Source organism: Escherichia sp. WS1152 (assembly GCF_046487665.1).
GTDB classification, from domain to species: Bacteria; Pseudomonadota; Gammaproteobacteria; order Enterobacterales; family Enterobacteriaceae; genus Escherichia; species Escherichia coli.
Window position 1 is genome coordinate 173,015 of sequence record NZ_JBJQJA010000008.1, and the last position, 57,671, is coordinate 230,685.

The 57,671-nt window shown below is 48.2% G+C and carries 47 protein-coding genes and 1 pseudogene (1 of these 48 cut by a window edge); 21 read left to right on the top strand and 27 right to left on the bottom strand.

Features of this window, described 5'->3' with window-relative positions; genetic code table 11:
• From yahL to ACJHW7_RS14965, 14 genes and pseudogenes are all read right to left on the bottom strand, one after another.
• A pseudogene (gene yahL, locus ACJHW7_RS14900) lies at positions 1-730 on the bottom strand (protein YahL) (it extends 86 nt beyond the left edge of the window).
• Between the two features lie 242 nt (positions 731-972).
• Positions 973-2,022 carry an NADPH-dependent aldehyde reductase YahK gene (gene yahK, locus ACJHW7_RS14905; protein ID WP_000692757.1) on the bottom strand — a complete coding sequence of 350 codons (1,050 nt, stop codon included), beginning with the start codon at positions 2,020-2,022 and terminating at the stop codon, positions 973-975.
• A gap of 86 nt (positions 2,023-2,108) precedes the next feature.
• On the bottom strand, positions 2,109-3,065 hold the full coding sequence (locus ACJHW7_RS14910) for an ABC transporter permease (protein ID WP_000750339.1): 957 nt from the start codon (positions 3,063-3,065) through the stop codon (positions 2,109-2,111).
• The gene (locus tag ACJHW7_RS14915) at positions 3,062-4,033 is read right to left on the bottom strand and encodes an ABC transporter permease (RefSeq protein ID WP_021556534.1); all 972 of its coding nucleotides are present in this window, start codon (positions 4,031-4,033) and stop codon (positions 3,062-3,064) included. The genes ACJHW7_RS14910 and ACJHW7_RS14915 overlap by 4 nt, the downstream gene beginning before the upstream one ends.
• Positions 4,026-5,510 (bottom strand): sugar ABC transporter ATP-binding protein, encoded by a 1,485-nt coding sequence (locus ACJHW7_RS14920; protein ID WP_021556533.1) that lies wholly within the window; start codon positions 5,508-5,510, stop codon positions 4,026-4,028. Before ACJHW7_RS14920 ends, ACJHW7_RS14915 begins: the two co-directional genes overlap by 8 nt.
• A 48-nt stretch (positions 5,511-5,558) precedes the next feature.
• On the bottom strand, positions 5,559-6,542 hold the full coding sequence (locus ACJHW7_RS14925) for an autoinducer 2 ABC transporter substrate-binding protein (protein ID WP_001042107.1): 984 nt from the start codon (positions 6,540-6,542) through the stop codon (positions 5,559-5,561).
• A 253-nt stretch (positions 6,543-6,795) separates the two neighbouring features.
• A complete protein-coding gene (locus tag ACJHW7_RS14930) occupies positions 6,796-7,206 on the bottom strand; it encodes an ASCH domain-containing protein (protein WP_021556532.1) in 411 nt (136 codons plus the stop codon).
• A gap of 298 nt (positions 7,207-7,504) precedes the next feature.
• A complete protein-coding gene (locus ACJHW7_RS14935) occupies positions 7,505-8,887 on the bottom strand; it encodes an amidohydrolase family protein (protein ID WP_021556531.1) in 1,383 nt (460 codons plus the stop codon).
• A gap of 9 nt (positions 8,888-8,896) precedes the next feature.
• Positions 8,897-9,847 (bottom strand): carbamate kinase family protein, encoded by a 951-nt coding sequence (locus ACJHW7_RS14940; protein ID WP_024227140.1) that lies wholly within the window; start codon positions 9,845-9,847, stop codon positions 8,897-8,899.
• A 167-nt stretch (positions 9,848-10,014) separates the two neighbouring features.
• The gene (locus tag ACJHW7_RS14945) at positions 10,015-10,242 is read right to left on the bottom strand and encodes a hypothetical protein (protein ID WP_077625471.1); all 228 of its coding nucleotides are present in this window, start codon (positions 10,240-10,242) and stop codon (positions 10,015-10,017) included.
• Between the two features lie 25 nt (positions 10,243-10,267).
• Positions 10,268-11,686, bottom strand: coding sequence for a DUF1116 domain-containing protein (locus ACJHW7_RS14950; protein WP_021556529.1), 1,419 nt, complete (start codon positions 11,684-11,686; stop codon positions 10,268-10,270).
• On the bottom strand, positions 11,686-13,233 hold the full coding sequence (gene fdrA / locus ACJHW7_RS14955; protein WP_021556528.1) for an acyl-CoA synthetase FdrA: 1,548 nt from the start codon (positions 13,231-13,233) through the stop codon (positions 11,686-11,688). The genes ACJHW7_RS14950 and fdrA overlap by 1 nt, the downstream gene beginning before the upstream one ends.
• Entirely contained in the window at positions 13,223-14,086 is an 864-nt protein-coding gene (locus ACJHW7_RS14960; RefSeq protein ID WP_021556527.1) for a DUF2877 domain-containing protein, read from the bottom strand. The genes fdrA and ACJHW7_RS14960 overlap by 11 nt, the downstream gene beginning before the upstream one ends.
• Positions 14,087-14,125: 39 nt before the next feature.
• Positions 14,126-14,731: an ankyrin repeat domain-containing protein gene (locus tag ACJHW7_RS14965; protein WP_000023635.1), complete on the bottom strand. Its 606-nt coding sequence runs from the start codon at positions 14,729-14,731 to the stop codon at positions 14,126-14,128.
• A gap of 257 nt (positions 14,732-14,988) precedes the next feature.
• Between ACJHW7_RS14965 and ACJHW7_RS14970 the strand changes: the two genes are divergently transcribed.
• Both ACJHW7_RS14970 and ACJHW7_RS14975 read left to right on the top strand, forming a co-directional pair.
• Positions 14,989-15,486, top strand: coding sequence for a DUF1097 domain-containing protein (locus ACJHW7_RS14970; protein WP_337450326.1), 498 nt, complete (start codon positions 14,989-14,991; stop codon positions 15,484-15,486).
• Positions 15,487-15,577: 91 nt separating this feature from the next.
• Complete coding sequence (locus tag ACJHW7_RS14975; protein ID WP_001084392.1) at positions 15,578-16,510, top strand: LysR substrate-binding domain-containing protein; 933 nt, start codon at positions 15,578-15,580, stop codon at positions 16,508-16,510.
• 41 nt (positions 16,511-16,551) lie between these two features.
• On the opposite strand, the gene ACJHW7_RS14980 is transcribed toward ACJHW7_RS14975, so the two are convergent.
• The 3 genes from ACJHW7_RS14980 to betT all read right to left on the bottom strand — a co-directional run bounded on the left by ACJHW7_RS14980 (position 16,552) and on the right by betT (position 24,371).
• The gene (locus ACJHW7_RS14980; protein ID WP_000146391.1) at positions 16,552-17,640 is read right to left on the bottom strand and encodes an EAL domain-containing protein; all 1,089 of its coding nucleotides are present in this window, start codon (positions 17,638-17,640) and stop codon (positions 16,552-16,554) included.
• A gap of 141 nt (positions 17,641-17,781) precedes the next feature.
• A complete protein-coding gene (ehaA, locus tag ACJHW7_RS14985; RefSeq protein ID WP_072769077.1) occupies positions 17,782-21,765 on the bottom strand; it encodes an autotransporter adhesin EhaA in 3,984 nt (1,327 codons plus the stop codon).
• A gap of 572 nt (positions 21,766-22,337) precedes the next feature.
• On the bottom strand, positions 22,338-24,371 hold the full coding sequence (betT, locus tag ACJHW7_RS14990) for a choline BCCT transporter BetT (protein ID WP_000131044.1): 2,034 nt from the start codon (positions 24,369-24,371) through the stop codon (positions 22,338-22,340).
• A 128-nt stretch (positions 24,372-24,499) separates the two neighbouring features.
• On the opposite strand from betT, the gene betI reads away from it, so the two are divergent.
• The 3 genes from betI to betA are packed head-to-tail and all read left to right on the top strand — an operon-like array spanning position 24,500 to position 28,275.
• Complete coding sequence (gene betI, locus ACJHW7_RS14995) at positions 24,500-25,087, top strand: transcriptional regulator BetI (RefSeq protein ID WP_001301903.1); 588 nt, start codon at positions 24,500-24,502, stop codon at positions 25,085-25,087.
• Positions 25,088-25,100: 13 nt separating this feature from the next.
• The gene (gene betB, locus ACJHW7_RS15000; RefSeq protein ID WP_021556526.1) at positions 25,101-26,573 is read left to right on the top strand and encodes a betaine-aldehyde dehydrogenase; all 1,473 of its coding nucleotides are present in this window, start codon (positions 25,101-25,103) and stop codon (positions 26,571-26,573) included.
• A 13-nt stretch (positions 26,574-26,586) separates the two neighbouring features.
• Positions 26,587-28,275 carry a choline dehydrogenase gene (betA, locus tag ACJHW7_RS15005; protein WP_021556525.1) on the top strand — a complete coding sequence of 563 codons (1,689 nt, stop codon included), beginning with the start codon at positions 26,587-26,589 and terminating at the stop codon, positions 28,273-28,275.
• A gap of 677 nt (positions 28,276-28,952) precedes the next feature.
• Here betA and ACJHW7_RS15010 read toward each other — a convergent pair.
• Positions 28,953-29,087: a hypothetical protein gene (locus ACJHW7_RS15010; protein ID WP_021556524.1), complete on the bottom strand. Its 135-nt coding sequence runs from the start codon at positions 29,085-29,087 to the stop codon at positions 28,953-28,955.
• Between the two features lie 243 nt (positions 29,088-29,330).
• Between ACJHW7_RS15010 and ipbA the strand changes: the two genes are divergently transcribed.
• The 5 genes from ipbA to ykgH all read left to right on the top strand — a co-directional run bounded on the left by ipbA (position 29,331) and on the right by ykgH (position 35,125).
• Positions 29,331-29,894 carry a tyrosine-type DNA invertase IpbA gene (gene ipbA, locus ACJHW7_RS15015; RefSeq protein WP_001362381.1) on the top strand — a complete coding sequence of 188 codons (564 nt, stop codon included), beginning with the start codon at positions 29,331-29,333 and terminating at the stop codon, positions 29,892-29,894.
• A 330-nt stretch (positions 29,895-30,224) separates the two neighbouring features.
• Positions 30,225-31,019 carry a LuxR family transcriptional regulator HyxR gene (gene hyxR / locus ACJHW7_RS15020; protein WP_001362383.1) on the top strand — a complete coding sequence of 265 codons (795 nt, stop codon included), beginning with the start codon at positions 30,225-30,227 and terminating at the stop codon, positions 31,017-31,019.
• A 153-nt stretch (positions 31,020-31,172) separates the two neighbouring features.
• Positions 31,173-31,934, top strand: a complete 762-nt coding sequence (gene hyxA, locus ACJHW7_RS15025; protein WP_001213049.1) for a protein HyxA — start codon at positions 31,173-31,175, stop codon at positions 31,932-31,934.
• A gap of 41 nt (positions 31,935-31,975) precedes the next feature.
• On the top strand, positions 31,976-34,273 hold the full coding sequence (hyxB, locus tag ACJHW7_RS15030) for an outer membrane autotransporter HyxB (protein ID WP_021556523.1): 2,298 nt from the start codon (positions 31,976-31,978) through the stop codon (positions 34,271-34,273).
• 183 nt (positions 34,274-34,456) lie between these two features.
• Positions 34,457-35,125, top strand: a complete 669-nt coding sequence (gene ykgH / locus ACJHW7_RS15035; protein ID WP_021556522.1) for a protein YkgH — start codon at positions 34,457-34,459, stop codon at positions 35,123-35,125.
• A 242-nt stretch (positions 35,126-35,367) separates the two neighbouring features.
• Here ykgH and ACJHW7_RS15040 read toward each other — a convergent pair whose 3' ends face one another.
• The 4 genes from ACJHW7_RS15040 to rclR form a co-directional block, all read right to left on the bottom strand.
• Positions 35,368-36,063, bottom strand: coding sequence for a lactate utilization protein C (locus tag ACJHW7_RS15040; protein WP_021556521.1), 696 nt, complete (start codon positions 36,061-36,063; stop codon positions 35,368-35,370).
• Complete coding sequence (locus ACJHW7_RS15045; RefSeq protein WP_000023918.1) at positions 36,056-37,483, bottom strand: LutB/LldF family L-lactate oxidation iron-sulfur protein; 1,428 nt, start codon at positions 37,481-37,483, stop codon at positions 36,056-36,058. The genes ACJHW7_RS15040 and ACJHW7_RS15045 overlap by 8 nt, the downstream gene beginning before the upstream one ends.
• 10 nt (positions 37,484-37,493) lie before the next feature.
• Positions 37,494-38,213: a (Fe-S)-binding protein gene (locus ACJHW7_RS15050; protein WP_001102115.1), complete on the bottom strand. Its 720-nt coding sequence runs from the start codon at positions 38,211-38,213 to the stop codon at positions 37,494-37,496.
• 528 nt (positions 38,214-38,741) lie between these two features.
• On the bottom strand, positions 38,742-39,596 hold the full coding sequence (rclR, locus tag ACJHW7_RS15055) for a reactive chlorine-specific transcriptional regulator RclR (RefSeq protein WP_021556520.1): 855 nt from the start codon (positions 39,594-39,596) through the stop codon (positions 38,742-38,744).
• A 225-nt stretch (positions 39,597-39,821) separates the two neighbouring features.
• Between rclR and rclA the strand changes: the two genes are divergently transcribed.
• The 3 genes from rclA to rclC all read left to right on the top strand — a co-directional run bounded on the left by rclA (position 39,822) and on the right by rclC (position 42,097).
• On the top strand, positions 39,822-41,147 hold the full coding sequence (gene rclA, locus ACJHW7_RS15060) for a reactive chlorine resistance oxidoreductase RclA (protein WP_021556519.1): 1,326 nt from the start codon (positions 39,822-39,824) through the stop codon (positions 41,145-41,147).
• Between the two features lie 108 nt (positions 41,148-41,255).
• Positions 41,256-41,492, top strand: a complete 237-nt coding sequence (gene rclB / locus ACJHW7_RS15065) for a reactive chlorine resistance periplasmic protein RclB (RefSeq protein WP_000474077.1) — start codon at positions 41,256-41,258, stop codon at positions 41,490-41,492.
• An 11-nt stretch (positions 41,493-41,503) separates the two neighbouring features.
• Positions 41,504-42,097, top strand: coding sequence for a reactive chlorine species resistance protein RclC (gene rclC, locus ACJHW7_RS15070; RefSeq protein WP_001306921.1), 594 nt, complete (start codon positions 41,504-41,506; stop codon positions 42,095-42,097).
• Positions 42,098-42,256: 159 nt separating this feature from the next.
• Here the strand turns inward: rclC and ACJHW7_RS15075 are convergent, their stop codons facing one another.
• Complete coding sequence (locus ACJHW7_RS15075; RefSeq protein ID WP_021556518.1) at positions 42,257-43,126, bottom strand: aldo/keto reductase; 870 nt, start codon at positions 43,124-43,126, stop codon at positions 42,257-42,259.
• A gap of 247 nt (positions 43,127-43,373) precedes the next feature.
• Between ACJHW7_RS15075 and ACJHW7_RS15080 the strand changes: the two genes are divergently transcribed.
• Entirely contained in the window at positions 43,374-44,225 is an 852-nt protein-coding gene (locus tag ACJHW7_RS15080; protein WP_000621020.1) for a helix-turn-helix domain-containing protein, read from the top strand.
• 120 nt (positions 44,226-44,345) lie between these two features.
• Here the strand turns inward: ACJHW7_RS15080 and fdeC are convergent, their stop codons facing one another.
• Positions 44,346-48,599 (bottom strand): inverse autotransporter adhesin FdeC, encoded by a 4,254-nt coding sequence (fdeC, locus tag ACJHW7_RS15085; RefSeq protein ID WP_021556517.1) that lies wholly within the window; start codon positions 48,597-48,599, stop codon positions 44,346-44,348.
• Positions 48,600-49,164: 565 nt separating this feature from the next.
• On the opposite strand from fdeC, the gene ACJHW7_RS15090 reads away from it, so the two are divergent.
• Both ACJHW7_RS15090 and ACJHW7_RS15095 read left to right on the top strand, forming a co-directional pair.
• Positions 49,165-50,016: an aldo/keto reductase gene (locus tag ACJHW7_RS15090; RefSeq protein ID WP_001174462.1), complete on the top strand. Its 852-nt coding sequence runs from the start codon at positions 49,165-49,167 to the stop codon at positions 50,014-50,016.
• Positions 50,017-50,042: 26 nt separating this feature from the next.
• Positions 50,043-51,032 carry an aldo/keto reductase gene (locus tag ACJHW7_RS15095; protein WP_001172290.1) on the top strand — a complete coding sequence of 330 codons (990 nt, stop codon included), beginning with the start codon at positions 50,043-50,045 and terminating at the stop codon, positions 51,030-51,032.
• Positions 51,033-51,063: 31 nt separating this feature from the next.
• Here ACJHW7_RS15095 and ACJHW7_RS15100 read toward each other — a convergent pair whose 3' ends face one another.
• Both ACJHW7_RS15100 and ACJHW7_RS15105 read right to left on the bottom strand, forming a co-directional pair.
• The gene (locus ACJHW7_RS15100; protein ID WP_000910719.1) at positions 51,064-51,957 is read right to left on the bottom strand and encodes a LysR family transcriptional regulator; all 894 of its coding nucleotides are present in this window, start codon (positions 51,955-51,957) and stop codon (positions 51,064-51,066) included.
• A gap of 200 nt (positions 51,958-52,157) precedes the next feature.
• Entirely contained in the window at positions 52,158-53,084 is a 927-nt protein-coding gene (locus ACJHW7_RS15105) for a LysR family transcriptional regulator (protein ID WP_021556516.1), read from the bottom strand.
• A gap of 156 nt (positions 53,085-53,240) precedes the next feature.
• On the opposite strand from ACJHW7_RS15105, the gene ACJHW7_RS15110 reads away from it, so the two are divergent.
• The 5 genes from ACJHW7_RS15110 to ykgO all read left to right on the top strand — a co-directional run bounded on the left by ACJHW7_RS15110 (position 53,241) and on the right by ykgO (position 56,880).
• On the top strand, positions 53,241-54,161 hold the full coding sequence (locus ACJHW7_RS15110) for an alpha/beta hydrolase (protein WP_000860023.1): 921 nt from the start codon (positions 53,241-53,243) through the stop codon (positions 54,159-54,161).
• A gap of 234 nt (positions 54,162-54,395) precedes the next feature.
• Positions 54,396-55,538, top strand: a complete 1,143-nt coding sequence (locus ACJHW7_RS15115) for an NADH-dependent flavin oxidoreductase (RefSeq protein WP_021556515.1) — start codon at positions 54,396-54,398, stop codon at positions 55,536-55,538.
• Positions 55,539-56,011: 473 nt separating this feature from the next.
• Positions 56,012-56,113, top strand: coding sequence for a small membrane protein YkgR (gene ykgR / locus ACJHW7_RS15120; protein ID WP_000662258.1), 102 nt, complete (start codon positions 56,012-56,014; stop codon positions 56,111-56,113).
• 363 nt (positions 56,114-56,476) lie between these two features.
• The gene (locus ACJHW7_RS15125) at positions 56,477-56,740 is read left to right on the top strand and encodes a type B 50S ribosomal protein L31 (protein WP_000803998.1); all 264 of its coding nucleotides are present in this window, start codon (positions 56,477-56,479) and stop codon (positions 56,738-56,740) included.
• Positions 56,740-56,880, top strand: coding sequence for a type B 50S ribosomal protein L36 (ykgO, locus tag ACJHW7_RS15130; protein WP_000866436.1), 141 nt, complete (start codon positions 56,740-56,742; stop codon positions 56,878-56,880). The genes ACJHW7_RS15125 and ykgO overlap by 1 nt, the downstream gene beginning before the upstream one ends.
• Before the next feature lie 69 nt (positions 56,881-56,949).
• On the opposite strand, the gene ACJHW7_RS15135 is transcribed toward ykgO, so the two are convergent.
• A complete protein-coding gene (locus ACJHW7_RS15135; RefSeq protein WP_001147284.1) occupies positions 56,950-57,141 on the bottom strand; it encodes a hypothetical protein in 192 nt (63 codons plus the stop codon).
• Positions 57,142-57,671: the final 530 nt, after the last annotated feature.

Sequence of the window (57,671 nt, forward strand, 5' to 3'; positions counted from 1 at the left end):
TTAATCGTGCATCATCTCTGTATGTTTTTACGTCCAGAACAGAGAGCAATAACATCACCAGTGATTCAGGAAAAACAGGGTAGATATTTTTTAAGTGTAATAATAATCCATGCGCAAGCGCCTGCTTAATGGGCGCGTCTGTCTCCGGAATAGACGACATTTCGCGAAGCCATTTTTCCACATGCATACACTCTTTCCCTTTAGGGAAAAGTCTCAGCAAAGGCATATGGTGTTCAAGAAGAATACATTTGCAATCTGTTCGCACTGAATTGATAAACTGCACTAATTTCTTAAGCCCGGTAAAGCGTCCAGCCTGCACATTTGCTTTAATATCAAGAAACGCATCATCCTAGTCATATACCCAAACTGTCCCTTTTTGATTTTCAAGTATGCGAAAAACAAACTTAACCGGGTGATCAGGGTAATCCATCCAGTCATAAAATCCAGGGAAATCATTAAACTGCACATTTATGGTGAGTGCGTTATCGTCTGACCACTCACAGTCTCGTACGGCAGCCATGAGATGAATGAGTTTGTCGTCATCGACTAAATCATCACGACAATCATAAGGATAATCATAATATTGTTTAATCAAAACCTTGAATATATCGACACAGGAAACCAGGGAGCTTTTGATATCCTCTGGTAACTGATTGTTTTTAACCGTATTAAGTATGCTTTGTTGCGTATATGGCATCAAATTATTGTGCGGAGCTTTTAATGATATCATCGCGATCTCTCTTAAATAAAAATAAACGTCGCAGATAATAAAGCTCTGATTAAACCAGGCACTATCAGAAATCGCTCATAACTAACGTGTGAAGTATTAGGTACTGGAGGGAGTTAATTTAACAATTTGAATTTACGTTATAGGTTTTACTGCTACTTTGATATTATTTCGCTCTCCTTAACTAAAAAGTTAAGTGGAGAGCGAAGTTAATATGTTAAACCACAGCGTATTTATTAATTTTTTCAGTCTGTTAGTGTGCGATTATCGATAACAAAACGATATTTCACATCACCACGCAGCATTCGCTCATAGGCTTCATTAATTTGATCGGCCCGAATCATCTCTATATCAGCCACGATGCCATGTTCGGCGCAAAAATCGAGCATCTCCTGAGTTTCTGGAATGCCGCCAATCATAGAACCGGCTATCGCACGGCGTTTCATGATCAGGTTGAAAACTTCCGGCGATTTATGCGGTGTCGCAGGCGCACCAACCAGCGTCATGGTGCCATCACGCTTCAGCAAGGTGGTAAAATCGTCGAGATTATGTGGCGCAGCTACTGTATTCAAAATGAAATCGAAACTCTTCAGATGAGCCGCCATCTCATCGGCATTGCGTGAGTTAACAACTTCATCGGCCCCCAGGGCTTTTGCCGCTTCGCGTTTTGCCTCAGAAGTGGTAAATGCCACCACATGTGCCCCCATCGCGTGGGCCAGCTTAATCCCCATATGTCCCAGACCGCCGATGCCGACCACGCCCACTTTTTTACCCGGTCCGGCCTGCCAGTGGCGCAACGGGGAGTAAGTAGTGATCCCCGCGCACAGTAATGGGGCTACCGCTGCCAGCTGCTCTTGCGGGTGACGAATACGCAGAACATATCGCTCATGAACGACGATCTGTTGTGAGTAGCCGCCCAGCGTATGGCCCGGTTCGTCCGGCGTCGGCGAGTTATAGGTGCCGGTCATGTGATCACAGTAGTTTTCCAGCCCGTCTTCACACTCTTCGCAATGTTTACAACTGTCGACAATGCAGCCGACACCGACCAGATCGCCCGGCGCATATTTTTTTACCTGATCACCAACGGCTACCACACGCCCCACAATTTCATGACCCGGCACGCAGGGATAAACCGTCCCCGCCCACTCGGAACGGACCTGGTGGAGATCGGAATGGCAGACGCCACAGTAAGCGATTTCGATTTTGACATCATTCGGTCCCGGTTCACGCCGTGTGATATCCATCGGTTCAAGTGGTTGTTTAGCGGAATATGCACCAACAGCTTTGATCTTCATTGTGTTTACTCCTGATTAGCTATGTGTATTTGGCGACGCCTGATATGTCATCGCGGCAAAACGCGTCCATTGAATATAGCCAATATTTAAACCACCCGATCCAGCCCCAACATGCCGCGAGCCTGAATGAAACAGAGCAGCAACGTTCCCCATAAGGCCATCGTCAGGTAGGGGCTTATACCGAGAATATTGAAGCCGCTTTCAATAATTTGCAGAAGAAACAGCGCCAGCACCATACCAATTATCCGCCCGCTGCCGCCGTCCGGATTAACCCCGCCGAGTACTGCCGCGAGGATTGACACCAGCAAGTACGATTCGCCATAAGAGGCCTTAGCCGAGTTGAGTTTCGACATCATCAAAAATGCCGCTACCGCACAAAGCAAGGCGGAAATGACATAAACCCAAATCAGCACCCGACGAGTGTTAATGCCGGAGTAAAGTGTTGCTCGTTCGTTAGACCCAATCAGGTAAATGGCTTTACCGAGCGGCGTTTTCTCCAGCAATATCCACAGCCCCAGTGCCACTGCGGCAAACAACCACATCGGTAGCGGAATACCGAACCATTGCGCATGATTCAACCACAGCACCCATGAGGGATAATTGGCAATGGCGCTACCACCTGTCACCAGAATATTTATCCCTTTGAGCAACGTCATCATCCCAAGCGTTGCAAGAATTGGCGACACTCGAATACCAGCAATCAATACGCCGTTACATAAACCGATTATCACCGCCGCGCCAGCGCCCGCCAGTAACGTAGCGACAACCGTAGCAATACCCGGTGGATACTGAGTCGCCACCCACGCCATCACCAGTGAACAGGCGTTAGCAGTGGCTATAATTGACAAGTTAATGCCACCGCAAAGCATGGTCACCGCCATAGCCAACGCCAGAATGCCCAGCACGGGCATTTGCGAAGCGACGGACTGGAAATTACTTATCGACCAGAAAATCTCCGGCATAGTAATGCTGAACGCGGCAACAGTTAGCACCAGCAGGCCGATCAAGTAAAACTCAACGTTATTACGCCACGATTTTTTCATAGCAGACTCCGGTTCTGATGCTGACTCCACGCCGTGGCACTAATGCTGGCAACGATGATGATGCCGGTGATCAATGTTTGCCAGTAAGACGAGACTCCCAATAAATTTAGCCCGTTTTGCATCACTGCCAACAACACCACGCCGAGCAAAGTACCGGTTAACGTGCCGCGCCCGCCGAGCAAACTAGTGCCGCCAAGCACCACCGCAGCCAGTACTGTCAGCTCATAACCCAGAAGAGAATCGGGGGCGACAGTCATCACCGTCCACGACTGCACTACACCCGCAGCGCCAGACATCAATCCCATATAGCCATAGACGAAAAGTTGCAGTTTCAGCACGCTAAAGCCGATGCGACTGGCTGATTCGCGGTTCCCGCCAAGGGCATAAATTTTGCGCCCTACACTGGTGAAATTCATGATAAACGCTGTTAGCAGCACCACCGTAATCATGGCGATCAGCGGCAGACCAAGGCCATAGTCATAGCCATCAGCATCGGTGTACTTGAACAACATAACCCCCTGCTCAAACCACGGCGGAAAGTCGTACAGCCACACACCTTTACTCAACCATAACAGCAGGCCATAGAAAATATTCAGCGTCGAGATAGTGATGATGATAGAAGGCACCCGTAGGCGATTAACCAGTAAGGCGTTAATTAAGCCAAGTAAAATGCCGATGCAGCCCGCCAGTGCAAACGCGACAGCGAAGTTGCCACCAATTTTTTGCAGCAACAGCACCATGCCGTATTGCGCCATGATGGTCATTGCTGGAAACGAAATATCAATTCCACCGGAAATCAACACCACAAACAAACCACAGGCGAGAATAGTCAACATGGCATAGTTATTGGCGAGATCGTACAAATTACCGAATGTCAGAAACTCGTCGCTGCGCCAGGCAAGGCCAACAAACAGCACCACAATCAGTAATGCCAGCCAGAATTCATGGCGTTTTTTCAGTTCAGCCATTTACCACCTCCGCAATCCTGGCCTGAGAACTGCTGTCAGGCAGGAAGCTATGGGTGATCTGTCCTTTTTGCATTACCAAAATCCGGTGGCTTTGATACCACGCTTCTTCAATTTCATCGCAGATCATCAATACCGCAATGCCATGAGCCGCCAGATCGCTGATAATGCCGTATATTCCTGCTTTGTTGGCGATATCAACACCGACTGTCGGGCTATCGAGAATCAACAGTCGTGGCCCAATCGCCAGCCATTTGGCGATCGATACTCGCTGCGCGTTACCACCAGAAAGCGTATTCACCGGGAGATGAGGATCAGAGACTTTGATGGTCAATGCCTTGATTAGCCTGTCCACCAGGTCACGCACTTTAGTTTCACTCAGAAAGCCGAAGCGATCTTTTACCTTGTGAAAAACAGTGCTAATGATGTTGTCTTCAATAGATTGCGCCATCACCAAACCGCGCGACATGCGATCTTCCGAAACATAACCAATACCGTGGCGGATGGCGTCCTGGTTACTATGCAGTGTAACCAGCTGGCCGTTGATGAGGATCTCGCCAGAATCCGGTCGGGTCATACCAAACAGACTCAGACATAATTCCGTGCGCCCCGCACCAAGCAGGCCAACAATCGATACCACTTCGCCCGCTTCCACCCGCAAGTTAATATTTAGATATTCCCCATGACGACTTAAATTACGCACCTCCAGCACCGGGGTGCTGGATTTTCCCTGCCACAACTCTCGCACCTGATATTCAAACTCCTGGCCGGTCATCAGGAAACCGAGTTGTTTTGTGGTCATCTCTGCAGCCGGAAAAGTCCCGACCAGCTCACCATCTTTCAGCACTGAAATACGGTCGGAAACTTCCATCACTTCTTCCAGACGATGACTGACGAAGACCACGCAGATCCCGCGTTCCCGCAATTGATGCACCACCTGTAATAACCCTTGCACTTCCTGATGGGTCAGCGAAGCGGTTGGTTCATCCATCACGATCAACCGTGCGTCCTGCGCCAGTGCACGGCAAATTGCCACCAGCTGACAGCGGGCAATTGAAAGCTCAGAAACGAGCGTATCCAGTGGCAATGTGACGTTAATACTGGTCATTGCCGCCTGCGCCACCTCACGCAGACGACGTCGGTTAACAAACAGACCGTGGTGATAGTGATTCACGGCGATATTCTCCCAGACACTCAGGTTAGGAAATAAAGAGAGGTCCTGATAAATCACCTGAATCCCCTGCGCCACCGAAGCGGCGGGTGTCAGCTTTGACCATTTTTTCCCACCAAGCGTAATTTCCGCTCCCTCATCCGGGCGATAAACACCGGACATAATTTTGATCAACGTCGATTTACCACAGCCGTTTTGCCCGGCAAGGCAGTGCACTTCACCCGACATAAAGTCGAGAGAAACATCGCGCAGCGCTCGCGTGGCATGAAACGTTTTGTTGATATGACGAAGGGAAAGGAAGGTTTCCATAACATCCCCTGGCAATAAGAATCGGGGCTTTCGCCCCGAAGAAATGGATTAATAAAGTGAGTCGATATTGTCTTTGTTGACCAGTAATACCTTATGGAAACGGATAATTCGCTTATCCATATCTACGTCGGCCTTACCCAGATTCTGCATTTCTAATCCAGGTTTGATCTCTTCACCCTTCAGCAACGTGCTGGCGACGGCTGCGAGTGCGTAACCTGCAGAGGCCGGATCGTAAGTAATCCCTTCGGTGATATCACCACTTTTAATCAGTGATGCCGCCTGTGAAGGGATCATCATGCCATAGACTGCGACTTTATTTTTCGCCCGTTTCTCTTTCACCGCACGTCCCGCGCCAATCGGACCGTTTGAACCAAAGGAGACAACCGCTTTTAAGTCAGGATAGGTTTTCATCAGGTCCAGTGTGGTACGACGTGAGTCATCCACACTCTCGGCAACCGGCATGCGGCGGGTAACTTCATGCATATCCGGGTAATGCTCTTTCTGGTATTTCACCAGCAAGTCAGCCCATAAGTTATGCTGCGGCACGGTCAAACTACCCACGTAAATCACATAGCCGCCCTTGCCCCCCATGCGTTTCGCCATATGCTCAACATATTCAGCGGCAAATTTTTCGTTATCAATGATTTCGATATCCCAGTTAGCACTTGGCTGACCGGGGGATTCGTTGGTCAGAACCACAATTCCGGCATCTCGCGCTTTTTTGAATACCGGTTCCAGCACGTTGGCATCGTTTGGCACGATAGTAATTGCATTAACCTTACGGGCGATTAAATCCTCAATAATTTTAACCTGTTGCGGAGCATCAGTACTTGAAGGCCCCACCTGTGACGCATTAACACCAAAGGCTTTACCCGCCTCAACCACACCTTCGCCCATGCGATTAAACCACGGCATACCATCGACTTTAGAAATATTCACCACGACTTTTTCCGCTGCCTGGAGCGGCGCAGAAATTAGCGCAGCGCCTAATAACAGCGAAGACACCATATTGATAACAAAACGTTTATTCATCATTTCAGCCTCATTGCAGGGTAGTCAGGAAGTGTTCGCCCAAATTAGCGCGCTGGAGAGAATAAGAATTTTCGAATATTTTTATGCAGAATAAACAGCCCTATTTCAGGCAGCTATTAAAAATATGGTTATAAATATGGACAAAACGGGCAGCAACAATAAGTGTGACATTCATCACGTTAAAAATAGCAAAATAAACAAAATTAGCGATATTTTATGTGTGTGAGTTTATTTCGCGTATATAAATAGTTATCTACACAACGTCAATAAGGGCATATTCTTCAAAGATAACGTCCATTTCTGGTGAATAGCTTCCTTCTGCCTGGAAAAAACGACGGTGTTCATTACGCCAATATTCAAGACTGAGGTCACCTTCACCTTCCTTACGGGCAAGCTCCGCGGTGACATCAGAAAAGCGCAGTAAATGCAGGCCAATCACTCTGATAACACATACAGGCTCACCACGGCTATTTTCTACAATCTTATACTCACCAATCATCGGAAATGAGTTGTCTTCAATACATCCTGCCAGCGAACCACAGGAAGCTGTTTTAACACCAGTCGCAATCAACGTTGCGAGGTGATCGGCCAACGCTGCAGAATCGCCAAAAGTACAAAAGGAAGCATGGGGATATTTTTGTAAGATTTTTTCTTTTATGGTCATGAGAATATTTTCGCGATTACGGAAAAACAAATCACATCTTAATTACTGTTGGTAACCATCAGCAAGAGTATCATTGGTTTTTCGATACTGAATCTTTTTTATCCGAAGCAGGTCACATTTATGGCCTGATAAATACCTTTGTTAAAACTCACTTTTGTGTATTTCTCTCAAATAATCCCCTGGAAATTATGCCGGGAGATTATAAAGTTCAGGATCATTCATTAGCAAACCATTCCCGCCCCACTCCCTGGGGCTTAAATCTCTTACTATTCACCGTTGCAGGCGTTTCAAATGCGCATCAACCTGCCACACTCCCCCACACCAGTTGCCCTTTATGGAACGTTGCGGTTCTCGGCGAGATACGCGCCACCGCCTCGGCGGAACAGGAGGCGTCCACCAGCACAAAGCTGGCGTCATCCTGCGCTTTTGGCCATACACGCTCGCCTTTTTCATTCAGCGGCAATACATCGCCAGTGGCTAGAAACAGCGAACGGGAGAGGTTCTGTTCGTTAGGACGAATATAGAGCTGCGCGTAGAGATTGGCTTTTTCCAGCATGTCGCCCAGACCATAAGGCGACCAGTGGTCGATAACGCTGTCAGTGCCAGTCATCACTTTTACGCCTTTGTCGTGTAACTGTTTGAGCGGCATATGCAGCGTACCAATCGGCACCGTCGAGGCGATAGAAATTTGCTGCACCACCATCCGGTTAGCCAGTTCATCTACCTGTTGCTCGTTGAGTGTTGCCAGCGCAAAGGCGTGACTGATGGTCAGCTTGCCCTTCAGCTGTGGCGTTTTCTCTACCGTTTCAACCATATAATTGATGGCTGCCACGCCCGACGGAGTGGTTTCGTGCAGGTGAATATCGACGCCTTTGTCGTAGTCCAGCGCAATCTGGAACATGGTATCGAGGGATTTTTCCATCGCGCCATCGACACTGGTCGGGTCCAGCCCGCCGACGTAATGCGCCCCCGCCTGCATCGCTTCGCGCATTAAGGGTTCCGATTTCGACAGCAGCAAACCGTGCTGCGGGAAGGCGACGATTTCACACTCGAAGCCCGCCTGACGTCGCGCCAGCACCGCCTGCAAATTTTGCAGATTTTTCAGGCCGGAAACCGGTTCGATATTGCAGTGGCTGCGGGCAATGGTGGTGCCTTTCGACTGCAATAAATCAATCAGTTTTTCTGCCCGCTCCTGAGTGTACGGTTGCAGCTCCGGCAGCATTTTCTGCTCGAGTTTGATCATGTCCTGGATGGTGGTGCCTGCCGGGCGATTGAGCGAGCGCCACGGCCCGCCGTAAAAGGTTTTGTCGAGATGAATATGCATGTCGCGGGTGGTGGGCAGCATCAGCTTATCGCCAGCGTCATAGTGCGGCAGCGTGGCATCCGGGTGCTGCTTATTCTCGCGCAGCGCGACAATTTTGCCGTTCTGAATCTCCACGGTCTGGCGCGCCGTGCGGGTCTGCACCGCCACGCCATTTTCGTAGTCAAATCCAGTTTCCAGCAGCACGTTGTCGAGATAGTAATGCGGGTCAGTGATTTTCATGGTGTTGTTCGCTTCGCAGTTTGTGGTGCCAGAGACCGCCGCATGGGCGAGCGGCACAGAGGTACCAAACAGCGCGGCGGCGGTGACCATCTTACCGCTCTGGCTCAGAAATTCACGGCGGCTATTGCTTTCTTTCATCTTACGTCCTTACGTTTTAATAATATGGGTGCCCGTTTCACCGCGCAGCGCCGCAGGCAGGCATTCCGGCGTGGTGATAATCACTTCTTTGCCGCCCTGTTCCAGGAACGTCAGGCTGGCGATGATTTTTGGCAACATGCTGCCAGGCGGAAAATGCCCTTCCTGCATATAGCGGGTCATGGTGGCAATATCCACGCGATCCAGCGCCTGCTGCTGCGGTTTACCAAAATGAATACACACTTTTTCCACGCCGGTGGTGATCACCAGAATGTCGGCGTGAATTTCACGGGCCAGCAGCGCGGTAGAGAGATCTTTGTCGATAACCGCGTCCACGCTTTGGTAATCTCCCGCGTCAGTACGCACCACAGGAATTCCGCCGCCGCCCGCGCCAATCACCACAAAGCCTTGTTGGATCAGCGCCTTAATGGCAGGTGCTTCGACAATACGTTTCGGTTCCGGCGAGGCGACCACGCGGCGATAGCCCCGTCCGGCATCTTCAACAAAACGCCAGTCAGGGTTTGCCTTTTGTAGTTCGTCACGCTGGCTGTCACTAAAGAATGCGCCGATGGGCTTGGTGGGATGGGCAAATCCCGGATCGTTTTTATCCACTTCCACCTGAGTCACCACGGTGACGGCTTTTTTCTCGCCGTGACGCGCCAGCCGGTTGTTCAGCGCCTGTTGGATCAGATAGCCGATGCCGCCTTGCGTATCCGCCACACAGTTCGCCAGGGGCGTTAAGGGCAGCCCTTCGCGCTCGTGGGCAATCTCCGCGCGGCGTAAATCCAGCCCGACCTGCGGCCCGTTGCCGTGGGTCAGCACAATGTCGTAATCGGAAGCCAGCATTTCCAGCACCGTATCAGCGACGGCTTTCACCGCCTCCGCCTGATGCTCAATCGACTGGCTGGCGTTATCTTTGATAATGCTGTTGCCACCAATGGCAACGACCACAAGTTCTTTCATCTTGTTATGTCCGCTACAGAGGGTGATGGGGTTATGACCAACGCCAGACTGCCTGATGCGCTACGCTTATCAGGCCTACAATTCTCGTGCCACTCGTAGGCCGGATAAGGCGTTCACGCCACATCCGGCAATGGTGACAAATGCCTGATGCGCTACGCTTATCAGGCCTACAATTCTTGCGCCATTCGTAGGCCGGATAAGGCGTTCACGCCGCATCCGGCAATGGTGACAAATGCCTGATGCGCTACGCTTATCAGGCCTACAAATTCTTGCGCCACTTGTAGGCCGGATAAGGCGTTCACGCCGCATCCGGCAATGGTGACAAATGCCTGATGCGCTACGCTTATCAGGCCTACAGATTCTTGCGCCACTTGTAGGCCGGATAAGGCGTTCACGCCGCATCCGGCATGAACATGTAGGTCAGACGCCGTAACGTTCGCACCAGCCAAGAATGGCTTTCTCGAAGCAGGCGAATGGCGGATGCACAATGCCCGCGCCAATCATGCCGACGCCCGCATCTTTATGGGCGATGGCGGTGTTGATCACCGGCAGAATGCCGCTGCTACCCACGCGGGTGATGTCGATTGCCGACGGCACGCCCATAAAACCGAGCAGCGGAATGGTGACGTTGGGGTTTTCGCCAAGGGTGATTTCGCGCATCTGACGGGAGAAATCGATAGCCTCTTCCACCGTGCCGCCCACCAGCGCAACGATTGCAGGCGCGGTCGCCATGGCAAATCCGCCAATACCGTAGGTTTCGGTGATGGCGCTGTCGCCGATATCCAGCCCCGAATCTTCCGGCTTATAACCAGCAAACATCGGGCCGATGACCTGCTGCGCTGGGCCGGTAAACCACTGCCCCGGCAGGCCGCTGACCCGCAGGCCGAACTCGACGCCGTTACGCGCCATGGTGGTAACGACGGTGCTGTATTCGATGCCGTGCGCCGCATCCATCGCCGCTTTACACATCGCCATCCACGTCGGGCCGGAGAAGTAATCGCTACTGGCAACAAACTCAAACACTTCGCGCTGTTGCGCGACGGAATAGCCCGCCTGGATAATCCCCGGCGTCAGCGCCTGAATCAGCAGCGTCGTCCCGGCGTTATTGCGGTTATGGCACTCATCGCCCATATGCAGCGCCTGCGCCAGCATTAAGCGCAGATCGATTTCGCCGATAATTTTCATCGCGTCGCGCAGTATTGGTCCCTGCACATCACGCATCCAGTTCAGGCGGTCAATCACGCTCTGGTCGTTAGCGCCCATACGCAAAATCTTCGCCATCTGCTCGCTCATGTTGGTATAAGCGATGTTGCCGTAGGTTTTGTTTTTTACGATGTGCATAAACATCGAGGCCGAGGTAACACCCGCCATCGATCCCACGCAGTCGTGCTCGTGACACGGCGAGAAGGTGATCTCCCCGGAAGCCGCCAGTTCAGCCGCCTCGTCGAGATCTTTCGCCAGTCCTTCGAACACCAGCGCTCCGGTGACCGCGCCTTTCATCGCGCCGCACATTTTTTCCCAGGTGATCGGCGGCCCGGCGTGAAGAATGGTTTTCGGCGTCATGCCCGGCACCACGTTAATCGCCTGCTCAAAACCAATCAGCACCGGATGCGACTGGATAATGCGCTCCAGCGCCTGCTGGTTAGCGGCGGCGATTTTGTCTGCCAGCGGCGAATCGGCAATGTTGTCCAGCGCCTGCACCACCTGCATATTGCCCTGCCCCGGCGGCGTCCAGTCGAGTTGAGTCACTTCTACATGCTGCTTTTTCAGGTCATCGCTAAACATGGCGATGCCGACGTTAATAACGTTCAATGGTTGGCTAAACAGTGACTGGCTCATCAGGCTTCCTCCCCTTTGCAGATAAATTCACGCGCCAGCAATCCGGTATTGGTGCTGCTGCTCGCCAGAATCACTCCGGCATCAAGCAGCATCTGGCTTTGTTGTTCTAACGATGGCGTATCAAGATCGGTACCCAGCACATAGGCGAGAATGATCAACTCGCGTCCTTCGGCAGCGGCGATCGCTTTCGCTTCTTTGATCGCCTCGATGGTGGAGCCGACCGGATCTTCATGCGATCCAAATCCGAGCACAAAATCCATCACGATCACCGCCACTTCTGGATCGCGCGCCTCTTCGATCAAGCGACTGATGCGGTTGGTGGGGTCAATCATTGGATGCGGCTTGCCGTTGGTGAAGTCGTCATCGCCAAAGTCGAGGAAGGTGTGTTTGATGCTGCGATTGATATCTTTCAGGCGGAATTCAGGATCGGGCTGGATGTTGCTGTAGACATCGCCGTGTTTTTCCATCACCGCGAACATGGTTTCGTCACACAGCGTACCGCCGCAGAACAGGCCACGAATGTATTTCTGCTGGGGTTGCAGACGCGCACGCACATCCGCAATCAACGGCTGGTTAAGCGTATGCAGGTCGAGATTTTCCTGTTTCACGCCGGAGAGCATCACCGCTTTTAGCGCCGCTTCTTTGCTGCCGCGAGCAAACTGTAGCCCCTGCTCGTCAACCGGCGTTTCGCCACGACCGAGGAAGCAGACCACCACCGGCTTGCGGCAGGCGCGGGCGCGTTCCAGCACTTTACGGGCCACCGCAGGCGCGGGAGGTTTTGAAATCAGCGCGATAATTTCAGTTTGCGGATCGTTTTCCAGCATCCCGATGGCGTCGAGCATCATCAGGCCGCCGATTTTCTCGCTCAGGTCGCGCCCGCCGGTGCCAATCAGTTGTGAAACGCCGCCACCAAATTCATGAATGCGGACGCTCAGCTCCTGGCTGCCGGTGCCGGATGCGCCAACAATACCGATGTTGCCGCGATGCACGGCGTTACCAAAACAGAGCGCCGCGCCGTTGATAATCGCCGTGCCACAGTCTGGCCCCATCATCAGCAGCCCTTTTTCGTGGGCCAGTTGCTTGAGCGCCAGTTCATCTTCAACCGAGACGTTATCGGAAAACAGCATCACGTTGAGATCGTTTTGCAGCGCCTGACGCGCTTCGCGAGCGGCAAACAGACCGTTGACCGAAATCACCGCCAGGTTACTTTCCGGGATATGCTTTTTGGCGCTGGCAATAGTGGCGTAACGCGCCTCGTGCGAGCCGCTTTGCGCTTTGCTGTTGAACAGTTCTTCAATCTCCACCAGCAACTGCTCGTTGTCCGCCCCCGATTTACCATTGATGACAATCATCAGGTCGCCGTTTTTCGCCTGTTCCAGCTCCGGCGTGAGCAGTCCTAAATTTTTCAGCACACCTTTGTTCATTTCGGTCGCCATCGCCACAAATGCCTGCTCGACGCCGTCGAGTTTATTTGCACGCGTGGAGATAGACATCAGCGAGACAGAATCAAAATAGGTATTCGGTTTAATGACTATTTTAACTGACATAATTCCCTCCGTAGGTTTGGCTCAGCGCACAACCATCGGCCATGCCATACAGCATGTCGCAGCCGGAACTGGAGCCAATATGTTTAATTTTTTCTATTGCCTGAGTTGAATTCCCAGGGACGCCATAAATAATGTTGTGAATAAAACGATGAATATTTTCCCGGCAGCGTTGTTGTAATGCGGCTTCCAGCGTTATGGCACTTAATAATGTGGTGTTATTTCTGCCGCGTTGCAGACCGCGATAAAATTCCTCTTTGTATTTTTCCGCCGGATGCCCGGAAATAAATAAAATAAGTACCAGTCCGGTCAGATAATCATCGGCTGATGGCGTAAGGCCAATCCCTAACCCCATCATACTGGCGACCGCTGCGGCGATATTTTGTTTTTCGTTTACTGCCTGAATAACTGCCCGTCGTTTAATATGTAGTTCTTTATTTAACGCCTGATAAAACGGATTATCGCCGCGATAATTAAACAGGGTTTCATTTTCCCCCAGGTGCTGATGAATAATGTCGTGCCACTGTTGCCAGGCGATAAGGTGAAAATTCACAGCGGTCATTTGCAAGGTTGGGGACAGCCAACGCCGACAACGACTCATCTCTATATGAAGATGTTGACCAACCGTAATACCTTGATCGTCAAACTGAACCTTATCACCATGCCGGAACAGATCATCAAAGTGAGTGAGTGCCAACCGACAACTGTTTGGCGCATTGTCGTACTCTTCACAAAGCAGCGTCAGCAACTGCTGGCGAGCCGGGAGTGCGATATTTACCGCTCTGGCAAAGACCTGTTCAACCTGTCCTTGCCCCCGCTGCGCCAGAAAATCCGCATCCGCAGTTAGCGCCCACACACACCGTTTTTCTGGTGTGTTGATTGCAAGCCTCCCGGTTTATGCACCTGCGGCAATCAGTAACTGCGCAATCTCTTCAAAGCCCCGTTCCCGCGCCAGTTCCAGTGGCGTTTTGCCATATTTATCCGTCAGATGCGGGCTGGCACCGTGTTCCAGCAATAACTGCACAATCGCCTGCTGTTTAATACCACCATCATTAAGCACAATCGCTTCCAGTAGCGGCGTCCAGCCTACATGGTTGGTCTGGTTAACGTTAATCTCCGTATGCGCCAAAAGCTCTTTTACAATACTTAAATGGCCTTTTTCACAGGCAGGCGTCAGGCCGACACCGCCAAAACGGGTTACGCAATTAAGATCGGGTTTAGCCGGTAAAATAATTCGTAGTAGAGTTAAATCATCGTTCAGACAGCTAATTAAAAAAGGATTTAAACAGGTATGATCTTGCTTATTAATATCCGCTCCGGCATCAATTAATGCCTGAACGCAAGCATATTGCTGATATAAACTTGCCAGCGTAATTGCCGTTTTCCCCTGACGATCGCAGGTATTAATATCGACACCCAGCGCAAGGCAGGTTTTTACTTTATCGATATCACCCTGTTGTGCAGCCAATAAATAGTCGGCAGGTAGATTTTTTATACTCATTCACATTCCCCTGGTTTTTGTGGCTGTTTTCGATGAATTGAGAATAGCAACGATAATCTGATAAAAGAACCCGCTTAAATTTAATTCGCTGTATTTCGCCTTTTTGTTGAATGATGTTCAACAATCTTTTCGCAGTGTGCGGTAGTGCAATATTTGTTTCTTTGACCCGATACCCTTTCACTCAATCAGGTTTTATTTCTCTATAGTCTGCACATGTAAGAGTAGCTTTCGTCCATGTCTAACCAGAGGGGAACAAGATGAACGGACTCACGGCAACGGGTTTCACCGTCGGTATTTGTGCAGGGCTTTGGCAGTTAGTGTCTTCACATGTCGGGCTCTCTCAGGGATGGGAATTATTAGGAACCATTGGCTTCGTCGCCTTTTGCAGTTTTTATGCCGCAGGCGGCGGTAAATCGGGGTTTATCAGAAGTCTGGCGGTTAATTATTCCGGGATGGTGTGGGCATTTTTCGCCGCGCTGGCTGCCGGTTGGCTGGCCTCTGTAAGTGGACTGTCCGCGTTCTGGGCGAGCGTAATTACTACCGTACCCTTCTCGGCGGTAGTGGTCTGGCAAGGGCGTTTCTGGTTACTGTCCTTTATTCCCGGTGGCTTTCTCGGCATGACGCTGTTTTTTGCCAGCGGGATGAACTGGACGGTGACGTTACTGGGTTTTCTGGCGGGTAACTGCGTGGGGATAATTTCAGAATATGGTGGACAAAAATTAAGCGAAGCGACGACTAAACGCGACGGGTATTAAAAGTTATTCAAAAATGATTATCTATCTTTAACCGATACCTCTACAGTCATAGCTGGAGAAATTCATAGTAGATAATGGCGAGAATGGTTTAATGAACTCAATTTTTACCGAAGAGAATCTGTTGGCATTTACTACCGCTGCGCGTTTTGGCAGCTTCAGTAAAGCCGCAGAAGAGTTGGGTTTAACCACTTCCGCCATTAGCTACACCATCAAGCGTATGGAGACGGGGCTGGATGTGGTGCTGTTCACTCGCAGTACCCGCAGCATTGAGTTAACGGAGTCCGGGCGTTATTTTTTCCGCAAAGCTACCGACCTGCTGAATGATTTTCACGCCATCAAACGCAGTATCGATACTATTTCGCAGGGCATAGAAGCACGTGTGCGCATTTGTATTAATCAGCTGCTTTATACGCCCAAACACACCGCACGCTTGTTACAGGTGCTGAAAAAGCAGTTTCCTACCTGCCAGATTACCGTCACCACCGAAGTGTATAACGGCGTCTGGGATGCGATTATTAATAATCAGGCCAATATCGCCATCGGCGCACCCGATACACTACTGGACGGCGGCGGTATTGATTACACTGAAATTGGCGCGATTCGCTGGGCTTTTGCTATCGCCCCGGATCACCCGTTAGCCTTTGTGCCGGAACCCATCGCCGAAAGCCAACTGCGTCTCTACCCTAATATTATGGTGGAGGACACCGCGCATACGATTAATAAAAAAGTGGGCTGGTTGCTGCACGGGCAGGAGTCAATTCTGGTGCCAGATTTCAACACCAAATGTCAGTGCCAGATTTTAGGTGAAGGAATTGGTTTTTTGCCGGATTACATGGTCCGTGAGGCGATGACGCAATCCCTGCTGGTTACCCGACAAATCCATAATCCGCGCCAGGATTCGCGCATGTTACTGGCGACTCAGCATTCTGCTACGGGTCAGGTGACGCAGTGGATTAAAAAACAATTTGCGCCAAATGGCATATTAACGGGGATCTATCAGGATTTACTGCATCGGGAGAATTAATCGCTGCCAACCTCCCGATGCGCTGTGAATAGCGGTTTACATCAACCACCTGCTTTCATTACCCATTCAGAGATAAATTTATTACCCGGTACTGGCGGAGAGTACAAATAGCCCTGCAAAAAGTGAACGCCTTTACCGATCATTAAATCCGCCTGCTCCTGGGTTTCTACCCCTTCCGCCACGATACTCAGACCAGGCTTACGCGCTAGTTCGACAATATTGTCCACAATATGACCGGAGATTTCGTCGACACTCGCCATTTGCACAAATGACTTATCGATCTTAATAAAATCGACCGGGAACGCCTGCAAGTAACGATAGGTCGCATAACCCGTACCAAAGTCATCCAGCGCAAAGGTAATGTTGTGCTGATGAAGGCTGTCAAATATCGCTCTGGCTTCTGGCGTTACCGGAATAGGGTTACGTTCCGTTAGCTCGAGAACCAGCTTGATTTTATCGTTACCTAATTTCTTAACCAGGTTCAGACACTCTTTTTCAAATCCCGCTGCCAAAAAACAACCCGCCGAGACGTTGATGCCAATATGGAAATTGTCCGGCAGCAAATGTTTTACCGGCATCAGAATATCCGCAGTCTGTTTCATCAGTTGGCGGGTCATTATGACAATAAGACCGGATGACTCCGCCAGAGGAATAAACTGATCCGGTGGGATAATTCCCGTTTGTGGATGTTCCCAGCGGACAAGTACCTCACAGCCCGTCAGTACCCCAGTCTGCGCGCAGAAAACCGGTTGGATCCACGGTTTGAATTCGTGGTTTTCCAACGCCAGACTGATGGCTTCAGGCGTGACGATATGGTGACAACGGTTATCAGGGATATAAAAATTATTTTTATTTCCCGTGCCACTGATGACTTGCGGATGATATTGAAAAAAGATATCCCGCCAGAAGGTAATATCACTCTGGATGCCTAGTTTTTCATACAGCTGCTTCTTTTGATGTGAAATTGTCTTTGCACTGCGATTTCTGTACTGTGAGATTTCTGTAACCGACATTCCCTCCATTAGCAGCTTGAGTAAAAGCCGTTCTTTTTCGGACACGATACCAGGCAACGTCAAATTCACCGTTGCCCCGAACTCTTCCAAAAAAACACTCAAATCATGCGAAGCCATCGAACACACCTTGATTAAATCTTGTGCGCCAGCTAAATCTGCGAGTCTTCACTCTGACTGATAAAGCTGGCTGCAAGAAAATGACACAGAGAGCCGAATTATCTCCCGTTCGGCTCTCTCTCCTTTTACTCATTATTCAGATCAGAATTGCCACTTAATGCCAACCATTGCAGAGGTGTCATTATATCCCCTATCGGCAACCTGAACGCCCACATTCCCCCAGACATTCAGGTTGGCATTTAGCTGTCCTTCCACCCCGGTTTTTATCTCAGCAATATTTCGGGCTCCATCCTGAGTGACGGACACGCCATCCATACTGGTGCTGAAATCCTTACTGTTATGCAGCCAGTTCACTTCTACAAACGGCTGGAACTCGCGGGATTTACCGTCATCCATTTTATGGTGGCTCTTCAGCCAGGTTTTTACGCCAAGTCGGGTTTGAACATTGCCATCACCGTTGCTATGAACGAGGGTTCCGTTGCTTTCGCGGTGCTTATCGGCTTTGACTCCCATCCAGGTAACCTGTGCTTGCGGCTGAACATACCATTCATTACGCGTTCCCTGGCTGCCATTAAATTCAGCTAATTTGTGTTTGTATCCAGCTTCCAGTGAAGCGGTAAATCCTTTTGATTTATAGGATTCACTTTGTAAGTCATCCCCTTTCACTGTGTTATCAAACCAGCTGTACTGCGCCCAACTGTCGAGATACGCGCCATTACGCGACTCGTCATCGGCATACCAGGTGGCATAGAGGCCGGTGCTATATCCGTTCACACTCGCTTTTGCACGATAACCGGTTCGCGAGGAAATGGTTTTGCTGTCGCTGTTGCCATATCCCGCCATGACCCCAACATGCCAGCTGTCGCTGCCGTTTTGGCTCCACTGCGCGACATCGCCTCCCAGTTGCAGAACATAGCGATTGCTTTGGGTTTTCAGCTGGCCGCTGCCATCACGCCATTTATTATGACCACCTTCATGGCGCATCCACATAGTGGTTTGTTTCTGCTCACCCGTCACCATGTCGGTATAGTACGTATTACCCAGACGCTCATGCAGACGCGTGGTGAACATTGTATTCGCTGCTGCAAGGTTCGCAATGTAGCTACCCGCCTCCGGTCGCAGGTCATTATCCACATTCAGATCCGGACCCGGCGTAGGTGTCGGGTTAGGGTTCGGCTCTGGATTCGGGTTTGGCTCCGGATTCGGCATCGGGTCTGGCTCCGGCTGCAGTTCAGGAGAATCACTGCCGCTGGTCAGATACCAGTTACCACTATTTGCCCCTTGTCCACGCGCGAGAGTGTAGTCATACGCCCCCGCAACGATACGACCAGCCTGAACAAATTCGCCCTCAGACTTACCGTCTACATGGATAAGTTCGATACCGTTAAGGGTTTTCGCACCTGTACCGCCAGCGTTATTCACCGTAACGGCAGTCGTGCCGCTAGTATCGCCCTCGACAACCAATTTATCGGTTACTGAGTCATCGCCATTCAGTACCGTATTCATTACTAGTTGACCGTTATTACCGTGGTAGTTCCCCTTCACCACTAACACATTGCCAGCTTGCTGTCCTGACATTCCGGTCATCAGCGTACCGTTGTTGGTCAGATTGCCGCCCAGGGTGTAATTCACAGACGCAGCCGCTCTTTTTTCAGTGCTATTATTCAACGCCAGGGTACCGTTGTTCTCAACGTTTGCGCTACCCAATCCCTGCGCATGACTTACCAGGACATTAGCCGAATTAGCAATGTTCACATTCGCCGTCAGGTTGCTGTTATCGCCCGCGATGTCCAGCGTGCCGCCCTGAATATTCAGCTCTCCGCTCCCCGTTAACGAACCGGTTGAAGTGCCCCCGTTGGTAACCGTCAGACTGCCGCCATTTAAGCTCAGCAGTGAATCGGCGCTGCCATTGAGCGTGCCCACGGTCTGGCTGTGACCATTCATATCCAGTTCAGTCTCTGCCGCCAGACGCAGTTCATGGGTATTACCCAACACGTTATCGTTATTCAACAAAAGCGTCCCACTGCGCAGATCGGTAACACCGGTATAGTCGTTGTCTTTGTTAGAAAGCGATACGGTCTGACCCTTCTGGCTGCTGAATGCCAGGTCACCACTGCCGGTAATCTTTGCGCTGAGATCGGCGGCATTCTCGCTTTTACCGTTAGAGCTCAGCACCAGAGCATCGCTGTCGGTAGCGTGTAAATCAAGCTGGGTCAGGCCGTAACCGATATACAGACCGTCATTGTTTACCCCACTCGTCAGACGATAGTCGTAAGTGCCGACGGCCGCTTTTTGCCCATTCTGCTGAATATCACGTTGGGCGCTGCTGGAGAGGATTTGCCCATTTTTATCCTGCAATTGCAGATTGCCCGCATCGCCCAGAACTTCCGCACCTTGCGCATCAACCAGCTTAATGGCGCTGTTACCATCATCGACTTCAGTGAGCGATAACGCAGAGTCAATATCACGAGATACTGAGCGGACAACGTCACTGTCAGAAACCTGAATCACACCCTCGCCGCGCAAATCCAGCGTTTTACTAACGTTGACCGTCCCTTCTGTCATCTGTGCACCTGCTGTCAGGGCACCAAAATCAACGGTTCCGCCGGAGAATCCCAAAGTGCTAATGGAGTGAGCGCCCTTACCCACTGTTACCTGGCTTCCCTGACCCGCAGTGATCCCGCCTCTCTGCAGAAACTCAGCATTCTTTTCCAGGTTAAATGTCGTGTTCTGAAACGCCAGTGAACCCTGGAACCAGTCTGTATAAGCAAACTCATCGAAGGAGAATTCGTGATTCCCCATGTTTATTTCAACAATACCTCTACCTTGAAGATCGTTATCAAATACCCAATCTTTATTGGCATTGATTTGCAGTTTGCCATCAACATCCAGGTCCGCACGGCCGATGTTCTTGTCTTCAGAAATAACCGCGACAGCACCAGAAGCGACATCAATATATCCGCTGAATGCATAGTTATTGCCGGTCAGTGCCACTGTCCCACTGTCGATACTTATTGTACCATTGCCGGAAATCTTATTGGCAAAGGTCATGCTATCGTCAGCCTTCAGGTGTAATTTCCCGCGGTTGTTGATCTCTGCTGTACCTATATTTTTGGTGATCCCTAAAGCGCCATTTTGCTCAATTTTGACTTTACCACTAAAGGCAGAGTTATCACCGGTTAAGTAAGTCGTGCCATTGAGCGCATTGATATAGCCCAGGCCCTCGCTGCCACTGACAATATCCGCGGAAATAGTCGCGTTTTTATCCGTGTGGTTTAAGGTGATTTTCTTATCGGATGTCTTTGCCCACACAAACTCAATTTTTTCGGCATCAATAATCCCTGCAGCCTTCGCAGCACTTCCTTCCTGTGCATCTAACGCTAACTCAGAGTTGGTGCTTAAACTAATTTTCGGTGCGGATATTTTACCTCCATCTGATACGACTAATGTTGTATCAGAACGTTGGTCGTAATAACCCAGGCTAATATGTTCACGAGCATTAACTTCACCACCGTTATTAACCGACAGGAACTGATTACCGCCATATCCGCCGTAAACGCCCATAAAGAAGGTCCCTGCATTTACCTGACTACCTTCGCCGCTTACATTCCCCTGCGTATAAGTCAGACGACTGGTGCCCTTAACATGAATTTTGCCGCCATTGGAGACATTAAAATAGCCTTGATCATGTCTCATGCCTGAGTTTGACTCATACAAATCATCAGCATATAACTCGCTGCCAGCATTGGAGACATTCAGGAACCCCGTACCTTTCAGCAAAAAGTTAAGCGGGCCATTGATTGTTACCTTTCCTCCGGTAATATCCAACCCACCACCAGAAGCGAGAGTCAGACGCGGACGGGAAGTATCTGTCGTATTGATTACCAGATTGGCATTGTCAGTCACCGTAATACGGTAATCGATGCTCTGGTTCTCTTTGCCAAAATCAATAGTTTTATCCTGGTTTACGATGACATCATCGGCGAATACCAGAGATGAATATAAACTTATCGCGCTAATTAAAACAGCCCGGGACTTTTTTCCTTTTACTCTGCTCCCCAGCTCAGAGCAGACGCTCCAACAGTTACGGGACCTGTTCCACTTTAGCCGATATATTTTATTCATCACAATCTCCAGCAATACATCCAAATAAAACCAAGATTGCATAAACAGCAACGCATTAAATGCCATTCTGGTTACTGTTCATCGCATATAAAAATTCAAAAATTTTGCATAGCATTGGCAACCACATATCTGAGTATGTAGTTCAGAGGGTAATAAAATAGCAAGTTATTACTTAAAACTTATTTTAAGTTAACACTCTTAACTTTATCATTACATTCCTCCCAGTCTCTAATACCTGCGCATTATATGTATCCAGGAACTCAAATCAACTCAAAATATAAACAAAAGCAAGAGGAATACATTTAATATACAGCCGATAAAAGCGGTAACTCTTATTAGGTATCAAAATATAAGAATCGTCTTATTAATAAATATATAACACTATAGGACTGAATCCATTCAGCTAATACAAAATAAAATCGTTAATTAATAAAATATAAAATCATGAAGTGATACAAGAGGAATTGCAGGATATGACATGACAATCATATATAATATATGCATAATTTTTTACAGCGAGTCAATGATTCCCGCGCCATATGCAGACATGGCGCGGTTTTATGCAAAAACAATCACGCGTCCGGGAACATCACGCTATGGCCCGGCGCTTCACGATGGAGATGAATAAAGTTAAGGTGCCGCTCGTACTGGTCAAGAATATCGGTGATCACCTGCTCTTTGCTGTAGTCCATCAGGTCGTTGCCCTGGCTGCCTTCTAACAGGAAGGTTTCCAGCCGGTAGTAGGTCGATTTACCGCTACGTGCGCGGTAGGTAAAGCCCGGCACCGAATATTGCTGCGGCCAAATCTGATAGACAAAGTTTTGTTCTTCGCCCATATGCACCAACAAATCCAGATGCCCCAACTGTTGTCCCTCTTCCGGCGGCAGGCTTTTTAGCTCCACGTACGCGCCGCGCAACCGCAGCTCCTGCGCCACTTCTTCCATTGCCGGGTAACAGACCGTCTCCATCATCTGTTTAGTGTAACGCGTGCCCGGATAATTCATCAGGCGCGAGAGACGTTTTTTCCAGCTCAGGCGATCCTGAAGCCCCAGCGGTCGCGGCGCGGTATCGCGGTTGGCACTTTCACGGCGGTAATCTTCTACCTTCAGAGATTTATACAACCCCGCCATCACGAAGAAGATCACAAAGCTGAACGGCAGCCCCATAATCACCGTGGTGTTTTGCAGCGCGGATATCCCGTTGGTCATCAGCATGCCGAGCGTCAGCAGGCCAATCGCCACCGACCAGAAGACGCGCAGCCAGCCGGGGGCGTCGCTGTTGATATCTTTAAGCTGCGAGGTGAAATTCCCCAGCACCAGCGCACCGGAGTCCGCCGAGGTCACATAAAACAGCAGGCCAGTAATGGTGGCGACGGAGGCGCTAAAGGTAAACGCCGGATACTGCGCCAGCAGGCTGTAGAAGCCGCGCTCCGGATGGACCATCGCTTCCTCGGCAAATGCCGCGCCGCCGTGGATGATTTCATACAGCGCGCTATTGCCGAATACCGAGAGCCATAACAGCGTGAAGGTAAACGGAATAATCAACGTGCCCAGCACGAACTGGCGAATGGTACGCCCACGCGAGATACGCGCCAGGAACAAGCCGACAAACGGCGACCATGCCACCCACCATGCCCAGAAGAAGAGCGTCCAGTTATTCATCCACTCAACTGGACGGTCGAAGGCAAAACTGTTGAGCGTCATGCCCATAAAGCGATTCACATAGTCGCCAACATTCAGCACCAGCGCATTAAGCAGGAACGAGGTGTCGCCCATAAACAATACGAACAGGATCAATCCCAGCGCCAGCGCAACGTTAAGTTCCGATAACACACGAATCCCCTTATCGACACCGGAGGTGACAGAGATCGTGGCGATTATCACCGACAAGGCGATCAGTGCCGCTTTTGCCGCCATCGAATCGGGAATATCAAACAGTACGCTCAAGCCATAGTTAAGCTGCACCACACCGATACCGAGCGTAGTGGCAATACCGAAGATGGTGCCGATCACCGCTGCAATATCCACTGAGTGCCCTATCGGCCCGTTAATCCGTTTACCGAAGATCGGGTACAGCGCCGAGCGGATGGTGAGCGGCAAATTATAACGATAGCTAAAGTATCCGAGCGCCATGCCCATCAGCGCATACATCGACCAGCCGGTTAAGCCGTAGTGAAACAGCGTCCAGACCATCGCCTGACGCGCGGCCTCAATCGTCTGTCCCGCGCCTTCCGGCGGCTGCATATACTGCGTTACCGGTTCGGCTACGGAAAAGAACATCAGGTCGATACCGATCCCGGCAGCAAACAGCATCGCCGCCCAACTCAGCAGGCTGAATTCCGGTTTGGATTGTTCTGGCCCGAGCTTCACCGAACCAAAACGCGAACAAGCGATACAGACCACAAAGACAATATAGAGCGTTGCCGCCAGCAGATAGTACCAACCGAAGGTTTTAGACACCCAGTCCAGCGTGCGGCCAATCCACAGGGCCGAGAAGTCGCGAAACAGGATCGTTGTCAGGGAAAACAACAAAATCAGTCCGGCGGAGGTGTAAAACACCACCGGATTGATTTTGTCCTTTTCCCTGCTGTGTGAAAGGTCTGTCATCCAGTATCCCCACTGTTATTGTTACCATTTAAAATCAAATTCGTAACAATTAAGACACATTTTATATTGAACGTCCAATCAATAACCGCTTTAATAGATAAACAACGCTGATGAATGGAGTGGCGAAAATGCCCAAATTGGGGATGCAGTCGATCCGGCGCAGACAACTGATCGACGCCACACTGGAAGCAATAAATGAAGTGGGCATGCACGATGCAACGATCGCGCAGATCGCCCGCCGTGCAGGCGTTTCTACGGGGATCATCAGCCACTATTTCAGGGACAAAAATGGTCTGCTGGAAGCAACCATGCGCGATATCACCAGTCAGCTGCGTGACGCGGTTTTGAATCGATTACATGCACTTCCGCAGGGCAGTGCAGAGCAGCGATTACAGGCGATTGTTGGCGGAAACTTCGATGAAACGCAGGTGAGCAGTGCGGCGATGAAAGCCTGGCTGGCGTTCTGGGCCAGCAGTATGCATCAGCCGATGCTCTATCGTTTACAGCAGGTCAGCAGCCGCCGCTTGCTGTCGAATCTGGTGAGCGAGTTTCGCCGCGAATTGCCGCGCCACCAGGCACAGGAAGCGGGCTACGGCCTTGCCGCGCTGATTGACGGATTATGGCTGCGCGCGGCACTGAGCGGCAAACCGCTGGATAAACCTCTCGCACACTCGCTGACCCGTCACTTTATTACTCAGCATTTACCCACCGATTAACCGAGGAGACGTGATGTCCCGAATGGCAGAACAGCAGCTTTATATACATGGTGGTTATACCTCCGCCACCAGCGGTCGCACCTTCGAGACCATTAACCCGGCCAACGGTAACGTGCTGGCGACCGTGCAGGCCGCCGGGCGTGAGGATGTCGATCGCGCCGTGAAGAGTGCCCAACAGGGGCAAAAAATCTGGGCGGCGATGACCGCGATGGAGCGCTCGCGCATTCTGCGTCGGGCCGTTGATATTCTGCGTGAACGCAATGATGAACTCGCAAAACTGGAAACCCTCGATACCGGAAAAGCGTATTCGGAAACCTCAACCGTCGATATCGTTACCGGTGCGGACGTGCTGGAGTACTATGCCGGGCTGATCCCGTCGCTGGAAGGCAGCCAGATCCCGTTGCGTGAGACGTCATTTGTTTATACCCGCCGCGAACCGCTGGGCGTAGTGGCAGGGATGGGCGCATGGAACTACCCGATTCAGATTGCCCTGTGGAAATCCGCCCCGGCGCTGGCGGCAGGCAACGCAATGATTTTCAAACCGAGCGAAGTCACCCCGCTTACCGCGTTAAAGCTGGCTGAAATTTACAGCGAAGCGGGCCTGCCGGACGGCGTATTTAACGTGTTGCCGGGCGTGGGCGCGGAGACCGGGCAATATCTGACCGAGCATCCGGGCATTGCCAAAGTGTCATTTACCGGCGGTGTCGCCAGCGGCAAAAAAGTGATGGCTAACTCGGCGGCCTCTTCCCTGAAAGAAGTGACCATGGAACTGGGCGGTAAATCACCGCTGATCGTTTTCGATGATGCGGATCTCGATCTCGCCGCCGATATCGCCATGATGGCAAACTTCTTCAGCTCCGGTCAGGTGTGTACCAATGGCACCCGCGTCTTCGTTCCGGCGAAATGCAAAGCCGCATTTGAGCAGAAAATTCTGGCGCGCGTTGAGCGCATTCGCGCGGGCGACGTTTTCGATCCGCAAACTAACTTCGGCCCGCTGGTCAGCTTCCCGCATCGCGATAACGTGCTGCGCTATATCGCCAAAGGCAAAGAGGAAGGCGCGCGCGTACTGTGCGGCGGCGATGTACTGAAAGGCGATGGCTTCGATAACGGCGCATGGGTTGCACCGACAGTGTTCACCGATTGCAGCGACGATATGACCATCGTGCGTGAAGAGATCTTCGGGCCAGTGATGTCGCTTCTCACTTATGAATCTGAGGACGAAGTGATTCGCCGCGCCAATGATACCGACTACGGCCTGGCGGCGGGCATCGTGACGGCGGACCTGAACCGCGCGCATCGCGTCATTCATCAGCTGGAAGCGGGTATTTGCTGGATCAACACCTGGGGCGAATCCCCGGCAGAGATGCCCGTTGGCGGCTACAAACACTCCGGCATTGGTCGCGAGAACGGCGTGATGACGCTCCAGAGTTACACCCAGGTGAAGTCCATCCAGGTTGAGATGGCTAAATTCCAGTCCATATTCTAACCAGGAGGTTTATTTGCAATTTGACTACATCATTATTGGTGCCGGCTCAGCCGGCAACGTTCTCGCTACCCGTCTGACTGAAGATCCGAATACCTCCGTGCTGCTGCTTGAAGCGGGCGGCCCGGACTATCGCTTTGACTTCCGCACCCAGATGCCCGCAGCGCTGGCGTTCCCACTACAGGGCAAACGCTACAACTGGGCCTATGAAACAGAGCCTGAACCGTTTATGAATAACCGCCGCATGGAGTGCGGACGCGGTAAAGGCCTGGGTGGATCGTCGCTGATCAACGGCATGTGCTACATCCGTGGCAATGCGCTGGATCTCGATAACTGGGCGCAAGAACCCGGTCTGGAGAACTGGAGTTATCTCGACTGCCTGCCCTACTACCGCAAGGCCGAGACTCGCGATGTGGGCGAGAACGACTACCACGGTGGCGATGGCCCGGTGAGCGTCACCACCTCCAAACCCGGCGTCAATCCGCTGTTTGAAGCGATGATTGAAGCGGGCGTGCAGGCAGGCTACCCGCGCACGGACGATCTCAACGGCTATCAGCAGGAAGGTTTTGGCCCGATGGATCGCACCGTCACGCCGCAGGGCCGTCGCGCCAGTACCGCGCGCGGTTATCTCGATCAGGCCAAATCGCGCCCTAACCTGACCATTCGTACTCACGCTATGACCGATCACATCATTTTTGACGGCAAACGCGCGGTGGGCGTCGAATGGCTGGAAGGCGACAGCACCATCCCAACCCGCGCAACGGCCAACAAAGAAGTGCTGTTATGTGCAGGCGCGATTGCCTCACCGCAGATCCTGCAACGCTCCGGCGTCGGCAACGCTGAACTGCTGGCGGAGTTTGATATTCCGCTGGTGCATGAATTACCCGGCGTCGGCGAAAATCTTCAGGATCATCTGGAGATGTATCTGCAATATGAGTGCAAAGAACCGGTTTCCCTCTACCCTGCACTGCAGTGGTGGAACCAACCGAAAATCGGTGCGGAGTGGCTGTTTGGCGGCACTGGCGTTGGTGCCAGCAACCACTTTGAAGCAGGTGGATTTATTCGCAGCCGTGAGGAATTTGCGTGGCCGAATATTCAGTACCATTTCCTGCCAGTAGCGATTAACTATAACGGCTCGAATGCAGTGAAAGAGCACGGTTTCCAGTGCCACGTCGGCTCAATGCGCTCGCCAAGCCGTGGGCATGTGCGGATTAAATCCCGCGACCCGCACCAGCATCCGGCGATTCTGTTTAACTACATGTCGCACGAGCAGGACTGGCAGGAGTTCCGCGACGCAATTCGCATCACCCGCGAGATCATGCATCAACCCGCGCTGGATCAGTATCGTGGCCGCGAAATCAGCCCCGGCACGGAATGTCAGACGGATGAACAGCTCGATGAGTTCGTGCGTAACCACGCCGAAACCGCCTTCCATCCGTGCGGTACCTGCAAAATGGGTTACGACGAGATGTCCGTGGTTGACGGCGAAGGCCGCGTACACGGGTTAGAAGGCCTGCGTGTGGTGGATGCGTCGATTATGCCGCAGATTATCACCGGGAATTTGAACGCCACGACAATTATGATTGGCGAGAAAATAGCGGATATGATTCGTGGACAGGAAGCGCTGCCGAGGAGCACGGCGGGATATTTTGTGGCAAATGGGATGCCGGTGAGAGCGAAAAAAATGAGTCGTGATTTGAACTGACTCAGGAACCGATCAGATTGAGAGTTACCGTTCCAGGTATGGGGACAGAATCGTTATATAAAACATAGGGGTAACTCTCATGCTTCATAGTGACAACCTCGCCAGCAAATTCTAAGCTGACTCGTTCAATCTCGCTGATGAAGGTGCTATGAATGCACTGATAAACCGCAGGTGAAATGCCACTCAGCTTAAGAATTACGCCGCTAGTGTTCCTGGCTATGGTGACTTGTTCACTCCCGCTCACGGTTAGCATATACGAAAAGGGTTCTTGTAACGAGGACAAAAATAAGTCAGACCAAAACAACGTGGAGCTTTAAACACAATTCGTATAATTTATTAACAGTGATTTATTTTTACTCTTCTTTAATTAATCATCATGCTTAAATATTTTTTAGCACAAGATTATCGCTTCGCTAACATTTTAGTTTACATTGATTTCCAATTGATAATAAAAAGTTGTTAATAAGTTTATGCGAAAAATAAAAATTGTTGAAATACTCTCCAGCAAATGAATCAAAAATAAACAAATTAATATTTACAAAAAGCAAAAAACTATTTAAGAGAACATCTTTAATTTATTAGCAGAACCCATCAATAATGATTTACTTACGACTAAAAAATATCTTACAACAATGTGTTATTGTAAATTAACGGGAATGATATTAAATTTTTATTTTCTACACCACAACTTCATTGAACGACAAAATGCATATAAAATCAATAAGATAAATAATAAAGACAACCTCATAAGAAATAACGTCAAATATCTCAAAACTACTAAACATCACTAAAACATTAGACGTAACACACATCCCCCACGCCCTGTAATTCATAGCTTTTATATTTATTTTTTCACATCAATGTAGATAAAAACACGCATTAAAAATGGCTTGTAGAAAAGCAGCACAATAAATAGTTCATATTTAGTCTATTGCGTAGAACTACTATTCAAAAAATCTTATTAATGAGATAATGAGATTACATCGATAACGTTCTGATTGCAGGCATACTTATCTGGGTGTGCCTCTCTTTTTTACAACTGTACACGGTGGCGTATGACGAGAAAATATCTCACACAGGATGAAGTCTACAGGCTGATGGATGCAGCCCAGAGCATGTCCTTTCCTGAAAGAAATCGCTGTCTAATTATGATGGCTTTCATTCACGGTTTTAGGGCCAGTGAACTTCTTGATTTACGTTTATCCGATATTGATGCATCAGGAAAACAACTTAATATTCGGCGGATTAAAAATGGTTTCTCGACAACACATCCTCTTCTTCCTGATGAATATAATTTGATCAAGTTGTGGCTTAAGCAGAGGAAGTTAATTGAAAACGGAGTTGAAGGAGACTGGCTTTTTCTCTCCCGGAAACGCCGCCCTATCAGCAGACAACATTTTTTTTCTATCATTCGTGAGGCTGGAAGACGTGCAGGATTAGCTGTAAAAGCACATCCTCATATGTTACGTCATGCCTGTGGTTTTGCTCTGGCTGACAATGGTGTCGATACCCGACTACTTCAGGATTATCTGGGTCATCGAAATATCCAGCATACTGTCAGATACACAGCCAGTAATGCTGCTCGATTTAAAGGGGTGTGGAAAAAAAAGCCTCGTTAAAACAGTATCTTCTGATTCAAAATGTCAGATTCCTACGTTTTCCTCAATTCTTCCATAAAAAAACAGCCCATTCAATTCAATAAAACACATAACATGTTGATATTTCTCGCTAAAGTAAAATAACCCCATGATTTGAAATGATTAACCGCCAAGGTCATACCAGTGATTAACTTTCACTCATGTTGTTAACATGCAACCAAATTAAAAACAATAAAAATCAAACAAATTAGATTTATATTCCAAGAAAATTAAATATTCAGGCAATTAAACCAAACCTGACATTTTGAATCAAAATGTCAGGTTTGGTAGCAATGGCGTGGACGAGTCTGAATGAAGAAGCCTCTGGTTATTATCAGTGCCTGTCAGTTCACCAGGCTGGCACTGGAGTCTCTCATCCCAACGGACAGGTATCTCGTGCGGGTGTACAGCAACGTCACTACAGAGGTTGAATTCATTTTAAAGACCTCCTGTGGCTACCTGTTAGCTGATATCCCTTCGCTTCCTTCGGGGGAGTTGGTTCTTCTGGCTTGTCTTGTCCGCTTGCGGAGTGATGCCGGGCAATGGCAGGTCTGCCTGACCGGTGACTCCGACTGGTTCGATAATGCTCCTGCTGCAAGTCTGTACTATGGCTTCCCACGCATAAGCACCCTGCTGACAGCGAGTCGTTATCAGAATCAAATTATCCGCTGGTTACTACGTCCTTTGCCCGGCGATATGAGTGATTTCTGGCTGCTGACTGCACGGGAGTTGAGCGTGCTTAAGATTCTGATGCAGGGCATGAGTTTCAGTGAGATTGCCCGTTATGAACAACGCAGTTCAAAGACCCTGCATGCGATTGCCACACGGGCATTAATGAAACTTGGACTGGGAACTCTGAGCGATTTCAGGCTGCTCTATACGGGATGCGGTGACAGCAGAGTGAAACGGAATATACGGCTACATGCAAGATATGTCGGACAACATTCCGCTCATCGACTCACTCAGTATGTGCAGAACATGGTATCCGGAATTCTTTATCCAGAGAAAGTTGCCGTTGGTGAATCAATAAATTCTGACGCCATATCCGGAAAAGTACTTTCCGGACAAAGAAAAAATATGTCTAAAAAAAGACCAGGATTGTTATGACACAGCAGCGTTGTTACTACCCCCCACTGCGGCGCATACGGACTCGCTACAGTGTAGGAGCCAAAATATTTCTACTGCTCTGGGCTGCAGGATTGGGAGGCACGCTGTACAGCCTGTACAGCGTGCTGGCGTACTGACATCTGTGAGGGAAGGATGCGTTTCGTTCTTTTCTGTCCCTCAGGAATCGTACCAGCGCAGTTCGTAGCTCTATCAACCGGTTCTGTCGGCAATGTTACCTGCATCAAAACAGAAGAGGAGTTACGCAATAAATTGCGGCACAGGCCACAGAGTGTCGTGATATCGGCAGGGCGACCTGCCGAATGCGCTGAAATGTGGTTCCGATTTTATCGGGATCACTCATTCGTGGTGGTGTTGTGCGTCGCGCCCTTTTTTCTGCCACCGGATGTGAGTATTTCTGGCGTTCTCAAAAACCTGAGGTTACTGAAACCAGGAATGTCAGTAGAGCATGTCATCAGTATTGCAAATACCTCTGGTGGGTTTTCAGGGCTGAAACATGCAGAAATTTTGCCAGTTATGGACAGTTACTCTGTCTTTATGAAAGAGGTGAATAACCGCACAAAGACAATCGTCATGTCAGAACGCTTCCCGGAAAAGCAAAAGAAGGTGTTGTCGTTGCTTCTTGCCGGACACAGCTGGGAATACAGTGCGCAGTTTCTCAAAACGGGGATAAGACAGATATGGCTTGCCGAGCAGTCGCTAAAAAAGCGTTGGGGAATACCGGACAGCATGTCATTGCGGGAAGCCCTGCTGCTGAGCAGCAATAAATTTCACGGTGATGGAAATGCATTGGAAAAAACGAATGCCATGACATTGCGTGAAAACGGAAATACCAACAGGTATTCCGTGGTGGTAAATGCAGGGACGCAGGCTTTATCTCTGCATAAATATAAATAAGTGGGAAATTGAAATTAGTTACCAGAATGGAGAATTTCTTCATGAAAAACAATAAGGCATTTTACCGCAGCGCATTAGCGACAGCTATTGTTATGGCTCTTTCTGCACCAGCATTCGCTGCTGATAACGCGGTATCAACTACACCGGTTACATTGGATAAAGATAAGACAACTCTGGATCAAGATGTTGTTATTAACGGTGATAAAAAGATTACAGCCGTAACAATTGAAACGTCAGATTCAGATAAAGACCTTAATGTTACTTTTGGTGGTCATGATATTACCGCCGCATCAACGGTAAACCAAGATTTCGTTGAAGGTGTAAAAGTTAGCGGTAACAAAAATGTTGTGATTAATGCTACAGGCTCCACCATCACAGCTCAAGGTGAAGGTACCTATGTCCGAACTGCAATGGTCATTTCTTCAACAGGCGATGTTGTTGTTAATGGCGGTAACTTTGTTGCAAAAAATGAAAAAAGTAGTGCGACAGGTATATCTCTGGAAGCGACCACGGGAAATAATTTAACGCTAAATGGTACAACCATAAATGCTCAAGGTAATAAGAGTTCCAGCAACGGCTCTACGGCAATTTTTGCTCAAAAGGGTAGCGTATTGAATGGTTTTAACGGTGATGCAACCGACAACATTACCCTTGCTGGATCAAATATTATTAATGGCCGGATTGAAACAATACTTATTGCCAAGGAGAATACGGGAACTCATACAGTCAATCTGAATATTAAGGATGACTCAGTAATTGGGGCGGCTAATAATAAACAAACAATTTATGCCTCTGCTTCGGCACAAGGAGCAGGTTCAGCAACGCAAAATTTAAATTTATCTGTCGCCGATTCAACCATCTACTCTGATATCCATACCCTTTCTGCAAGCGAGAATTCAGCCGGTACCACAACAAATGTAAACATGAACGTTGCCCGCTCTTACTGGGAAGGTAATGCTTATACCTTCAATAGCGGCGATAAAGCGGGTAGTAAACTGGATATAAATCTTTCCGATGGTTCAGTCTGGAAAGGCAAAGTTTCAGGGGCAGGAGATGCCAACGTATCTCTGCAAAACGGGTCTGTCTGGAATGTTACGGGATCCTCAACTGTTGATGCTCTGGCAGTAAAAGACAGTGCGGTTAATATCACGAAGGCTACAGTCAATACTGGCACGTTTGCTTCTCAAAACGGCACGCTGATTGTTGATGCCTCTTCTGAAAACACCCTGGATATCAGCGGTAAAGCGAGCGGTAACTTGCGTGTTTACAGTGCGGGTTCATTGGATCCTATCAATGAACAAACGGCATTTATTTCTACCGGCAAAGACAGCACTCTAAAAGCCACAGGCACAACGGAAGGTGGTCTGTATCAATATGACCTGACACACGGAGCTGATGGTAACTTTTATTTCGTAAAAAACACGCATAAAGCATCCAACGCCAGCTCCGTGATTCAGGCAATGGCAGCAGCTCCGGCTAACGTTGCTAATCTGCAGGCTGACACTCTCTCAGCCCGTCAGGATGCTGTCCGTCTGAGCGAAAATGACAAAGGTGGCGTATGGATTCAGTACTTTGGCGGTAAACAGAAACATACCACCGCGGGAAATGCATCCTATGACCTGGATGTAAACGGTGTAATGCTGGGTGGTGATACCCGCTTCATGACTGAAGATGGTAGCTGGCTGGCCGGTGTGGCGATGTCTTCTGCGAAAGGTGACATGACCACCATGCAGAGCAAAGGTGACACTGAAGGTTACAGCTTCCACGCTTACCTGAGCCGCCAGTATAACAACGGTATCTTCATTGATACTGCTGCACAGTTTGGTCATTACAGCAACACGGCAGATGTTCGCCTGATGAATGGTGGCGGTACCATCAAAGCTGACTTTAACACCAATGGTTTCGGTGCGATGGTTAAAGGCGGTTACACATGGAAAGACGGTAATGGCCTGTTTATTCAGCCATATGCCAAACTGTCTGCGCTGACTCTGGAAGGTGTGGATTATCAGCTCAACGGCGTGGACGTTCATTCTGACAGCTATAACTCTGTGTTGGGTGAGGCCGGTACGCGCGTGGGTTATGACTTCGCTGTGGGCAACGCGAGCGTTAAACCTTATCTGAATCTGGCCGCACTGAACGAATTCTCTGATGGCAACAAAGTCCGTCTGGGTGATGAGTCTGTCAATGCCAGCATTGACGGTGCAGCATTCCGCGTGGGCGCAGGTGTACAGGCTGATATCACCAAAAACATGGGAGCATATGCAAGCCTTGACTACACCAAAGGTGACGACATTGAGAACCCGCTACAGGGTGTAGTTGGTATCAATGTGACCTGGTAAGAATAAAGCAGTCGGTTCCCCTGTCGGCTGTTATACCCCCTGCAGGCAGCAGTATGCTGCCTGCAGGCTATAAATATCCAGTATTCATGATGCTGGTTTTTTGCTGATATTTAACCCGAACATTCCTGATACAGACTATTAATACAACCTTATCTGCGACAGATTTCATTTTCTGGATATATTATGAATGAACAAATCAAACAGGATATCGATCTGATTGAGATTTTATTTTATCTGAAGAAAAAGATTCGTGTTATCCTTTTTATTATGGCTATCTGTATGGCAATGGTGCTGTTGTTTCTGTATATCAATAAAGACAATATAAAAGTGATTTACAGCCTAAAAATAAACCAGACAACACCCGGCATACTTGTTAACTGTGATAGCAATAATAACTTTGCCTGTCAGACCACAATGACTGAAGATGTTATTCAGCGAATTACTACATTTTTTCAGACCAGCCCAGATGTCAAGAACAGAGAAATAAAGCTGGAATGGTCAGGAGATAAGAGAGATTTACCAACTGCTGAAGCGGAAATATCTCGCGTGCAGGCGTCTATTATCAAATGGTATGCGTCAGAATACCATAATGGCAGGCAAGTTCTTGATGAGATACAAACGCCTTCAGCAATTAACAGTGAGCTTTATACAAAAATGATATACCTGACCAGGAACTGGTCATTGTATCCGAACGGTGATGGCTGTGTAACTATAAGCTCACCAGAAATAAAACATAAATACCCTGCTGCCATTTGCCTGGCTCTGGGATTTTTTCTAAGCATTGTGATTTCTGTAATGTTTTGCCTTGTCAAAAAAATGGTAGATGAATACCAACAAAACTCTGGGCAGTAATAAACAGCATTCTGATAGAGAGTGCCTGTATAAAGCTGAAGTGACAATGACCGGGAAGGGAACCCGTTTTCAGGAATGGATGCCTGTCTTTTTCACTGTAAATATCCTGGCATTAGTAATGCCAGGATATTTACAGAAGAGGAGCATAACCATGACGGAACGGGGTTAAGTCAGGTTGTCCTTAACGCTATTTTCAACCTCGTATGCCTTCTTCAGGTTTATGTCCAGACTTCATACCTCTCTCAGCAATCCTCAATAATCAGATACACCGCTTTCACCGGACCATGAACCCCGACGACTTTGATAAGCTCAATGTCCGCCGTTGAGCTGGGACCACTGATGATGTTAATACATGACGGCATGCATTCACCGGCCTGCGCTTTCTGATGCAATCTTTCTGCGAGTTGCGCTACACGCGGCAGAATAGTGCTTTTACGCAGGATAAAAAGAGATGATTCCGGGAGCAGGCTCAATGAACGCCCACGCTCGGCGGCGGAAAAAAGAACCACGCCTCCCGATTCGGTTAAACCATATTCAGCATACACGACACCCACTTTAGCCTGCTCTGCCTGCGAGATATTCTCGGCACCTTTCGCCGGATCCCAAACAACGGCATTGCATTCCTGCTGCAAACGTTCGCTAATCCCTAATTCCTCCAGCCTCGTGTCACCGCTAATCACGACCGACTGATCTCCCAGCTCTTTACACAGTCGTATTGCAGCTTCTGCCGCCTTCGCCTCGCTGGTCAGTTCACAGCGCGTCAACATAACATCGCTGGCAAACTGAATAAACGCGTCACAGCGCTGCTGTTGGTTAAGTTCGGTAAGCCGCTCGTTAGCATAGTTGTTAAGCGGCGCATCTTCTGCTTGCGGTTCAAGTCGCAGCGGGCGACCCAGTGCCTGAGCAACGTTATTCAAAAATTCGCCTCGATTATCCATTCTTTTTCTCCTGCGCCTGATGTTTCTTAAACCAACTACGGAAACTCTCTCCGTCAGCTTCAGGAAGATCGCGTGCTTCCATCCAGTCGCTAATCGCGCCAAATTTGAGTGGAGTTTTGCCGCCATTGATAAACCAGCTTGCCGCATGAGCGCCGGCCATCATCCCGACTTTCCACAATCCTGGATGACTATTGGCATAAGCGAACATTTTTATCGCCCGTTGCTCTGCTTTTGCGGTGATCCCTTTTTCAGCCATCACCCGACGATGACGCAAAATCAGTTTTGACAGCGGAATACGCACTGGACACACGTTGTCACAAGCTGTGCATAAAGAGCAGGCGTAGGGTAAATCTTTAAAATCTTTATAGCCGCCAAGTAGCGGAGAAATCACCGCACCAATTGGCCCTGGATAAATAGAGCCATATCCATGACCGCCAATATGGCGATATGCCGGACAAGTATTCATACAAGCCCCGCAGCGAATACAGCGCAGCACATCCCGAAATTCAGAGGCCAGCACCTCAGAACGCCCGTTATCGACAATAACCAGATGAAACTCTTCAGGACCATCAACGTGCCCCGCTTCGCGCGGTCCTGTCAGCCAGGTGTTGTATCCCGTCAAACGTGCACCAACGGCACTGCGCGCCAGCATGGTGATCAATACATCTACCTCGGCAAACGTGGGGGCAATACGCTCCATTCCCATCACTGCAATATGCGTTTTAGGCAGCGTGGTACACATTCGCGCATTACCTTCATTGGTCACCAGGCATACCGAACCTGTCTCTGCCACCGCGAAATTACAGCCGGTAATACCTATTTCAGCACTGAGGAAATCTTCGCGGATTTTTTGCCGGATGAATAAGGTCATCGCTTCAGGCGTTTCCGGCCCCTCATAGCCCAGACGTTCGTGTAGCACTCGACGGATCTGATGGCGATCTTTATGAATTGCCGGGACCACAACATGAGATGGCGGATCTTGATCCAGCTGGAGAATATATTCACCCAGATCGGTTTCAATCACCTGAATGCCAGCATCCTGCAACACATGATTGACACCAATCTCTTCGGTCACCATCGATTTAGATTTCACCACCTTCCGGGCATTTTTGCGTTGGGCAACCTGTAAAATGTAGCGGGTAGCGTCTTCTTTGGTTTTTGCAAAATAGACGTGACCGCCGTTTTGCGTCACTTTTTCTGAGAGCTGGTACAGATAAGCGTCGAGATTACTCAGAACATGATCACGTATCTGGGCGGCCCGATCGCGCCACTCCTCCCAGTGCCCCAATTCATCGACCATTTTTTGCCGATTTGCCCCAATACGCTGCTGCGCGTTTGCCACCGCTTTGCGCATGATCGGATCTTCAATTTGCTGACGGATGCGTGTCTTAAAATCTGTATTACTGGTTTTGATCGACATCTTTATATCCTCAGCGGCTCATCAACACTTCAGCAATATGCATCACTTTGACTTTCTGCCCTTCCCGTTGTAATCGCCCACTGATGTTCAGCAGGCAACTCACGTCAGCACCAATTAAATACTCAGGGCGGACTTCCATCAGGTGCGCAACCTTTTCTTTCACCATCTCGCCGGATATTTCGGCCATTTTGACCGAGAACGTGCCGCCAAATCCGCAGCAGGTATCCTGTTCAGCAAAGGTCAACAGCTCCAGTCCACGCACATTTTTCAGCAGCGTAAGTGGCTCGTCCTTCACCCCCAGCTTACGGGCCAGGCTACAAGATGGGTGATACACCGCTCTCCCTTGCAAACTGGCACCGACATCGACTACCCCTAATTTATTAACAATAAAAGAGGTGAGATCCTGCATACGCGCGGCAACCTTTTCGGCTCGTGATGCCCATTCAGGTTCATCCGCCAGATACGTCGGGTAACTTTTTACGGCATAGGTGCAAGAGCCAGCTGGTGAAATAATGGGATCGTCGTTATCCTCCAGTGCGGCGATCAGATTTTTCATCCCTGGAATCGCTTCTTTGATATAACCACTATTGATCGCAGGCTGACCGCAGCATCCCTGTTTCTCCGGGAAATTTACACGACAGCCGAGTTTTTCCAGTAGCAGCACGGAGTCTCGTGCCATTCTTGATTTCAGGGCGTCACCAATACAGGTGACAAAGAAATTGACATTCACAACTAATACTCCATTACTTCATGCCCATTTATTCCCGATGGTTCCCCCCTTCCGGGGGATCAATCATCAATAAATATGGCATTCTTTTTTAATTGGCTAGCAACATACCACCCCTCATTTGTATGACAAATGATAATCTTTCATCCAAACTTCAAATGCAATAACTAATTTTATTTCTTTCGGCATCGCTCACATTTTATGGGGAAATCGACGATCATTTTTGGCATAAGAAATCCATTTAAAAATGGCTACATCCCTTATACCTATTCAGAGCTACTTATTCAGGGGTTATTGAGATATACACTGATGGTGTACAAAAAAATCACCGACAATAATCACGTATCAAGTAATAGTCGGGATTTTATTTAATTGAAGCAATTTAGTTTGCATTTTTATTTAAAAACTGAGCTAGAGTCCATCAGAAAAAAAATATATAAAGCCCAAACCACCGTTGGAAATAGAAATAGTTGAAAGGCTCACAACTCCCGGAATGCGGATTATCTTTGCCCTGATTTCTGGCGGTTTTATTCAGGGTGCAAGCTGTCTGACCCTTTCCCGATATTCTCCCGGGGTACAACCAAACTCGCGAACAAACGCCTTGTGAAAAGATGATTCACTGGCATAGCCTACTGACTCAGCGATCACCACAACAGGGAGCATTTCCCGGGAAAACATCTGGGCCGCTATTTGTAGACGCAACTTTGTTAATACAGCCAGCGGCGTGGTTCCGGAAACATCACGGAAAAGCTGGGCAAAATTTGCCCGGGACATGTGGGCGATGCTGGCCAGCGATTCGACGGTCCAGGCGTGTCCTGGCATTTCCAGCATTTGCTGTATTACCGCACCAAGACGTGGATGCAGAAGCAAACTGAGAATGTTTTTCTCAGTATTAACCTGTGCAATCCACTCACGCACCGCGAGGGTAAAGAATGTAGCGCAGATCTGGCTACACAGAGCATCCATTCCCGGCATTGCCGATCTGGATTCCTGTTGTAAAAACGGGATCGCCTCCCTCAGCCAGTTATATTCCACGCTGTGGTTAACCGGTGCTAAAAACAGCGTTTCCGGCAAAGACGTTAAAAAATAACGCGCCGAATGTTGCAACCGAAGAGTGCCGCAGACAATACAGGTCGATTCATTATCGACATGACTCAGGCGATGAGCTGAATTTTGTGGTAGCAGGACCACATTTCCCGGGCGTAATGTAAAAATCTCTCCCGTCGGCATTTCCAGCTTCGCCGCTCCTTGCGTTAACGCATGCCAACGAATAACCGATAATTCCCCGGCACCATGTGGAAGCTGCCAGTCACTTCCTAACACGCAATTCTTATCGATCGTTCCTTGTGGAGCGTTAAGCATCAACAAACGGCTAAGGGCATCCATATCAGACTCCTGAGTGGTTTTTGATTAGAAGCACCAACAATCTTAGTAAATAACTAATCTAATACCATCAAATAGTTAATCATGATTTTTGTTTTGTGATTCTGATTAAGAAAAAGAAAATACCAGACGATAAGACAAAATATCAAGCGTTGTGAAGAAATGTTATTTGCTCTTTTGCGTCTATAGTCATGATGTCAAATGAACACGTTTCGACAGGAAATCATCATGAATAAATATCAGGCAGTGATTATTGGTTTTGGCAAGGCTGGAAAAACATTAGCCGTCACGCTGGCAAAAGCAGGTTGGCGAGTGGCTCTCATCGAACAATCAAATGCAATGTATGGCGGGACCTGTATTAATATCGGCTGCATCCCAACCAAAACATTGGTTCATGACGCACAGCAGCACACAGATTTTGTCCGTGCCATACAGCGTAAAAATGAAGTGGTTAATTTTTTACGTAATAAGAATTTTCATAATCTTGCAGATATGCCCAATATCGACGTGATCAACGGCCAGGCGGAGTTTATCAATAATCATAGCCTGCGTGTTCATCGGCCTGAGGGAAATCTGGAGATTCATGGCGAGAAAATTTTTATTAATACTGGTGCACAAACCGTGGTTCCGCCAATTCCTGGAATTACCACCACGCCTGGTGTATATGACAGCACCGGATTACTTAATCTAAAAGAATTGCCTGGGCATTTAGGTATTTTGGGCGGCGGATATATTGGCGTTGAGTTCGCCTCTATGTTCGCTAATTTTGGCAGCAAGGTAACCATTTTAGAAGCAGCTTCGCTGTTTTTGCCTCGGGAAGAACGGGATATTGCTGATAATATCGCGATGATTTTACGCGATCAGGGCGTCGATATTATCCTCAATGCCCATGTGGAGCGAATCAGTCACCATGAAAATCAAGTGCAAGTGCATAGCGAGCACGCCCAACTGGCGGTGGATGCACTGTTAATAGCTTCCGGTCGTCAACCGGCTACCGCTTCGTTACATCCAGAAAATGCCGGTATCGCAGTAAACGAGCGCGGGGCAATTGTCGTTGACAAGCGATTACATACCACCGCAGACAATATTTGGGCGATGGGAGATGTTACCGGCGGGCTGCAATTTACTTACATATCACTGGATGATTACCGCATTGTACGTGATGAGTTACTGGGTGAAGGCAAACGTAGTACTGATGATCGGAAAAATGTGCCTTATTCCGTATTTATGACACCGCCCCTGTCCAGGGTTGGTATGACAGAAGAACAAGCCAGAGAGAGTGGTGCTGATATTCAGGTGGTGACATTGCCTGTAGCTGCAATTCCGCGCGCCAGAGTGATGAACGATACCCGTGGGGTATTAAAAGCGATTGTTGATAATAAAACCCAACGTATATTAGGGGCATCACTGCTGTGTGTTGACTCCCACGAGATGATTAATATAGTGAAAATGGTGATGGATGCCGGGCTGCCTTATAGCATATTACGCGATCAGATATTTACTCATCCGTCGATGAGCGAATCACTCAATGATCTATTTTCATTAGTCAAATAAACTCAAAATCAGACGCCAGAACAAATATTCTGGCGTCTCAGAGAAAAGAATCTTATTAATTCCCTGTTACTCTATAACTTCTTAATCACTTCATTGATGGTATTTTATATGTTTAAAAAATCCGTTTTATTTGCAACACTATTATCTGGCGTTATGGCATTTTCCACCAATGCAGATGATAAAATAATTCTGAAACATATCAGCGTCTCGTCAGTATCAGCATCACCGACAGTTCTGGAGGATGCCATTGCTGATATAGCCAGAAAATATAATGCTTCATCCTGGAAAGTCACATCGATGCGAATTGATAATAATTCAACCGCAACAGCAGTATTGTATAAATAAGGATGTTCACAATGGAAAAATACCTGCACCTGTTAAGTCGGGGAGATAAAATTGGCCTGACATTGATTCGTCTGAGTATTGCGATTGTTTTTATGTGGATTGGGTTATTAAAGTTTGTCCCTTACGAGGCAGACAGCATTACACCATTCGTCGCAAACAGTCCACTAATGTCGTTCTTTTATGAACACCCGGAAGACTATAAACAGTATCTGACTCACGAAGGCGAATACAAACCAGAAGCAAGGGCATGGCAATCGGCCAATAATACCTATGGTTTTTCCAACGGTCTTGGCGTCGTGGAGGTGATTATTGCTCTGCTGGTTTTGGCTAATCCTGTCAATCGCTGGTTAGGTTTATTGGGAGGGCTGATGGCATTTACCACACCGTTGGTAACACTCTCATTTTTAATCACCACCCCGGAGGCATGGGTACCCGCATTGGGTGACGCTCATCATGGTTTCCCTTATTTATCCGGTGCTGGTCGCTTGGTATTGAAAGATACTCTGATGCTGGCAGGTGCTGTCATGATAATGGCAGATTCGGCGCGGGAAATTCTTAAACAACGCAGTAATGAATCCAGTTCAACGTTAAAAACTGAATATTGATAATCCGAACACTGTCTGTTGTTCACTTTTTCAGGCGTCAGGCCCCCTTTCTGATGATGAAGCCTGACGCCATATTACCGGAGATATGACAGAGTGAAGATCAATATCACTCCCCTGTTAAAAGATTCTTGTCGTCTCAGGTAAAATACATGATTAATATCAATCATGTATTTTTACAGCAAGACAACCACGAACAAATTCAGGATTAAAATGTTTTACCGACTCCCCAACATAACCCAAATCAAGCGAACTAATTTGTGCCATTTCTTTCTCTGTCAGTGAGAAATCCCAGATAGCAAAATTTTCTTCGATACGCTGTTGATGTGTCGATTTCGGAATAACGACCACTCCCCGTTGAATATTCCAACGCAGAATGACTTGAGAAATCGATTTTTGATGGGCATCTGCAATACTCTGAAGCAGATTATTTTCAAAGGGTTTATGTCGTCCACCACCTAACGGAGCCCATGCTTCAGGCTGCACGTTATAATACTTCATGGTTGCCAGCGCCTCTGGTTGGGCAAAATAGGGATGCAACTCGACCTGGTTGACCATCGGTTTAACTCTTACCGTTTCACAAAAGTTCGCCAGAACATGAGGATAGAAATTGGAAACCCCAATCGCTTTTAATTTGCCCTCTTCATAGGCATCTTCGAGTGCACGCCACGCACTGAAATAATCGCGCATAGCCTGATGCAATAAATAGAGGTCGAAGTATTCTAGTCCCGATTTTTTTAATGATGCTTCAATACCTGCTGCTGCCGTATCCTGATTCAACATATCCTGCACCCACAATTTAGACGTTAAAAATAACTCTTCTCGGGTACATAAACCTTCGGATATAGCTTCACGAACGGCTTCACCGACGGCATCTTCATTACCGTATACCGCTGCAGTGTCGATGAGTCGATACCCCGTGCGGATAGCGTTCAACACTGACTGTTTGCACACGTTTTTATCGGTAACCTGAAAAACACCAAATCCCATCATCGGCATTTTCAGATTGTTACTTAATACGGAAAATTCCACTGTCAGTCCCTCCATTAGGCATGAACAATGAGTCTACGTTAAAACGTAACCTCAAATTAGTATGTGGATTTTGATATCACTTATGCAAAAAATTCATTAATAATGTAGGACTGAAACCTCTCTATTTTCGGGGCAACGAAGCAGACGCTACCAGTGCTTTTGCCTTGGGCCTTGCTGTTTTTGATACACTTAGGGCCCAGGGCATAACGAAAATGTGCGATATGACAAAGAATTAACGGAGAATGTGATGATCAGGCAGAAGATTCTACAGCAGCTCCTGGAGTGGATTGAGTGCAATCTTGAGCACCCTATTTCAATCGAAGATATCGCACAGAAATCTGGCTACAGCAGACGCAACATCCAGCTTCTGTTCCGAAATTTCATGCATGTGCCTTTGGGAGAATACATTCGCAAACGAAGGCTTTGTCGTGCCGCCATTCTTGTCCGGCTCACCGCGAAATCTATGCTTGATATTGCACTCTCTTTGCATTTTGATTCACAGCAATCATTCAGCCGCGAATTTAAAAAGTTATTCGGCTGCTCTCCCCGTGTATACCGCCACCGTGATTATTGGGATCTCGTAAATATCTTCCCTTCTTTTTTAATACGTCAACAGCAAAAGACGGAGTGTAGATTAGTCAACTTTCCTGAGACACCTATTTTTGGCAATTCATTTAAATATGATATTGAAGTGTCGAATAAATCACCGGATGAAGAAGTCAAACTGCGACGTCATCATTTAGCCAGATGTATGAATAATTTTAAGACGGATATCTATTTCGTCTCCACGTTTGAACCGTCAACAAAATCGGTCGATTTGCTCACGGTTGAAACTTTTGCTGGTACGGTATGTGAATATGCTGACATGCCAAAAGAGTGGACAACGACCCGAGGACTTTATGCCTCTTTCCGTTATGAAGGAAACTGGGAAAATTATCCTGACTGGGTGCGTAACATCTATCTGATAGAGTTGCCTGCCAGGGGGTTAGCCAGAGTGAACGGCAGCGATATTGAGCGCTTTTATTACAATGAAGATTTCGTAGAAAAGGATGGCAATGATGTTGTTTGCGAAATTTTTATTCCCGTTCGTCCGATTTAGCTGTCGCTATGTCTAAATGAATTTATAACGAGACTACTGTCAGGAAATTCAATAAATAATGGCGTTGAAGATGTCAACGCCATTATTGTTTATTAGAATGTTACTTTCATACTCTTAATATTATTTCATCGCCTCCTCGCCCGTTGCCGTATTGGCATCCACCGCGGTAATGGTCACCGTCACTGGCTTCATTTCGTACCCGCCATAGGTCAGGGCGTTAAATGTGAATGTATAGACACCAGGCTTGCTGGTACTAAATGTACGCGTGATTTTTCCGCTCACGAAATGGTCATTTTTCGACGGCAGGAACTGATAATCCTCCTCCGTCACCCCTTCCGGCGTCTGAATGTCGACCCACATATTCCCGCCAACGGGGTTATTTGCCGACATCAGGGTCACCTCCAGCTTCGCAGTCGATTTCCCATCCGCCACCAGAGATTGCATATCAGATGATGCGGTGAGCACCGCGTTTTTATCATCCGCGACGAATTTAGATTCGGCAGTTTTCGTTGATACCTGACCGTTGGTCTGACTCACTTGCGCCGTGAGTTTATATGTCGCCGCAACAGTAGTGGTGGCGGTGAAAATAGCCTGCCCTTGCTCATTCGTTGTCGCAGTGCCATTCGGTTCCAGGTTTAACGAAGCCGGGCTGGCAGTTAGCGTCACGTCGCTATCTTTCACCAAATTGTTATTGGCATCAGTCACCGTAACTTTATACGTTTGTTTGGCTTTGCCGTCCGCCAGCGCATAGTTGCCCATCACCTCAATACCGGAGACGGTTGCGGTAGCCTTATCGGCTACAAACGTTATAGTCTGCGTATCCGAAGGCTGGCTATTCCCTGCCGATGCCGTGATCTCATACGTTCCGGCAGTCACTGAAACCACCTGCAACTCGGCTTTCCCCTCATCGTTGGCTTTCACCCAGACATTATCGCCTGTAAGCGGCTTGACACCCCGGGGCAGATTAAAGGTCACCAGGCTCCCTGGAACAGGGTTACCATTTTTATCCTCAACGGTCGCCGTCAGCGTAAAGGCATCTTTGCCGTTTGCCACTTTTTGAACGGCGGTGTCTACCTGCAGGTTTGCCTGACCGGTGCTGGCATCCGCGTTGAATTTCACCGTGACCGTCTTCTGAGCACCATTCACCGAAGCGGAAATATTGTGTTCTCCCGCAACCGTTGACATCAGCTCAATGTCCACTTTCCCTGCCGCATTGGTTGTTACTGTATTCCCCGTCTTGCTGGTCACACCCTGCGGTAAAGTCAGCGTAACTTCTTGCCCCTGCAACGGGTTACCATAGCTGTCCACGACGGTCAGGGTTATCTGGTTCGCAGACTGTCCATTAGCCAGTTGGTTATTAAACTTCACTGTCATATCACGAATCTCAGCCTTAGATGCGTCACCTGCAACATTCAGCACCAGTGGCTGAGCAACGGCATTTTGGCCGTTCACTCGCGGCATCACAGACAACTGACCCGCGGCAGATCCCAGCGTTAAGGTCGACACGTAGACCCCATTACCTTTCTCTGTCCAGTTTCCTGCTGAAGGACGCTCACTCCCCGTGCTGGCGGCACCGCTAAACACTGGTGCATCTGGCTTCAGCCCGGTGACCGGGTTCCCGTACGCATCCTTCACGGTGAAGGTGAGTTCCGTCGTCGTTTTGACGGTCGGAGCCTTATTGTCCGCAACAAGCGTAGAGTTCGCTGATGACATCTCCCCGGCGATGACCGTCAACTGCGCGGCTTCGGTGGCTGCTGGCTGGCCGTTGAAGAGCGGCATGACGCGAAGCTCGCCCGTCTTTCCGCCTGTAGTCAACGTAGCAACATAGGAACCGTCACCTTTTTCGGTCCAACTGGAAACGGTCGCCCCTTCAGAGGCGGTCCCCGTCAAACTTGCCGACAACGCAAGACCACTGATAGCGTTGCCATGCGCATCTTTCGCCACCAGCGTCACGGTTGTGCTTTCGCCGGCTTTTACGTGGTCTTCTGCGACAGAGACTTTCGACTGGTTTGAAGATAACGCATCAGCCACCACGGTTACTTTTGCCGCATTTGCTGCCGCATTCTGTCCATTTAGCTTCGGCATAACTTCTAATTCACCCGCCGTAGAGCCGAGAGTAATCTGCGCAGTCCACGTCCCATCACCATTATTTGTCCAGCCCGATGCCGTAGAACCTTCAGCAGCGGCACCCGCTAATGACGGCGCTTCCGGCGTGAGGCTGGTCACAGGGTTGTCATAGGCATCTTTTACCGTCCAGATTGCCGTAACTGTACCCCCAACCACCGGTTTATCAGGATTCAGGGTGATGGACGAATGTGCTGCATCAAGCGGCCCGGCAACAAACTTCAGCGTTTGTTGTAATGTGCCCAGCTGATACTGCTCGCTGAAAGCACGCACAACAACGTTTCCGGCACGGGTCGAAGAAACCGTGGCGCTGTAAACGCCTGGTTTTATTTCCGAAATGGCACCAACGGTTACACCATTAGTGTCTTGCGGAACAAATCGCAAGCGGCTGGCTTCTCCCGTCACCGGATTACCCTCGGAGTCCACCGCAGTCAACGTCAACGTATAGGCTTGCTGACCATCAGCAACCACGTCACCTGACGGCTCGTTAGCGCTCAGGGTGGAGTTTGCCACATCCATCATCGTGGCCCGCAGTTCTGCAGTGACGGTTTTGCTCATGCCATCAACGCTAACAGTAATCGTTGCCTCACCTGACTGCGTTCCGGTAGTAAAGACAGACTGATACACCCCTGCTTCAGTTTCGGTGAACTCACCCAGTGTTGGCTTTGCCTGTGATTTAGTGGCCTTCAGGGAACGAGTCACAATATTTCCAGCCGGTTTGAAAGTTAGTTCAGTCTTGATCTGATCTTTCATGCCCGTGACTGGCTGGCCCTCGGCGTCGCGCAGAGACAGCACCAGCGGTTTTTGCTCATTACCGTTAGCAAGCATTTGAATACGGCTCTGACCGTCAAGCGTTAACGCCGTGCGATCGGCGCTCATACCTGCTCCGGTAATGACCACCTCTGTCTGCACGCGTTTTGAGGCATTGCCTTTGTTATCGTAGGCAACCGCAGAAATCGCATAATAATTGTTTTTACCTGGACGATAAGCCGGGAGCGTTACTTGCCACTGACTACCCTGACCGGTAATTTTGCCACCTTCAGCCAGTAATGACGGCGCTTCCCACTGCACATTTTTCAGTCCGTGAGTTGCTTTGCTGACCACAAGCCCCAGGGAAAGTGTCTGACCGCCCTTACCTTCAATACGCTCAGGCAGAGCAATACGGATCACCTCAGATTTGCGGTACTCAAGAACGATGTTGTTATTACGCTCAACCAGGTCATAGCGGCTGCCTGCCAGTACCCGACGCTCGCGAATGCTATCCGTATCGAGTTGTTTCGCCAAAGGTTCGCCAATTCGGTAGTTAACTTCCAGGCCAAAGCGAGTGTCATTCTCACCGCTCTTGCCCTGCTTATGCCCGGCGCTCAGTGTCAGAAGAGGCACTGGCGTATAGGTCACCTCGGCAGAAATCGCATGCGGGTCTTTCTGGCGCTTATCTTTACCAAACAGCCCGACTTCATCGCCATAATACTGTTCATACATCAGGCTTGCGCCAAGCTGCGGCCAGGCAGGTAAATAGCCCTCTGCGCGGATATCCCAACCATTCGCCGGGCGTTCCTGATAATCCTCAATATCCGGCGATTTTTTCCAGCCAGAAGCCCGAATATAACCATTGGCGCTCAGTTTCAAATAATCACGCCAGTATTCCGCACCAACACCAATGCGGGTATGACTACGGGATAAATCATGGTCGATAAAGGTGTTCACCCCCGCCATCCAGTCATTTCCTGAAAAATGACGCCAGCCAAAACCAATATTTGACTGAGTACGATCGTCGGTACGATGTATTGCTCCCTGAGTGAACAACATATTTGTTGGCGTATCATAAATCGGATAAAGCATTTCCAGCGAAGAATCCTTCAGCGAGAAATCTTTATCGACATTCAGTTTGACGCGCGCAGTACCGTATTTCCCGAGCCACTCCTGTATTTCCTGGTTAGCTTTAGCGGTGGCCATTCCGGTAATAAAGTTACGTGTCGCATCGCTATCTGGCTGACTGCTTAAAAATGTCCCGGCATTTGCGGCAAACGACGCGACATTTTTCTCCACGTTATTATCAGCAGTTACCGTAGTATTTCCCATGCTCAACCGTGGCTGAACCGCATGCTGCGCACGTGCCGCCATTACTGGGGTAAAGGTGACAGCGAGTGGAAAAAGAACCTGAACAGAGATATTTGCCCACGCCACGCAGCGGGCCAGAACTGAATAACGAAATCGTGGTTGTTTATGACCTGTTTTATAACGTGACATTGAGATAATTTCCTGATGAACGAATTAACGAACATAGGCAGACACAAATAATGGCGTCTGCTTGTCAGAAAAACCGGGGATTTCCCGGTTTCCTTTTCCGCAGAAAAGGAAATACCTTTATGTAAGAAAGTACACCGCCACCTAATATATCCAGTGCCTGTAGCCACTCATCAGGTGGTTGGGCGCGGGATTATATTTTTATTTATGGGTGAAAATTTAGCTTTTTGTGCAAGTCATTAAATAGATACTTAAGTTATATTTCTTACTCTGTGGACAGTGAATAATTCATTATTCAGAGTGAATAATAATGACCTACCTTTAATTAGCAACTATTGGAAATACGTCGAAGTAGGTATATACGCCAGGATAAACCGATATATTTTTTATGGATATTCATTTTCCTTTATCGGACTGTAAATTGCGGAGATATCGAACTTGCACTACCCATCGCAACACTCAAACAGATTTATGAATTTTGTTCATAACCCCTGACAAATCCTGCCGTCTAATCGAGCTTTTCCCTTTACGTTATGCTTCTCATGAACGATAACGGAAGGATAACACCATGCAAAAAGTAAAACTGAATAACGGTATTGAAATGCCCCTGCTGGGCTTTGGTGTATTTCAGATGACCGATGCCGCCGAATGCGAAAGAGCGGTCATTGACGCTATTAACACCGGTTATCGACTGATTGACACCGCCGCCTCCTATCAAAATGAAACCCAGGTCGGGAACGCACTGAAACAAAGCGGTATCGCCCGTAACGAACTCTTTGTCACCACGAAACTCTGGTTGCAGGATACCAGTTACGAAGGGGCCAAAGCCCAGTTCGAACGCTCTCTGAATCGACTGCAACTTGATTACGTTGACCTGTATTTGATTCATCAGCCTTACGGTGATGTCCACGGTGCCTGGCGTGCCATGGAGGAGCTGCAACAGGCCGGTAAAATTCGCGCTATTGGCGTCAGTAACTTCCATCCTGACCGACTGGCTGACCTTATCGCCTTTAATAACGTCGTTCCAGCGGTAAACCAGGTTGAAGTTAACCCTTTCAATCAGCAGCTACACGCCGTTCCGTGGATGCAAAGCCGTGGTATTCAGCCAGAAGCCTGGGCACCGTTTGCGGAAGGGAAAAATGGTCTGTTCCAGCATCCTGTTCTCACGGCAATTGGCGGGAAGTATGGCAAAAGCGTAGGCCAGGTTGTTCTGCGCTGGATCTACCAACGAGGCATTGTTTCGCTTGCAAAATCAGTACGCAAAGAACGCATGGAAGAGAACATCAACATTCTCGATTTTGAACTCAGTCCTGAAGATATGCTGCAAATTACCGCCCTGGATACCGCAACCAGCGCGTTCTTCTCTCACCGCGATCCCGCAATGGTGGAATGGCTGACTGGCCGCAAACTTGATGTTTAAGCCGCGATAAAAGAGGTATTCATTCAATGCAAAAACGTTATCTGGGTAAATCCGGACTCGAAGTCTCCGCCCTTGGGCTCGGTTGCATGGGCTTAAGCCACGGCTACGGACCGGCGACCGATACCCGTCAGGCTATCGAACTTATTCGTGCTGCGGTTGAACGTGGCGTCACCTTCTTCGATACAGCCGAAGTGTATGGTCCGTATCTGAATGAAGAAGTGGTCGGCGAAGCCTTAAAACCGTTTCGTGACCGCGTGGTAATTGCCACTAAATTCGGTTTTACCTTCGGCGATGATAATAAGCAGCAGATTTTAAACAGCCGTCCGGAACATATCCGTGAAGCCGTTGAAGGATCATTACGTCGTCTGAAGACAGATGTTATTGACCTGCTGTACCAACACCGTGTTGATCCGGATGTTCCTATTGAAGATGTTGCAGGAACGGTGAAAGACCTCATCGCAGAAGGTAAGGTCAAACATTTCGGCCTGTCTGAAGCGGGAGCACAAACCATTCGTCGTGCGCATGCGGTACAACCTGTCACCGCCCTGCAAAGCGAATATTCCATGTGGTGGCGTGAGCCTGAACAGGAAATTCTGCCGTTGCTGGAGGAACTGGGGATTGGTTTTGTCCCCTTCAGCCCACTAGGTAAAGGTTTCCTGACCGGGTCGATTAAGCCGGGAACCACTTTCGGCAAAGATGATTACCGCAGCACCGTACCGCGTTTCGCAGCACAAGCCATTGAAGCTAATGAAAAACTGGTCACCTTGTTAGGTGAACTGGCTGCGGAGAAAGGGGTAACGTCTGCACAAATCGCACTGGCATGGCTGTTAGCACAAAAGCCGTGGATTGTTCCCATCCCTGGCACCACTAAACTGCACCGGCTGGAAGAAAACCTGGCCGCTGCTGACATTGTTCTTTCGCAGAAAGATACGCAGCAGATAACCGAGGCGCTGGAAACAATTAAAATCGTCGGTGAACGTTACTCGCCTGAACACCAGGCACGCGTAGGCCGCTAATACCCAAACGGGTCCAGGAACAAAGGACCCGTTATTCGGTGTAGCGAAGCGCATCGATTAACAGCGCAAAAGCAGGCGGATGCTGCTTACGGCTGGGGTAGTAAAGATAATATCCGGGAAAAGTTGGACACCACTCCTGTAACACCTGAATAAGCTTGCCTGACTTTATATACTCCTGAACCATGTCTTCAGGGACACAAGCGATCCCAAACCCTGATAACGCGGCATCAATTCTTTCTGGCAATGGACTACACGTCAGCTGCCCATCAACCTTAACGCGAAGAGTTTTCCCTTCTCGCTCGAACTCCCAGTGGTAAAGTCCACCGGCAGTTGGCAAACGCATGTTGATGCAGCGATGGTTTTGTAGCTCGTGAGGCGTTTCAGGCGCAGGGTTTGCAGCAAAATACGCCGGTGCCCCCACCACAGCCATCCGCATATCTGGTCCAATTCTGACCGCAACCATATCTTTATCAACATTTTCACCCAGTCGTATCCCGGCATCAAAACGGCCTTCAACAATATCGACAAAACCGTTATCCACCACCAGTTCGACACTGATTTCGGGATACTTTCTGAGAAAAGATTTTAGCTTCGGCCAGACCAGACTTCGCGCGGCATGTTCCCCGGCAGATAAACGAATATTCCCGGAGGGCGTGCCGTTCTGTTGAATAAGTGACTCCAGTTCCTGTTCAAGCTCGTCAATACGCGGTTCAAGGCAGGCAATGATTCTCTCCCCCGCTTCTGTGGGAGCCACACTGCGGGTAGTCCGTGTCAGGAGGCGGATATTGAGCCTTTCCTCCAGAGCCTTCATTGCATGGCTAAGTGCAGACTGAGAGACGCCGAGTTTGCCCGCTGCTTTGGTAAAACTTCGCTCTCTTGCCACCACAAGAAAGATTTGCAGTTCGTTGAAGTTTTCTTTGAGCATTGGCGATTTCCTTGTAGAAACATCCTCTTCACAGACACTCATGAAGGGGGGGCATAGATGCTATTATTTTAGCCACATTATTAGTAACAATGATAATCTGGCTGTATCGAAAATAATTCTAAACTTTCAGGAGATTTATTATGAATAAACGTATCCTCACGATTGTGCCATTCTTCTTACCGATATTCTGACACATATCATCAATTTTCGAGTTTTACTCTTTTCTCCACCATAAAATCAATAAAAGCACGAACTTTAGAGGGCATTCTCATCCGTGATGAAACATAAATATAAAATCCAGGAAATGAAACAGCCCAATCCTCAAGAATCGGCTGTAACTTGCCCGCATTGATATGTTCAGCGATTGCAAAATCCAGATGTTGAATGATACCCGTTCCATTCAGCGCCATTCGTATCATGCTTTCGTCATCATTAGAAATATACTTACCTGAAACCTCTATTTCGAACTCTTCATTACCCCCCACAACATTAGAAAACTCCCATGCAGAGAGTGCACCGCTACTTTTATGCCGCAACCGAAGGCAATTATGGTTACTCAGTTCCTGAGGCGTTTCAGGAATACCGTGTTCTTTTAAATAATCTGGCGATGCCACAGTAACCAGTTTAATAAGCGGAGAAACAGGAACGGCAGTCATATGCTCATCCAGTCCTTGCTCAAGACGTATGCCCACATCACAGCCGTCCGCAATAATGTTAGATAAACCGTCATCCATAATGAGTTCTATCTTTGTTTTGGGGTAACGAGTAAGAAACTCGCCAATATGAGGCTCAACAAGCATCCGTGCTGCAACACGGGAGGAATTTATTCTCAACAGGCCTGTAGGTTCAAGTTGGGTATCACCAACATCTTTCAAAGCATCATCAATTTGCCCCAAAGCCGACACCAGCACTTCATACAGACGCTGTCCTTCCTCAGTAAGCGACATATTGCGGGTCGTACGGTATATCAGCTTGGTGTTAAGACGTTCCTCAAGAGATTTTAAATTCTGGGACAATGCGGCCCGCGTAATACCCATTTCAGAAGCGGCTCTGGAAAAACTGCCGGCACGAACAATCAGCGCAAACCAGGCAAGAGAAGGCAAAATTGAAGGCTCTATTTTCATCATTGTAAACCTTAACTTAACACTGTGATAGATATTAGACCATTGATGATAACCAATACAAGTCATACTATTACGCCGTTCTCGATATGAACACGAATGCCAGTTGCGGATAATAGAAATGATATTTAAATCTGTTTAGGCAAATCCCCGGAGCTTGAAATGAAAACTGTTTCGATAAAACACACTTACTGGGATATAGCTGCTGATATCTATTTCCCTGACGATTTTAATAGTGAAAAAAAGTATCCTGCCATTATCAGCGCCCATCCAATTGGAAGCTGCAAAGAACAGACATCGGGTAGTGTGTATGGTGCCGCCCTGGCAAAAGCTGGCTTTATCGTCATTGCTTTTGATGCCAGTTTTCAGGGAAGCAGCGGTGGGGAACCGCGTTATCTGGAAGATCCAACAATGCGAGTAAAAGACTTCAGCATTGTCGTTGATTACCTTACCAGCTTACCTTACGTTGATGCCGGGCGTATTGGTGTACTGGGTATTTGTGGTGGAGGTGGATATGCCATTAATGCCGCAATGACAGAACGTCGAATTAAAGCTATTGGTACTGTCACGGGTGCAAACTACGGGCGTCTTATGCGTGAGGGATTTACAGCGTTTAATCCTATCGGAGCACTCGAAGCAATGGCGCAACAAAGAACAGACGAAGCTAACGGCGCAAAACTTCGCGTAGATGATTTACTCCCCTCTTCTCCGGATGCAGCTCTTGAAGCGGGATTAACAGAAATAGACCTTTTTGAAGCCACAGAATATTATCGTTCGCCACGAGGCTATGCACCTAATGGGGTAAATCGTTCGCTATTCTCACATCAGACTGTTGCCGTGGGTTGGGATGCATTTCATCTTGCAGAAGTCCTGTTAACTCAACCAATAATGGTTGTGGTGGGCGATAGAGTGGGCGCATTTGGTGCCTACCGTGACGGCTGCGAAATTATTGGCCGCGCTGCTTCAAAACATAAAGAGCTGGTCGTGGTTGAAGGTTATTCACATTACGACCTGTATGATAAGCCAGAACCTGTGAAACAGGCACTCGATAAATTAATTCCTTTTTATAAAACACATTTATAATAATTTTACAGGGAGATCCCTTATCTCCCTGACATTTATCCTTTATTGACTACACAACAATAATAAAATTACTCAAAAAGAAATTTCATTAAAAAACAAAAAAGCAGCAACTCAATTATTAGAAACACTTTAAAGGGATTATAAATAAAGCCAGAACTCTTGGTTCCAAAGCTGGCAACAACTAACCAGTTAAAACATTCGCATCAAAATCAGATAAACATTTGAGGTATTGTTATGACAAATAAACACCCATCATTGTTTTCTCCTTTTATGCTGACAGAAAAAATAAAGCTACGTAATCGTATCGTTATGGCTCCTATGACGACCTGGTCAGCGAATCCTGATGGAACCATCTCTGAGCAAGAACTCGAATTTTATAAACGCCGCTCACAAAATGTTGGTTTAGTAATAACAGGATGTACCTATGTCACGCCAAGCGGCATTGGGTTTACTCATGAATTTGCCGCATATGACGACCGTTTCATTAACAGCCTTGAAAAGTTAGCAGCGGCAGCCCAAAGTGGGGGTGCTCCGGCTATTTTGCAGATTTTCCACGCCGGTAATAAAGCCATCCCGGAGCTTGTACCAAATAACGATGTTATTAGTGCCAGCGCATCAAGCGTAAAAAATGGTGACTTTATGAAGAGAGTGGTACAAAGCAGGGAAATGACTGAAAACGAAATTCAGGAAACCATTAGAGCATTCGGAGATGTCACAAAAAGGGCGATTAAAGCAGGTTTTGATGGCATTGAACTTCATGGTGCGCACGGATTCCTTCTACAGAATTTCTTCTCCCCTCTATTTAACCAGCGTAATGACCGATGGGGAGGAGATCTCGAAGGACGTATGCGCTTCCCGCTGGCCGTATTACAGGAAGTAAAAAATGTAGTCTATGAATATGCGACAAAGCCCTTTGCCATCGGTTACAGAATATCTCCTGAAGAATCTGCAACAGGGGGGCTGCGGATAGAGGATACTTATAAACTCCTTGATCGGCTCATTTCATCCGGTATTTCGTATATACATACCTCGCTGGTCAGTATTAACGATAGCTACCCTGTTGAGTCGCCAAATGGCCCCCGAACTATTGAATTGATTTTAAATCATATTGCAGGCAGAGTGCCGGTAATCGCTGCAGGTAAAATACGCACACCGTCTCAGGCTCAAGAAGCAATTTCCACTGGCCTGCCACTTGTTGCGATCGGTAAAGGGCTGGTGATAAATCCAGAATGGGTGACTTTAGCTGAATCAGGTAGAGGCCATGAAATTCAAACAACCCTTAATCCACAACTTGTTCCTGAATTAACCATTCCGGATAAACTATGGGATCAAATTCAGGCATCGAAAGGAACTGGCTGGTTTCCGTTAATGGATTAAATATCTATTACTCTCCCGAGAGTAAAACTATCAAATCAATGAGTAACCGATACAGCCTCACAAATTCTTTCAAATAATTAACCCGTCACTGCGGCACGTTCTCTCATAAGGCGTGCCTGCAGTGTAATCCAGTATGTATCCGGCATAGTTGACGGTTTAATAGAGCTCAATTCCTCGCCCAGGTTACCAACAACGATATCTTGTATAACACCCCAGGAGATACGACATTATGATGAGATGCGATATGCTCCTCAGCGCCAATTAACGCCAGGACTGGGCCAGTCTTGAGATCAGACTCATTCCCGGAACTGACTTCAGGCGACATATATCAATGACGTTGGTGCAATAAAAGATAGCCGATGTAATACATCTATTCAAATTTGTGATACATGTCAAAAAATTGGTTGACCAAACTCGTTATTTATATAAGGGCACTTACGAAGTGCGCTCTTTTTTAAAGCGAGGAAGTACCAATGAAAGAGAATAAAGTACAACAAATCAGTCATAAACTGATTAATATCGTTGTTTTTGTCGCAATTGTAGAATACGCCTATTTATTTCTCCATTTCTATTAATAACGGCAATAAACTGTTCACTTCAGTGATATTTAAAATATGCATCCTCTCCCTTTTTGTAAGTAATTATTATATCCGTGGGAGAGGAATACACGCTGTCAGGTAATCAATCATACTGCGATAAATCATCGGCCAGTAAAGTGGAGATAACCTCCATTCTCGAAAAATCCATACTCTCAGCGAAACTATCATCAATCACTCATCCAGGCGTTTATGGGAGCGTCGCCAATGGCTGTTAACAATGCCAGACTTCCCCGTTGCGGAAATTCCACATACCACTAATGGTCACAGGGATTGGGTGTTGAAATGATCCGGATGAGCATGTATCTTTATGGTTATGTTATAACATAACAGGTAAAAATGATGAAGCCCAATATCCATCCTGAGTATCGTACTGTGGTGTTCCACGACACCAGTGTTGATGAGTACTTTAAAATCGGCTCGACTATCAAAACAGACCGTGAGATTGAGCTGGATGGCGTAACGTATCCGTACGTAACAATTGATGTCTCTTCGAAATCGCACCCGTTCTATACAGGGAAGCTGAGAACAGTGGCATCAGAAGGAAATGTTGCACGGTTCACCCAACGTTTTGGTCGTTTTGTTAGCACGAAAAAGGGGGCATGATGAAAGTCCTTAACTCTCTGCGTACCGCAAAAGAACGCCATCCAGACTGTCAGATTGTGAAGCGAAAAGGACGGCTGTATGTGATTTGTAAATCTAATCCACGTTTTAAGGCCGTTCAGGGTCGTAAGAAAAAACGTTGATTTAAAATTCGACGAATTAACGATATTTGTCTGATTAATAATCAGACCGGATTAATGTTGGTGTATTTATTACACCAGCATTAATTTTCCTGGGGATGTATCTTCCTGTTCATTTAAGGTCAACTGCCTGACGTTTCTCTCCGAATATTCCATTATATTAATGTTGACTTGTTGACCAGCTTCGCCCCTGTATGCTGGCATCAACCCTCTTTTAGACTGAACACGCCACTCAGTTTCCTCCCTTTGCGACGCAGCCTGCATTTACACTCAAACTGTTAAGATGATAAATGTGGTAAATCTGTTGGTACTGACATAAAAACGTTTACGCCACAGGAACGGCCTGATCCACCGGTAACCCCATCGCCGACGTTCGAGTGCCAGTTAGAGTAACGCGCACAGATAACTGCACTCAGTGCCCTGGCAAAGAGGCCATCGTTCCTGTGACAACTGGCAGTCTTCGTTTAACTTCACTTAATTTGGCTCTTAGGGGGCTTACCGGACAGATGAAATACTTACACCTGTTTAATTTTTCATCACTTATTGGGATGAACACCCATAACCATTTTGTGCGGCATGTTAATCCATTAAAACACCTTACTGATTGGCAAATCATCTTTAATTATGACTCATGATAGTTTTATATTCTATTTCTTATCATTTAAACTTGTTTTTTTACTAGTCCATTACACAACACATTAAGACTATTCCTAACACCTCAGGGCAAAGTTCCTGGCTAATATAAAATGCAAGTAAGAATTGAACGATATATTGCCAATAACCTTATGAAACTG

Excerpts from the sequence above, each read along its gene's own strand:
- ACJHW7_RS15115 (WP_021556515.1), top strand. The coding sequence starts at position 54,396 with ATGACAAATAAACACCCATCATTGTTTTCTCCTTTTATGCTGACAGAA.
- ACJHW7_RS14910 (WP_000750339.1), bottom strand. The coding sequence starts at position 3,065 with ATGAAAAAATCGTGGCGTAATAACGTTGAGTTTTACTTGATCGGCCTG.
- ykgO (WP_000866436.1), top strand. The coding sequence starts at position 56,740 with ATGAAAGTCCTTAACTCTCTGCGTACCGCAAAAGAACGCCATCCAGAC.
- hyxR (WP_001362383.1), top strand. The coding sequence starts at position 30,225 with ATGAAGAAGCCTCTGGTTATTATCAGTGCCTGTCAGTTCACCAGGCTG.
- ACJHW7_RS14920 (WP_021556533.1), bottom strand. The coding sequence starts at position 5,510 with ATGGAAACCTTCCTTTCCCTTCGTCATATCAACAAAACGTTTCATGCC.
- ACJHW7_RS14925 (WP_001042107.1), bottom strand. The coding sequence starts at position 6,542 with ATGAATAAACGTTTTGTTATCAATATGGTGTCTTCGCTGTTATTAGGC.
- ACJHW7_RS14915 (WP_021556534.1), bottom strand. The coding sequence starts at position 4,033 with ATGGCTGAACTGAAAAAACGCCATGAATTCTGGCTGGCATTACTGATT.
- ACJHW7_RS14930 (WP_021556532.1), bottom strand. The coding sequence starts at position 7,206 with ATGACCATAAAAGAAAAAATCTTACAAAAATATCCCCATGCTTCCTTT.
- ACJHW7_RS14940 (WP_024227140.1), bottom strand. The coding sequence starts at position 9,847 with ATGAAAGAACTTGTGGTCGTTGCCATTGGTGGCAACAGCATTATCAAA.
- yahK (WP_000692757.1), bottom strand. The coding sequence starts at position 2,022 with ATGAAGATCAAAGCTGTTGGTGCATATTCCGCTAAACAACCACTTGAA.
- fdrA (WP_021556528.1), bottom strand. The coding sequence starts at position 13,233 with ATGTCAGTTAAAATAGTCATTAAACCGAATACCTATTTTGATTCTGTC.
- ACJHW7_RS15135 (WP_001147284.1), bottom strand. The coding sequence starts at position 57,141 with ATGCAGGCTGCGTCGCAAAGGGAGGAAACTGAGTGGCGTGTTCAGTCT.
- ACJHW7_RS15010 (WP_021556524.1), bottom strand. The coding sequence starts at position 29,087 with ATGTGTGTTACGTCTAATGTTTTAGTGATGTTTAGTAGTTTTGAGATA.
- ACJHW7_RS14975 (WP_001084392.1), top strand. The coding sequence starts at position 15,578 with ATGAACTCAATTTTTACCGAAGAGAATCTGTTGGCATTTACTACCGCT.
- rclC (WP_001306921.1), top strand. The coding sequence starts at position 41,504 with ATGGAAAAATACCTGCACCTGTTAAGTCGGGGAGATAAAATTGGCCTG.
- ykgH (WP_021556522.1), top strand. The coding sequence starts at position 34,457 with ATGAATGAACAAATCAAACAGGATATCGATCTGATTGAGATTTTATTT.
- ACJHW7_RS14980 (WP_000146391.1), bottom strand. The coding sequence starts at position 17,640 with ATGGCTTCGCATGATTTGAGTGTTTTTTTGGAAGAGTTCGGGGCAACG.
- betT (WP_000131044.1), bottom strand. The coding sequence starts at position 24,371 with ATGACAGACCTTTCACACAGCAGGGAAAAGGACAAAATCAATCCGGTG.
- ACJHW7_RS15100 (WP_000910719.1), bottom strand. The coding sequence starts at position 51,957 with ATGCTCAAAGAAAACTTCAACGAACTGCAAATCTTTCTTGTGGTGGCA.
- fdeC (WP_021556517.1), bottom strand. The coding sequence starts at position 48,599 with ATGTCACGTTATAAAACAGGTCATAAACAACCACGATTTCGTTATTCA.
- hyxA (WP_001213049.1), top strand. The coding sequence starts at position 31,173 with ATGCGTTTCGTTCTTTTCTGTCCCTCAGGAATCGTACCAGCGCAGTTC.
- rclR (WP_021556520.1), bottom strand. The coding sequence starts at position 39,596 with ATGGATGCCCTTAGCCGTTTGTTGATGCTTAACGCTCCACAAGGAACG.
- betI (WP_001301903.1), top strand. The coding sequence starts at position 24,500 with ATGCCCAAATTGGGGATGCAGTCGATCCGGCGCAGACAACTGATCGAC.
- ykgR (WP_000662258.1), top strand. The coding sequence starts at position 56,012 with ATGAAAGAGAATAAAGTACAACAAATCAGTCATAAACTGATTAATATC.
- rclA (WP_021556519.1), top strand. The coding sequence starts at position 39,822 with ATGAATAAATATCAGGCAGTGATTATTGGTTTTGGCAAGGCTGGAAAA.
- ACJHW7_RS14965 (WP_000023635.1), bottom strand. The coding sequence starts at position 14,731 with ATGAGTATAAAAAATCTACCTGCCGACTATTTATTGGCTGCACAACAG.
- ACJHW7_RS15040 (WP_021556521.1), bottom strand. The coding sequence starts at position 36,063 with ATGGATAATCGAGGCGAATTTTTGAATAACGTTGCTCAGGCACTGGGT.
- rclB (WP_000474077.1), top strand. The coding sequence starts at position 41,256 with ATGTTTAAAAAATCCGTTTTATTTGCAACACTATTATCTGGCGTTATG.
- ACJHW7_RS14970 (WP_337450326.1), top strand. The coding sequence starts at position 14,989 with ATGAACGGACTCACGGCAACGGGTTTCACCGTCGGTATTTGTGCAGGG.
- ACJHW7_RS15105 (WP_021556516.1), bottom strand. The coding sequence starts at position 53,084 with ATGATGAAAATAGAGCCTTCAATTTTGCCTTCTCTTGCCTGGTTTGCG.
- ACJHW7_RS14950 (WP_021556529.1), bottom strand. The coding sequence starts at position 11,686 with ATGAGCCAGTCACTGTTTAGCCAACCATTGAACGTTATTAACGTCGGC.
- ACJHW7_RS15095 (WP_001172290.1), top strand. The coding sequence starts at position 50,043 with ATGCAAAAACGTTATCTGGGTAAATCCGGACTCGAAGTCTCCGCCCTT.
- ACJHW7_RS15090 (WP_001174462.1), top strand. The coding sequence starts at position 49,165 with ATGCAAAAAGTAAAACTGAATAACGGTATTGAAATGCCCCTGCTGGGC.
- betB (WP_021556526.1), top strand. The coding sequence starts at position 25,101 with ATGTCCCGAATGGCAGAACAGCAGCTTTATATACATGGTGGTTATACC.
- ipbA (WP_001362381.1), top strand. The coding sequence starts at position 29,331 with ATGACGAGAAAATATCTCACACAGGATGAAGTCTACAGGCTGATGGAT.
- hyxB (WP_021556523.1), top strand. The coding sequence starts at position 31,976 with ATGAAAAACAATAAGGCATTTTACCGCAGCGCATTAGCGACAGCTATT.
- ACJHW7_RS15110 (WP_000860023.1), top strand. The coding sequence starts at position 53,241 with ATGAAAACTGTTTCGATAAAACACACTTACTGGGATATAGCTGCTGAT.
- ACJHW7_RS15125 (WP_000803998.1), top strand. The coding sequence starts at position 56,477 with ATGAAGCCCAATATCCATCCTGAGTATCGTACTGTGGTGTTCCACGAC.
- ACJHW7_RS15080 (WP_000621020.1), top strand. The coding sequence starts at position 43,374 with ATGATCAGGCAGAAGATTCTACAGCAGCTCCTGGAGTGGATTGAGTGC.
- ACJHW7_RS14935 (WP_021556531.1), bottom strand. The coding sequence starts at position 8,887 with ATGAAAGAAAGCAATAGCCGCCGTGAATTTCTGAGCCAGAGCGGTAAG.
- ACJHW7_RS15045 (WP_000023918.1), bottom strand. The coding sequence starts at position 37,483 with ATGTCGATCAAAACCAGTAATACAGATTTTAAGACACGCATCCGTCAG.
- ehaA (WP_072769077.1), bottom strand. The coding sequence starts at position 21,765 with ATGAATAAAATATATCGGCTAAAGTGGAACAGGTCCCGTAACTGTTGG.